Here is a 56,994-nt window from a genome sequence, read left to right as displayed (position 1 = left end):
CTGCTCCTGTCCGGGCACGCCGTCTCCTGCGGCGGGGACGGGATGCACCAGGCGGATATCCCGTGCGGCGGGGTTCCCGCTCTGGACCGCGCCGCGGTGCAGGGTCAGCGCAATGGGCCGGGCCGACGAGGCCACGGACTTGTCCTGTGCCGGCAGGGCGGACAGCGGGTTTTGCGCCGGGGTCTGCCCTGCGGCCTCCTGTGCCCGGTAGACCAGCTGCTCTGCCGCCCATGCCGCCCGTGCCATGGCAGGGGGCAGCATTTGGGCTGCGGCGGCCTGCCCCTCTTCCCGATCCGTGCGGCCTGTATTATTTTCCGCTTGTGCGGAAGATTGTGCGTAATCTGTCTGAATCAGGCGATTTGTGTTGTTTTCCGCCTGTGCAGAAGATCGTGTGCGGGTCGTTTGGGCCGGGTGGGTTGCTTCTCTCACGGTCTGTGCGGGAGCCTTATGATCTGCCGGGCGGGCGGTTTCCGCTTCGCTCTCGCGGTAGATCAAAGGTTCCTGCATCGGGGCCGGAACCTGTGCACTTTCCGCAGGCAATGCCTGGGGCACTGCATCGTGGCCGGTCGCCTGCTCTTGCAGTTTGGCGGCCTGTACCGCCCCATGGGATTCCTGCCCGATCTGGACAGCAGGATGCCACCCTGCCGGGCGGTCTGTATCCTTTTCAGCCTGTACGGAAGATTGCTCGTAAGTTGTCCGGGCCGGATGATTTGTGCCGGTCTCCGCTTGTGCGGAAAGGTGTGCGTAATTTGTCTGAATCAGGCGATTTGTGTTGTTTTCCGCCTGTGCAGAAGATTGTGCGCGGGTCGTTTGGGCCGGGCGAGCTATTTCACTCGGGGTCTGTGCAGAGGTCTGACGTTCTGCCGGGCGGGCGGTTTCCGCTTCGCTCTCGCGGTAGATCAAAGGTTCCTGCATCGGGGCCGGGGCTTGCGTACTTTCCGCAGGCAAAGCCTGGGGCACTGCATCGTGGCCGGTCGCCTGCTCTTGCGGTTCAAGGCTCTGCACCGGCCCACTGGAGTCCTGCCCTTGCAGTTCGGAACCCTGCATAGCTTTGAGGGGTTCCCGCTCTTGCAACACAGGGGACTGCGAAACCCTATGGGATTCCTGCCCGGTCTGGGCAGCAGGATGCCGCCCTGCCGGGCGGTCCGTATCCTTTTCCGCTTGTGCGGAAGATTGCTCGTGGGTTGTCCAGGCCGGATGATTTGTACCGATCTCCGTTTGTGCGGAAGATTGTGCGTAATTTGTCTGAATCGGGCGATTTGTGTTGTTTTCTGCCTGTGCAGAAGATCGTGCGTGGGTCGCTTGGGCCGGGCGAGCTATTTCACTCGGGGCCTGTGCAGAGGTCGGACGTTCTGCCAGGTGGGCGGTTTCTGCTTCGTTTTCGCGGTAGATCAAAGGTTCCTGTATCGGAGCCGGGGCCTGCGTACTTTCCACAGGCAATGCCTGGGGCACTGCCTCGGGGCCGGCTGCCTGTTCTTGCGGCTCGGCGGCCTGCACCGACCCATGGGATTCCTTCTCTTGCAGCTCGGAAACCTGCATAGCTTTGTGGGGTTCCCGCTCTTGCAATGCAGGGGACTGCGAAGCCCTGTGGGGGTCCTGCTCTTGTAGATCGGAAACCCGCATAGCTTTGAGGGGTTCCCGATCTTGCATTTCAAGAGCTTCCACGACCCTACTGGATTCCTTCCCAGCCTGGGCAGCAGGATGCCGCCCTGCCGGGCGGTCTGTATTATTTTCCGCTTGTGCGGAAGATTGCTCATAGGTCGTCCGGGACGGATGATTTATGCCGGTCTCCGCTTGTGCGGAAGGGTGTGCGTAATTTGTCCGAATCGGGCGATTTGTGTTGTTTTCTGCCTGTGCAGAAGATCGTGCGTGGGTCGCTTGGTTCGGATGGGTGGTTTCGCCCGTGGCTTGTGCGGGGGCCTTATGATCTGCCGGGCGGGCGGTTTCTGCTTCGTTCTCGCGGTAGATCAGAGGTTCCTGCATCAGGGCCGGGGCCTGCGTACTTTCCGCAGGCAAAGCCTGGGTCACTGCATCGGGGCCGGCTGCCTGCTCTTGCGGCTCGGCGGCCTGCACCGACCCATGGGATTCCTTCTCTTGCAGCTCGGAAACCTGCATAGCTTTGTGGGGTTCCCGCTCTTGCAATGCAGGGGACTGCGAAGCCTGCGTGTTTTCCGCAGGCCATGCCTGCCCCTGTTCCTTTGCAGAAGTAGCGCGACGCTCCATCCCGCCTGCCTCGCTCGCATCCCGGGAGTTGGAGGATGGCTCGGGGCCGGGTCGACGGGATGGATGCGCGCCCTTTTCTGCGTTTTGACTGTTGTACGGTAGATGAGGCTCCTGGGAGAGCCGGGCCTTGTGGGTCAGGGCCGGGTCCTGCGCAAAGGGTCCGTCCATGGGGACGGCCTGCCCTGCGGCAGGCTGTTCCGGCGCAGAAGGCTCCGCCGCATCCCGCCAGGACAGCGGTTTCCGGGCGGGAGCCGCCGGAGGCTCTGTCCTGGGCCGGCCGGATAGAACCGGATTTTTGGCGTGGTTGAGGGCCAGCGTCTGTTCCACCGCCTGGTGCACCGCGTGCATCATCTGGCGGGCCGTATCGGGGGACAGTTCGCTCTGGTGCAGCCATTCCAGCTGGGGCTGGGCCTGCCACTGCAAAGCCTGTTCCCGGCGGCGGCGCAGCACATCGGGCAGCAGGATGCTGCCGCCCGCAGCCTGGCCGTCCTCCTGCGATTTGGGGGCCGGATAGCCCGGGTGGGCCGGCAGGGTCTGGGGCGCCCATCCGCCTGCGGACGGCACGGCAGCCGCCCGGGTGGCCAAAGTCAGAGGCTGGGCCGCAACGCTTTGGCTCTGTCCGCCCGCTGTGGGGGGCTGTGTCCAGCGCCCTTCTTCCAGACGGATCTCCAGCTTGTGGAGCACCTCCTGCTTTTTTTGCAGTTCCCGCTCTTTGATCCGGACTTTCTCCAGGATGCGGGTCTCCAGCGCGGCCTCCCGGACGCCGGACTTCTTCTCCGGCTCCTTGCGGGCAGGAGCTGCTTTGGGCGCATCCATGTGGATGTCCACAGAGAGTTCCACCTCCACCGGGGGCGCGGCGTCCGGTTCCTCATCCTCCTCCCGCAGGGTCAGGGGCAGAGGCGCATAAGCCCCTGTTTCCAGCCGGATACGCTGCTCCAGCTCCTGCTGGAACAGACTGGACAGTACCCCAAAGGGGGACAGCCCCAGCTGTTCGGGCTTGATCACCGCCATATCCTCTCTGCTGACTTTGATCTTAGAAGCATCCATTGTAAATCAGCTCCACACGGGTGACTGCCAGCGCCGGCTGGTTGCTGTTCAGCTCCGGGCCGACGTACTTCTGCAGATAAGCGTTTTCGATGCACCAGGTGCGCACCGTTTCCCCAAAACTGTCCTTCAGGGTGACGGTGCCCTGCAAAGGCACCATCCGCCCTTCCAGGCAGTCGCTCATCAGCTGGGAGAACGCATCGTCCTCAACGATCACGCCCTGCTCCAGCACCAGCACCTGGGGCTTGCTCTCTTTCAGGAAGAACCGGGGGTAATTGCTGCCCCCTTCGCTGTAAACCTCATATTCCAGTTCCATATTCAGGCCCGAAACAGAGGTGAATCGACCTGCGAGTTTTTCCTCCCTGTCATCGTATACCGCCGTGTCGTCCTCCTCGAAAAGAGAGACTTCAAAGTATGCGCCGGACAAAAACTCCATGCCCTGTCCACCTCCTTCAGGCACAAGCCTGCTCTGCTGCGCATCAGAACAGTTCCCTTCTCACCCCTGTGATGGCAAGGGTCAGGCTTTCGATCAGCATCTCGCTGCGCAGGCCGTCCATTTCGCTGAGGGAGTAACCGATGGGCAGAGCGTCTTTCAGCTCCCAGATCACTCCCTTGTAGTCCTCGTTCAGGGCCAGCACCCGCACCGTGCGGTACAGGGACTCGCCCCCCGTAGGGCCTGTGTCATTGCCGGCAGCCGCGGCATACAGCCAGTCCAGCAGTTCATAGTCTCCCACCACCCCTTTGGCCAGGGTCACCGGTTCGTAGCGGGTCTGCACAGGGACATAGCCCTGCACCCCGCGCGGGTCCCGGCCCGCCCTGGCCTGGATGGTCTCCACCGTCATGTTGACGCCGGAAAACTGGGAAAAGGCCGCCGTCACCCGGCTGTCGCCCCCTTCGATCTCCACCAGGAACCGGTAGGAGCGCAGCGGTTCAAAGGTCTCGTCGTCTCGGTTTCCCATGGCAGCTTCACCTCTTTCTCAGCGCAGCGGGATGGACTGCTGTTTGTCGGGGCCGTTGAGCTTCTGGTTGACCTCCGACACCTCGCGGCACCAGCGGCGCCGCTCCCAGTGGGGCAGCTTCATGATCTCTGCCCGGGGCCAGTGCAGATAATAGGCCAGGAACGCCATCTCCTGGAAAAGCTGTTCCTGGGGGTACAGCACCAGCCCTAACTCAACAAAAAATCCAGCGGCACCTCGATCTCCTGATTGCAGTGGGGGCAAACGACCTTGTAGCTGGGCAGGTCGGTCGTGTTGATCCGCTGGTACAGATCCTGCAGGTAAGCCAGGTCCATGGTGAACATACCCTCGATCACCTTGGTGTTGATGCTGGACAGCGTACCCAGCCGGGTGATCACCCGGGACAGCAGGATGATGGTCAGATAGCCCGCATTCTGCTGCACCCGGGGATCCCGCAAAGGCAGGATCTCATCGGCGGCAGTGGCCAGACGCATGGTGCCCCGGCGGTGGACCTCGCCGTTTTTGTCCACATAGCCCCGCGGCAGTTCAAATTCAAATTCGGTTTCCATACATTCTCCTTACAGGCTGCGGCGGAGACGGCCCTGATCACCGCCGCGCAACAGCGCAGAGAGGGTCAGGGCCGCCAACACTTCGAGTTACATAGGATTCAGCCCGCCGCCAGCCCTGCCTCTATCACATGGGCGAAGGCTCGCCTGCCACGCCGGCCGGCGTGTGCTCCAGGCCCTCGTGGCACAGTTCCAGGGACTGGATGGCCACTTCGCTGCCCATACCGTTCAGGTCCGGCACGGTGTAGCCTACGGGCCATGCGTTGATCAGGGTCCAGGAAGGGCCGTCGGCGCCGGAGTCGTCGATCAGGGTGATGAGCACGTCGTGGCGCACCAGGCCGGTCGGGGGCGCGTTGTTGGTGGGGGCCACCGAGTTGAGCCACTCCAGGAAATCGGAGTCATCGGAGATGCCCCAGCGCAGGGTGATGTTGCCGAACTTGGTCAGGCCGGGCAGTTTGCGGGGGGTGTTGCGCAGGTCGTCGCCTTCGCGGTACTCCACCGCATCGATGGAAGCGCTCATGCCGGAGACTTCCGAGAAGCTGGCGCGGTTGATGCCATCGATCTCCACCCGGTAGCGGAATACTCTGTAGGGATAATTGATGTTCGCCATTTATGTTTTCATCCTTTCTGTCAGACTGTCAGGCGTAAAGGACAGCCGCTCATTCGCCGGTGGCAGTCTTCTGGGTGATGCGGAAGATCACAAATTCTGCGGGCTTGACCGGTGCGATGCCGATCTGGCAGATCAGGCGGCCGTTGTCGATGTCGTCCTGGGTCATGGTGGTGGGTCCGCACTCCACAAAGAAGGCCTGATCGGGGCTGGAGCCTGCCAGGGCGCCGTCACGCCAGCAGGTGGCCAGGAAGTTTGCGATGGTGCGGGTCACGCGGCTCCACAGCGCCTCGCTGTTGGGCTCAAAGACGACCCAGTTGGTGTTGGCTTTGATGGACTCCTCGACGTAGATGAACAGGCGCCGGACGTTGACGTACTTCCACAGCCCGTTGGAGCTGATGGTACGTGCGCCCCAGACCCGGATGCCGCGGCCGGGGAAGGCGCGGATCAGGTTGACGCCCAGGGGGTTGAGGATATCCTGCTCACCGGTGTTGTAGCTGCAGGACAGGCCGGTGCAGCCCCGCACCACTTCGTTGGCGGGCGCCTTGTGGACGCCGCGCTCGTTGTCGCTGCGGGCGTAGATGCCTGCCATGGCGCCGGAGGGCGGGAAGTAGGCCGCGTGCTTGGAGCCTGCGTCGTACATCTGCAGCCAGGGATGATACATGGCCGCGTAGGTGGAATCGTACATATCACGGAAGTTGGCCACGTCGTTGGTCTTGGTCAGCTCCATGGGGATATCCAGGATGGCAAAGCAGCTCTTCTTGTTCTCACAGAACGCGATCAGGGCCGACTGCACCTCGGGCAGGGTGACGCCGGGGATGGCCATGATGGACACGTTGCCGTTCTCCAGGAAGGCCTGCAGGCCGGTGCGCTTGCCGGGGCCGTCGTCCTTGCCCAGGTAGGTGCCGGCTGCCACGGTCAGCACGGTGCCGTTGCTGCCGCCGGCAGGGGTCAGGACCAGCTCGCTGCCGGTGCCGCCGCACAGCTCGTAGGGCACCACCGTCTCAGCGTCGGCCTTCGGCTCCACCTCCACCCGGATCAGCTCGCTCTTGGCGGTCTTGACGGGGGCGTAGTTCAGTGCGCCGGCCTTGAGGGACAGGTTCTCATAGACCTCCACCATATCGTCCAGGCGGGCGGTGATGGTGATCTCGCAGGTCCGAATGTACTTGCTGGTGCCCACACGGCTGTCCGCCACATCGGCGGTGCAGGGGGCGTCCAGGGTGACCACACGGTCCAGCACGCTCTTGACGGTGGCATAGACCGCTTCCTTGCCGTCAAACAGCTCGACCACATCGCCGGGATTGAAACCGTCGGCGTTCTTCAGGGTCAGGTCTGCGCCGTCCACAGCCAGGACCTGGGTCTTGGCCTTGCTGGCAGGAGCCACGGTGACCCGCATATTCTCCGCCCATGCGCCGGGGTTGGCTGCGCTGATGGTCAGCACGCCGGCCTGCACGACGCCGGCCTTGGCGTCAGCGGGGGCTGCGCGCATGATGTAGGCCCGCGCGCCGCCGTTGAGGAAGAACTGCTCCACCGCATACGGAAGGAACCGTGCGCCGCCGTAGGCTGCCTCGCTGAGATAGCCGCCGTACATCCGCTTGTAGTCCGCAAAGCTGGTCACCAGCTGGGGCTGGCCTGTCACAGGGCCGCGCTCGGCCAGGCCCACAAAACCTGCCGTGCTGGTGCTGACGCCCTGCATGGGGGATGCCCCGGAATCGTACTCCTCTACATATACACCTGGGGACAAATATTCTGCCATGTTGTTGCTTCACGCCACTGTTTTGGCTGGGGCCGGTCGTGAAGCGCCCCTCCTTTCGTCTTGATATTTGGTTTGGGTGGATGATCTATCGGACCATGAGCGCCCGCCCAGAGGGCAGATGCTCTGGCTCACAAGGTTGGATGTTCCGGCGCAAACAGGCGCCAGAAGCGGCACAGGACGGCCGCGTTGTATTCGATGGCCTCCCGCACCAGGCGGGCGCCGTCGTAGGGGTCGGGCAGTTCGGCTTCGGTGCGGAACACCGGCCAGCCCTCCTCCGAGAGGAACATGGCCCCCCGGATCACCTGGCCGTTGACCTGGCTGCACCGGCGGCAGGCTTCGTCCCGGTCCGCCGCCCGCAGCGGCAGGCGGCCATAGGCCAGCATCCGGCCGGTCAGGCAGCGGCAGGCCATATCCCATACGGCGCCGTCTTTGGACAGGCGGAAACAGATCCATCCGTCCGCCTGCTCCCAGGCTGCGCCGCTGCTCTCCAGCAGCGCGGTCAGCAGCCGTCGGATCTCCTCAGATCCCACCGGACTCCTCCTCTCAAAGTTCCAGCGTCCCGCCCGCTGCAAACGGCATCTGCCCCCAGTCGGGAGCAGCCTGCAGTTGGGGCTGGTCCGGGACGCAGGCCAAAGGCTCGGTCAGGGCCGGCGGCGGCAGACGGGTGCTTTCCAGCTGAGGCCCGGTCTTTTGGGCCTGTACCAGCGCCAGCAGGGCGCTGTTGCCGATCCGCTCCGAAAGCTCCAGCACCGTCCGGGCAGGCATCTGCTCCAGGCCGGCACCGGCCAGCAGGGCCTGCAGGGCTGCTTCAACCGGCAGGAGGCTGCTGCTCGGGCTGTTCCGCCTGGTCTGGCGGCTCTGCTGCTGTTCCTGCCTGCTGTCCCGCTCGGTCCGGCGGCTTTGCTGCTGCACCTTGGCCGTCCCCCTTTCCTCCGGGTTTGCCGGGCGGCTCGGGCGGCGGCGGGAGCGGCATCTCCGCCAGCTCCCGGGCCACCTCGTCCAAAGTATCTTCGCTCTCCATCTCCTGCAAAGCCTCCTGGGCCTTGTCGGAGATCCAGCGCAGTTTGTTGATAAACGCTTCTTTCATCTGAGCTTTGCGCTCGATCAGGGCATGGGTATGGACGATGGCGTTCTGGAGCACCGGTTTTTCGCGCGGGTCCCGGGTCTCGGCCAGCTGCGCCCGATACCGGGCCAGCAGGGCCTGTTCCCGCTTGTCGTCCAAAAAGGGATAGACCCTGCGCAGGGTCTGGGCGCCTTCGTTTTCCTCCAGAGCGCCGGTCCCTCCGGCCATCTGCGCCATGGAATCCACCACCGCGCGGGCGTCGGTCAGCACGTCCACCACCAGGCCCACGGCGCTTTGTGCGTAGCCGCGCCAGAACACCATCTGGTCCGGCGCGCTGCCCGGCACCGTCCGGGCCTGGCTGCCTCCCGCAAAGAGGTTTTGCCGGTGCTGCAGGGGTTCCGCCTGGCCCAGCGACCGCTTGAGGCAGGTGGCCAGCATCATCCGGCCGGTGCCCTGCAGTACGGCGGCCGCCATATTCCCGCGCTGGAAAGCCAGCTCCGAAAAGGTCCGGAACGCTCCGCCGGACAGCTCCGGGTGGGCCTGCAAAGGGCGGCTTCCGCCAGCCTCTTTCGGCTGTGCGCCGGGGCCGGCGGCCTGCCGGGTCTGTTTTTCGTCCGCCCCGGTCAGCTGGGCGGCCCGCTGGCGGCCGATCTGGTCGAAGGTCTCGCGGAACTGTTCGGTCACCTGGTCCAGAGGATCCCGGTAGCGGAAGGTGCTCCCCTCCACTGTCTGGTTCAGCTGGCGCCGCACCGACAACTGGGTCAGGGGCGCCGGATCGGCAGGCTTTTTGCGGACGAGTTTGGTCTGCACGATATCCCCCCTCAATTCATCCCCATCAGCCGCCGGAACGACCGGTGGAGGCTGTCCTCCTCCGCCGGGCGGAGCAGGAAGTCTGCCGCATGGATGCGCAGGTACTGGATGGCGTAGCGGGGGGTATCGTCCATCACCACCAGGCGGCAGCCCGCATCCTGTTCCCGGATGCGCCGGGCTGCCAGGAATCCGGCGGTGTCCCCCAGGCCCATCAGCACACCGTGGTAGCGGCCGGGGCCAAAGCCCTGCCAGAATTGCTCCATGTCGTAGATGGGAAAGATCTCTGCGCTGCAGCCGGTCCGGGCACAATACTGCTGTATGCATTTGCACAGATATCGGGTCTCTCCCGGAGAGCACCCGCAGATCGCCAGCCGCATGGTGTGTCCTTTCCTTTTCTGCTTCCAGAGTCCTTTCTCAAGGTGGGGCGTGCCTGTGCGGTCCGGCTGTCCAGCCGCGCGTAAGACCGCGGTTTTGCCCCCCGGGCAAAAGGCGGAATGGCCCGCACCTCCCGGGTCGTTTTTATTGTAGCAGGTTTTTTTCTGCCGCGCAGGGATTTGGCACGAACAGCTGTCAACTGTCATAAAATGCACAAAAAGCGCGGAAGCCGCACCGCTTCCACGCTTTTCGACACAAGTTGAGAGGACCTCAGCGGCCCCAGTTTTTGGCCAGCATCCACTCCTGCAGACGCCGGCGGGCCTCCCCGAAACTCTTGAGGCTGATGGGCACCCGCTGGCCGTTTTCCATCACGAAATCCCGCTGCTGCAAAGCCTGCACCCGGTCCAGGTTGACCAGATAACTGCGGTGGCAGCGGAAAAACCGGCTGTCCTTCAGCTCGTCCTCCAGGGCGTCCATGGTGCGGCGCAGCCCGTACACCCGGCCCCCGGCATGGATGGCGGCGGTATGGCGGTACATCTCCACATAGTCGATGTCCCCCACACGGATGGTCAGCTCCTCCCCTTCCATGTCCACCCGCAGCAGCCGCAGCCGGTCGGCGGTCTGCTGTACGAACCAGTCCATGGTGCGGTCCAGCTGGCCCTGGTCGAAGGGCTTGAGCAGATAGTCCATCACCTGCAGGTCAAAGCCTTCCATCCCGTGTTCCTGGCTGGTGGTGGCAAAGACCAGGGCGCACTCCTCCCCTCTCTGCCGCAGGCTGCGGGCGGTCTCCACCCCCGTCATCCCTTCCATAAAGATATCCAAAAACACCAGGTCCCACTGCCCCAAGGTCCACCGGTCCAGCAGTTCCTCGCCGCTGGAGGCCACGTCCAGCCGCAATTCCAGGGCGCAGCGCTGGCAGTACTGCCGGACCATCCGGGCCAGGGCGGCCCGTTCCTCCTCCAGGTCGTCGCAGATCATCACCGAGATGTACACAGCGTCTCCTCCTCTCTCCATTCCTTCAGCGCCTGGCGCAGCAGCGACGCCTGCTGCCGGCTGACCGAGATGCTCCGCCCGTCCACGGCCATGTTCAGACGCCCGCCCGCAAAGCTGCCCACCCCCGACAGATGGACGATGAACGCCTTCTGGCACCGGAAAAAGGGCGGTCCGGGCAAATCCTCCTCCAGCTTTTTGATGGGCACGCTGACCTGGACGCTCCCGCCGTTGGTCAGGCGCAGGATGCTCTCCCGTCCGGCCGCCTCGGCATAGGCTACCTGGCACAGCGGCAGGCGCACCCGTTCCCGCCGGGCCGGCAGGTCCAGCCACTGCAGACCGCACCGCCAGGCCGAAAAGCACTGGTCCATGGCCCGGCCCAGCTCCTGCCGGGAAGCGTCGGGGGCCAGAAAGGCCGCGGCGTGCCACCGGTAGGCCGAAATGGCCTGCCGGGACCGCCTTGACACCACCACCAGCCCCGTCCCGGCCAGAGCGTCGGGCCGCCGGGGCCCGCCGCCCGGGATGGTGTCCGCATCGATGAACAGCAGCTCGGGACCCTGGGCGGGCAGGCTGCCGCTTTGCTGTATGGCGGTCTCGACGCAGTGGGCGGCCGCCCACCGGCCCAGCATGGCGGTCAGCCGCAGGGCCAGCGCGTCATCCTGGGTGCACAGCACGATCCGGGCCGGGCGTTCTCCATGCAGCATGGCCGGCGCCTCCTTTCTCCATCCGCCGCCCATCGCGGCGTTTTGCACAATCTCTCTTATGGAAAGATTTAACAGCTTTTGGGCCCCGAGGTAAAGAGAATTTACGCAACCGGTCCGATTTTTCCGCAAGTGGGAGGATTTTACCGCAAGTGGGAATGGATGCGGTTTGACATAGGCCGCAAAATCCATTAGACTTTATACGACACAGCTTCCAATCAAGGAGGTGGCGGCATGCTGCACATTGCCTGCTGTGACGACGACCGTTTCTGGCAGGAGCAGTTCCTGCGGCAGCTGGACCGGCTGCTGTCCGCCAGGGGGACGACTTTCCGGATCGACACCTACAACAGCGGCGCCGCTCTGCTGAAAGCGCTGTCTGTTTTGAACGCCCAGCCCGACCTGCTGTTCCTGGACGTGGTGCTGGGCCGGGACAACGGCATCGACCTGGCCGCCCGGCTGCGCCAGCTGCAGCCGGAGCTGCCGGTGGTGCTGATCAGTTCCAGCGCCGAGTACGCCCTGCCGGGCTACACGGTCCACCCCGCCCACTACCTGCTCAAACCCATCTCGGACCAGGCCCTGGCCGAAGCGCTGGATTTCTGTCTGCCTCCGCCTCAGGAGGCGCCCTCGGTGGTCATCCGCTGCAAAAAGGCCGAGAAGGCCGTCCCGGTCAGCGAGATCCTCTACATAGAGGTCCTGGATACCCTCCTCAAGCTGCACACCTGCTCCGGCGAGGTGTACCAGACCAGCGGCCATCTGAGCCAGATGCAGCAGCGCCTGCCCCCCGGCCAGTTCCTGCGGTGCCACAAGAGCTATCTTGTCAACCTGGAATACGTGGAGGGCATCCGCCGCTACGTCCTGATGCTGCGCAACGGCCAGCAGATCCCGGTCAGCAAGAAAAACTATGTCCCGGTCAAAAAGGACTACCTTCGCTATTGCAGCCAGCTGCAGCCTTAAAATACCCCGATGGCCCCACAGGCCTTTACCCCGTTTTCTTTTCACCCTATGGATCAAGCAAAGGAGTTTACGATCATGAACATCCAAAAACACGTTGACGGTCAGACCCTTACCCTCGCGCTGAAAGGCCGGCTGGACACCACCACCGCCCCCCAGCTGGAGCAGGAGGTGCGCGCCAGTCTGGACAATGTGACCAAGCTGGTGATGGACCTGGCAGAACTGGACTACCTCTCCAGCGCCGGGCTGCGCGTGCTGCTGTCGGCCCAGAAGCAGATGAACCGCAAAAAGGGCCGCATGGTGGTGTGCCATGTCTGCGAGCCGGTGATGGAGGTCTTCGACATGACCGGGTTCTCGGACATCCTGACCATCGAGGAGTGAGCGGAGCTTTCCTCCCTCTCAAAAAAGGAGACTGCCTATCATGAGTCCTTCTCAGGCGGAGCTGTACAAGCGGCCCCGCTTATTCGTGTTTATCCCCGCCGTGACGCTGTGCGCCTTTTTGCTGGTGGCCGTCATCCACTACGTCGTGTCCAGCTCCCAGGCCGCAGAAAGCGTCCAGCCTGACCTGTCGGGCTGGGAGATGACCCTTGCCGACGGTTCCCCCATCGCCCCCGATCCGGCGGGCGGACTGGATCTCCCCGAGGGGGCCATCCTCTATCTCACCGCCGATGCGCCGGCCTTTGCTTCCGGGCAGGCGGTGGCGTCGGTCCGCTCGAAAGGGGTGCTGTACGCCTTCCTGGTGGACGGCCAGCCGGCCGCCGACCCCTTCGGACTTTTGGGCGGGAGCGGCGGCTCCCAGGCCCTGCCGGGCGGGATCTATACCTTCCGCTGCGGCGCGGGCTCCCGGCTGACCATCGCGGTACAGTTTTTGACCGTTCCCCCCAGCGTGGAAAACCTGCCCTCTGTCACCCTGTACGACGGCGTCGCCGACTACGACAGCCAGAACGTCCATCTGGGCGCCTTTTCCTCCCTGCTCATCGGGCTGTTTTTGACCATCGCCTTTTTGATGCTGGCCATCTTCCTGATGCAGTTGTGGCGGGGCGCGCCCGAGTGGGGCTCGCTGCTGCTGGCCGTCACCGCCCTGGCCATCTGCCTCAACCGCACCATCCTCTACGCCGACATCATGCGCAACACCCTGAAAGACCCGGGCCTTTACCTGATCGTCCGGCATGTGCCGCTGCTGGCCGTCCTGCTTTTGCTGTGGCAGCACCTGGAAGGCCGGGCCAAAAAGATCCTTGCGGTGCCGGCTCTGGGCGGCGTGGGCTGCATGGCCGGCCTGCTGGGCTACAACCTGGCGGCGCCGGAACGGGTGACCGGCGCGGTCTATTTCATGCGCTGGTGGCTGCTGCCGCTGGTGCTGTTTGCCCTGCTGCTGACCGGCGCATGGCAGGCCGTCCGTGCATGGCGCGGCAAGGCCCACCACGGCAGCTGGTTCTGCCGGTTCTTCATCACCGCCGGGTGCAGCATGGCGGCCATGATCTGCCTTTCGGTGCTGAGCGTCGTCCTGTACGGGCCCAGCAAGCCGGCATGGGCCTATACTCCCCTTGCCGTCGAGGGCTTTACCCTTTTCCGGCCCGCCCTCCGGCTGAGCTACCTGACGGCCATCAGCAGCTTTGTGCTGGCGACGTACGATTTCATCCAGATGTTCCTCTCCCAGGAGCAGGAGCGCCAGGCCATCATCCTGCAAAACCGCTTTGCCACCGAGCACGCCGACGCCCTCTACCGCACTCTGCTGGAGACCCGTTCGGTCCGCCATGAGATCCGGAGCCGCACCGAGACCCTGCGCATCCTGTGCGAGGAGGGGGATCTTGCGCGGATCAAGGCCTATGTCGAGCAGTTCTACGCCAACTCCCAGATCACCCCCAGCCTGTACAGCGCCAACCAGCTGGTCAATGCCCTGGTGGCGCCCCGGCTGCAGACGGCCCAGGATGCGGGCATCCATGTGGACGCCCTGATCCAGGTGCCCGAGTCCCTGCCGGTTTCGGACATCGACCTGTCCACCCTGCTGGTGAATATGCTGGACAACGCGGTGGTCGCCGCCTCGGCGGTGCCCGACCCGGCCGAACGTCAGCTGACTTTGCGGATGAACCTGCGGGGCAACCGGCTGCGGCTGTTCTGCCGCAACAGTTACACCGGCGAGCTGACCCTGCGCAAAGACGGCCTGCCCGCCTCCAAGCGGGGCAAGTGGCACGGCTGCGGCATGGAGCTGATGCGCCGCGTCGCCAAAAAATACGACGGTTCCATGAACGTCGAGCACGAAAACGGGCTGTTCACCCTGGACGTCTTTTTGCTGCTGCCCTTCCCCTACAAGGACCAGCCCGACTGAACGCGGCCCCGCGGCCTTGCCGGCTGCGGGGCTGTTTGCATTTTATAACAGTTGGCCGTCTTTCGTGCCAATCCCATTGACCCGGGGGCGGCCGGGCTGTTATGATTATCTTGGGTTTCATTGTCCGAATTTTTCCAACTGAAAAGGAGGTTCCTTATGGGTCGATATACATACCAGAAGCGGCCCGGGCAGCCCGATGCCGCACCACGTCAGGCTGCCCGGCCCAACCTGGCCCAGGCTGTGTCCAACAGCGCGGCGCTCGATATGCTGGACCATGTGCAGGAGCGCCCGCAGGCCCAGATCCCCGCAGCCGAGGCCGAGGCCGACCGGCTGTCCGCCTCTGTGACCAGCGGCGGGCCCGAGGCGGTCAAGGCCGCCATGGGCCGGCGGCTGGGGGCGGATTTCTCGGGCATACGGTTCCACATGGGGGACCAGGCCGAGGCCAAGGCGGAGGCCATGAACGCCCGGGCCTATACCTCGGGCGCAGACATCTACTTTGGCGAGGGCGGCTTTGATCCCTCCGTGGCCGCCCACGAGCTGGTACACACCGCCCAGCAGGGCGTCGTGGCCGCCAGCACCCCCACCGTTGCCACACCTGTGGGAGGGGTGCAGAGGATCTATAATATTTTCAGCAAAAAAGCCAGAGAGGAGCATGCCAACCAGAAGGCGGCGGAGAAAGCAGAAAAGGAGCGCCAAGCGCTCATAGAGCAGCAACGGCAGGAAGCCGCCGCCAGACAGCGGGCGGCACAGGCAACTGCTTTCGTGAACAACATGCGAAACGGGCAGCAAAGCCGTCCGGGGAGCAGCCTTATCTTGAAGCGCCCCGCAAACTCTGCTCCGGATCCCTCTATCAATGAAGAGAGCCTAGGCGAAAAGGTTGAATCGGCCGCTGATGTTGCTTCCGTCGTTGGCGATTACGGTTCTAGCGCACTCGACTTTGCCACCTCCTTGCAGGAGGCAAAGTTCATCCCCCAGACGGGCATGAACGAATCGACCGGCGTTGTGGGCGGCGTGAATATTGCGACGGGTCTCTACGGTGCATATCAGGACGTGAAAGGCCTTAAAAACGCGAAAGACAAGCAAGAAAAAGCGAAACACGGCATTGGTCTGGCAGGCAATTTGTCTTCCATTGGCGGCGGCGCTGCCACAATTGCCAAGGCAGCAGGAAGCAGTATAGCCTCCAGTGTTGCGCCCGGATTTGATATCGCTACCGGCGCTCTTTCCGTGGCCCAGGGTGCAAGGCAGGTGCACGAGGCCCGCAAACAAGTCAACGGCCTGAATGATTTCATGGAGAACAACTATGGAGTGAGCCTCAGCAGCTCCAAAGATGCCAAGCGAGTCAGAAAAGAGGCACGGAATATGATAGAGGATTCCGATGACCGCATCCTGTGGGACAGCGCCGTCATCGGCAAAATGGAGGGCACCCGCGGCAAGATCAAGGGATCGGGCAAGATCGTCACCGGCGCGGTGGACGCAGCCGCCGGCATCGCCGAGCTTTCGGGCGCCGGCGCCGCCGCCGGCGTTGGCCTCAAAGCCGGCAGCCTTGTAGCGAAAGGCGGCTTTGCCATTGCCAACCAGGTCCAGAAGAGACGGGTCAAGAATAAAGTCCTTGAGCAGACCGGTATGAACCAAACCCTGGACGATTATATGCAGCAGACCGGCATCACCGACCGCAAAGAGGCCAAGCATACTCTGCTGAAAGCTATGGGTTACGAGAGCGGCAAGTTTAAAGAACTGGTGGCCGACCAGATCAACCAGCGCGCCAGCCGCATTATCGAAATGGCAAAGGGTCAGAGCGCTCCAGACTCCACCGATACCGATGAGGATAGACAGAACAAGAGCAGCAAAGCAGCCTCTTTCCTGAGCGCCATGGGTATTGAAACGAGCGCAGATAAACTCACAGGTGATGCAGAAGAGGCCGAAAGAGTCCGTCAGCTGCTCATCCAGAAGATGGGCCAGGGCTGACGCTTTGCAGCACATCCAACACGGCCCCGCCCGCAGGCCGCACTAAAAACAAGGAGATGATCGTATGCCTAACCAAAAGCATGATATTCTCGCCACCGTACAGAACCTCCTGGAGGTCACTTTGGGGGAGGGCGCGACCGAGCTTACCGAAGAGGAAAACGTTTTGTTCCTGCGGCTGTTCCCGGCACTGCTCGCCAACGGGAACGGACACGTCTACATGGAGATTTGCATCATCGACTACAGCGATGAGCTGAGCGTTGCACAGGTGTATTCTACCATGATCCCCAAACCCGGGCCTCACTCCGACGATCTGAACGGCTATCTCGCTGACTGGAACCTCCATTCCGCCGCCGGCGCTTACGGTCTCTACGGCGACCAGAAACAGCTCTACCACAAGCTGAATATCGCCCTCGTCAATTCCGAATCCGTGGAGAGCCGGGCAAACGCCCTGTTTGCCGGCATCTGCCTGGCCATGGACGAAATGGCCCGCCGTCTGCCCGAGGCCTTCCAGATCGCCTTTGGGGATTCGACCCAGTAAATCCCCGCAAACGCTATAGACCAAAAACCGGCCGCACCAAGCTCTCGTTTTGGTGCGGCTTTTTGCGCCCTTGCCAAAAGGCGCTGCGGCGCTTATAATAAAAGGCGTAAGCATACCGTGCCCCCGCCCTCTGCGGCTGCGGGGCTGCCATAAAGGAGTTCCAAGTTATGAAATTAGGCATCGTCGGGCTGCCCAATGTGGGCAAGTCCACCCTTTTCAACGCCATCACCTCGACCCGCAACGCCGAGGCGGCCAACTACCCCTTCTGCACCATCGAGCCCAACAGCGGCATCGTGGCGGTGCCCGACCCCCGGCTGGACAAGCTGGCCGAGGTGTGGCAGACCAACAAAAAGACCCCCGCCATCGTGGAGTTCGTGGACATCGCGGGCCTGGTCAAGGGCGCGTCCCAGGGCGCGGGCCTGGGCAACAAGTTCCTGGGCCATATCCGGGAGTGCGACGCGCTGGTGCACGTGGTGCGCTGCTTTGACGACGACAACATCATCCATGTGGTGGAGGACGTCACCAAGGCCGAGGCGGTGGACCCCATCGCCGACATCGACGTCATCGACTACGAGTTGATCCTCTCGGACCTGGAAGTGGTGCAGAACCGCGCCGGCCGGATGGCCAAGGCCGCCAAGAGCGGCAACAACAAGGGCGCCGCCGCCGAAGCCGCCTGGCTGGAACAGCTGGCCGCCCACTTGAGCGAGGGCAAGCCCGCCCGCAGCTTTGCCTGGGACGAGAGCGACGCCGACCAGGCCGCCGTGCTGCGCGAGATGGGCCTGCTGAGCGCAAAGCCCGTGCTCTACGCCTGCAACGTGGGCGAGGACGACCTGATGGAGGGCATCGAAAACAATCGCTACATCCCCCTGGTGTCCCAGCGGGCCGCCCAGGAGGGCGCCAAGGTGATCCCCATCTGCGCCCGCACCGAGGAAGACATCGCCGATTACAGCCCCGAGGAAAAGAAGGCGTTCCTGGCCGAAATGGGCATCCAGGCCAGCGGTCTGGACAACCTGATCACCGCCAGCTACGATCTGCTGGGCCTCATCTCCTTCCTCACCGACGGCAAAAAGGAGTGCCGCGCCTGGACCATCCGCAAGGGCACCAAGGCCCCCCAGGCCGCCGGCAAGATCCACAGCGACTTCGAGCGGGGCTTCATCCGGGCCAGCGTCATCCACTATCCCGACCTGGAAGCCGCCGGTTTCGACTACGCCGCCGTCAAGGCCAAGGGCCTGCAGCACACCGAGGGCAAGGAATACATCGTACAGGACGGGGACGTGATCGAGTTCCTGTTCAATGTCTAAGGGGGTAGACAGGATGGTCTTTGGCATCATGGGCGCCATGCCCGAAGAAGTGGATCAGCTGTGCGCCAGGCTCTCCGGCGTGACGGTGGAGGACTACGGCGGGGTGCGCTACCACAAGGGCGCCCTGGCGGGCCGTCCGGTGGTGGTATGCTGTGCCGGCATGGGCAAGGCCAATGCCGCCGCTGCCACCCAGGTGCTCATCACCCGGTACGGCGCCGGACAGATCATCTTTTCGGGCATCGCCGGCAACATGACCGATAAGGTCGGCATCGGGGATGTGGTGATCGGCAAGACCGTCTTTTACCACGACGCCCAGCTGGATATGATCAGCCAGAACCCGCCCTACCTCACCGAATACACCGGCGACCCGGCCCTGATCGCAGCCGCCGAGGCCGCCTGCACTGAGGCAGGGGTGCACTATATTACAGGCCGTATTGCAACGGGCGATCTGTTCATTGGGGACAGTGCTTCCAAGGCGGCCATCGCCGCCAAATGCGCCCCCGACTGCGTGGAGATGGAGGGTGCCGCCGTCAGCCAGATCGCGGCCAAGAACGGCGTGCCCTGTGTCATCCTGCGTGCCATGAGCGACAACGCCGACGAGGACGGCTACGAGGTGCTGGTGGTCCGTGACTTCAGCATCGCGGAATATGTAGCCACCGCCACCCGGATCGTGGCGGGGATGATCGAGCGGCTGTGACCCAAATCCCCCATACAGCAAACGCTGCCCGTCCCGGCGTGGGGCGGACAGCGTTTTTTGTTTTTTCTGCGTCCTTTTATCCTCGCTGTTGAGGTTTTGGCGCGGCCGGGTTTCAAAGGAACTGCTCGAGTTTGAGGCGGTTGGCCTCCTGAAAGGCCTGCAGCCTGCGCATCAGGTCCTTGGTGCCGGGGGTGGCGTTGGGGTAATCCCGCTGGCACTTGATGCAGTCCATCACGCCCTGGCTGCTCCCCTCGGCCAGCATTTCGGCCAGGTTGCGGGTGGAGCGGTCGGCCATGGTCCTCAGTCCAATGCCCATCCTGGTGTTCAGCTTGGCCAGGGCGGACTGACCCTGGGCGCGGCCCCCGTGGGCGTCGAGGCCGGCGTGGGCCTCCTGGTTCAGTTCCTGGTAGCCGCTGCGCTGGCGGATCAGCTCATCCTTGAAGCCGCGGTCGCTGGCCATGGGCAGGATCTGGGCCAGGGTGTTCTTGCCCATCTCGGTGTTCTGCACCACTGCCTCCAGCATATTCAAGTCGTCGTTTTTCTGGTGTTCCATCCAAAAAAGCCTCCCTTCGGTATTAGGGTGTACCAAAGGAAGGCTCTTATTCTTCGCGCAGCTGCGCTGTATGATTCAACAGCGGGTATGATTCAGGCGTCTTTTTCCTCTGCGGCGCAGATGCGGTTGCCGCCCCCCTCCGATGCCGTGCGCAGGCGCTGGCCGCACAGGCGGTACAGCCCGTCCCAGCAGCGGCAGCCCTGGGGCAGCTCCCCGGTGTCCGCCACCCCGATGGACAGGGTGTAGGAGATCCGGTTCATCATGCCGGTCCCGGCCACGCACTCGCAGGGCATCTCGCTGTAATAGCGGGCCATCTCCTCTTTCAGCTCTGCGGCGGACATCTTGTCGCAGGCGATCAGCAAAAGGCCCCCCTGCAGCCGGCAGACGATCCGGCTGCCGGGCTGGTCGTAGTGCTTCTTCCACTGGTTGGCGATGGTGCACACCACCTGGTCCAGGGCGGGCTGGCCATAAGTGTATTGCAGCCGGTCGGCCCCATCCAGGGAGACCAGGGCCGCGGCCACACGGCCGCCCGCCCGCACGTCCGCCTCCAGCTCGGCGCTGAACACCGTCTCGATATACCGCCGGTTGTAAGCGCCGGTCAGGAAGTCATGGTTCATGTCCTCCCGCACCAGCTCCCGCTCCCGCTCGGTCATCCGGTCCTCCGGCAGAGTGTTGCCCGCCAGAGGAGCGCTCATCTGGACGCCGTACCAGACGCCGTCCACCAGGATGCGGCGGCGCAGCACACAGCTCACCTGTCCGCCGCCCTGCTCGTAGCTCACCTGCACGGCATCGTCCTGCCAGTGGTCTGCGCATTCCTGCGGCAGCTCCACCACGCTGACGTCTTCGAATACAGCCTGCAGCGCTTGGGTCAGCGCCTGCAGACCCCGTTCCGTATATCCTTTTTCCATAAGCTGCTCCCCCGCTGTGCGCCGTCCCGCACAAGGGCCGCCAAGCGGCAGCCCTTTGGACGGCTGCAATTCCCTTTTCGGCCCATGCGGCAGGCCGGCGCAGCACCTAGATATCCCCCCAGTGCCCCGGCTTTGCAAAGGCCCGGGCAGGCCATACGCCCGCCCACTTGTCTAAATAACCAGCATATGTAAATTATATCACGAAGCCTGCAATATTTCCAGACAGCCGGGCAACATTTCGCGGCAGCCTGCAAAAGTTTGTCATTCTGCCAAAAGAACATCCTTCACGCGGCAGCAGACCTCGCATTCCTGCCGGATTTCTGCCGCCAGAGCCGGGGTATCAAAGCCCGGTTTGGCCCGCCAGGCCCAGTTGCCGCCCAGGCGGCCGGGGGTGTTCAGGTGCGCTTGTTCCCCCAGGCCCAGCCAATCGTACAGGGGGATGATGGCGCGGCTGGCCGCCGAACCCAAAGCGGCGCGCAGCAGGTACTGCCGGGCCGTGGCGGTCTTGACGGCGGCGGCCTGGGCGGCGGTGGGCTTGATGGCGCTGGTCATGTGCAGGTAGGCGGCGGCGTTCTGCTTTTCGGCCTTGGTGGCCACATGGTCCCACCAGGCGCTGATGGTGGTGTTGTCGTGGGTGCCGGGATAGACCACGCAGTTGCGGATGTGGTTGTGGGGCAGATACTCATTGTCCCCGCCGGTGAACGCGAATTGGAGCACCTTCATGCCGGGGAAGCCGCTGTCGGCCAGCAGCTGCCGGACGCTGTCGTTCAGGTCGCCCAGATCCTCCGCGATGATGGGAAGCCGGCCCAGCGCATTCTCCAGGGCGCGGAACAGCTCCATGCCGGGGCCTTTTTCCCACCGGCCGGTCTTGGCCGTGGCGCTGCCCGCCGGGACCGCCCAGTAGCTGTCAAAGCCGCGGAAGTGGTCGATCCGCACCAGGTCGTAGATGGCGGCGGCGTGGCGCACCCGCTTGATCCACCAGGCAAAGCCGGTGCGGCGGTGGTAGTCCCAGTCGTACAGGGGGTTGCCCCACAGCTGGCCGTCCGCCGCAAAGTAATCCGGGGGGCAGCCCGCCACACGAGCGAAGTTGCCCTCGCCGTCCAGCTCGAACAGGCTGCCGCCCACCCAGGCGTCCACCGAATCCGCCGAGACATAGATGGGCATATCCCCCAGGATCTGGACGCCCTTGCCGTTGGCATAGGCTTTCAGCTTTTTCCACTGCTTGTCAAACTGGTACTGGAGGAACTTCCAAAAGCCGATCTCTTCCTCGTGCTCCCCGACGTACCGGGCCAGGGCCTCCGGGTCCCGCAGGCGGTACTCTTTGGGCCACTGGGTCCAGGGCTTCATCTCGTAGGCCGCTTTCAGGGCCATATAGAGGGCGTAATCATCCAGCCAGCCCTCGCTGGCCAGGGTGAAGGCGTAGTAGTCGTCGGGATAGTACATCCCGCAGCCATAGCGCCCCCGGCAGGATGCCCGCCAAGCGGCGTAGGCGGCCCGCAGCAGGGCATAGCGGCCGTTGTACAGCGCGCCGTAGTCCACCGCCTCGGGGTCCGAGCCAAAGTCTGCCTCGTCCAGCTGGTCCCGGTCCAGCAGCCCCTCCTGGCACAGGGCTTCCAGATCGATGAAATAGGGGTTGCCCGCAAAGGCGGAGCAGCTCTGATAGGGGCTGTCCCCATAGCCGGTGGGGCTGAGGGGCAGGATCTGCCAGATGCTCTGGCCTGCCGCCGCCAGGAAATCCACAAATTTCACTGCCTCCGCACTGAAACAGCCGATCCCATAGGGGCCTGGCAGGCTGGAGACCGGCATCAAAATTCCACTTTCACGCATGATGTTCCGTTCCTCTCTTTTTTCAACGCGCCGCAGCGCTTGCAGGTGCGGCCTGGGGGCGCGCCAAAGCGGCCGCCGGGCCCGGCCGGGGCCCCGGATCGCAGCTTTTCGGGCGCACCCTGCATCTTTTCTTATGATAACACAACTGCTGGCTATTTTCCACAGGCAAAAATCGTGGTATACTGGGTTATATCTGCCCGGCCCGCAGGGCTTTGCAGAGCAGCCGGCCGGCCCGGCCGCGCCACAGATTCAGAGAGGGGATCATTGACCATGCACCGCACCCAAACCTACTATCAGCAGGACGCCTACCGCACCCGGGCGTCCTCCCTCATCCTGGCCGCAGAGCCCCTGCCGGGGGGCGGAGGCCGCATCGCCTTTGAGGGCACCGTCTTTTATCCCGAGGGGGGCGGCCAGCCCGCCGACCGGGGCACCCTGACCCTGCCGGACGGCGCCCGCCTTGCCGTCACCGATGTCCATGAAAAGGACGGGGTGATCTGGCACCGGGTGGACGCTTTGCCCCCCGCCGCCGTCCCCGGGGCCGAGGTGACCCAGCAGATCGACTGGGACTGGCGGTTCGACAAGATGCAGCAGCACACCGGCGAACACATCCTGTCGGGCACCCTGCACCGGCTGTTCGGCGCCGAGAACGTGGGCTTCCACATCGGCAGCGAGGCGGTGCGGATGGACACCAGCGTCCCCATCAGCCCCGAGGGTCTGCTGCAGGCCGAGACCGAAGCCAACCGCTTTGTCTGGCAGGACCTGCCGGTGCAGGTCAGCTATCCCGACCCCCGCCAGCTGGCGCAGATGTCCTACCGCAGCAAAAAGGAGATCCAGGGCCAGGTGCGGATCGTCACCATCCCCGGGGCGGATGTATGCGCCTGCTGCGGCACCCACACCGCCACCACCGGCCAGGTGGGTCTGATCAAGATCGTCTCGGCGGAGCACTACAAGGGCGGCATGCGCCTGGCGGTGCTGTGCGGGGCGCGGGCCCTGGCCGGGATGCAGGCCATGCAGGCCCGTCAGAGCCAGATCGTGGCCGAGCTGAGCGCCAAGCCCGCCGAGACCGCCAACGCGGTGCGCCGGATGCACAAAGAGCTGACCGACCTGCAGTACCTCCACTATGGGGTGTGCAGCCAGCTGTTTGACGCCCTGGCGGAAGCGGCGGACCCCCACGGGGACGCCATCCGTCTGGTGCCCGGCCTGGACCCCGACGGGCTGCACCGGCTGGCTTTGCGGCTGACCCAGGCCACCGACGGCCTGTGCGCCGCCCTGACCCCCACCGAAAAGGGCTGCGGCTACTGCCTGGCCCACCGGGAGGGGGATGTCCGCCCCCTGGTCAAAGCCCTCAACGCCGCCTTTGCGGGCCGGGGCGGGGGCAAGCCCGCCATCTGCCAGGGCAGCTGCGCCGGACAGGCCCAGGATGTGGCCGCCTTCCTGGCGGGCCGCTGAATCTTATTTGCGATACGACAAGGAGAACAAAACACCATGCGCATGCGTTTCAAGCCTTACGCGCGGGCAGAGCTTCTGGCCGCCGATTTCCACATCCACGACCCCTTCCACCTGCAGGGCCAGTGGCACCAGCAGTTTGCCCGGCCCCAGCAGCCTCTGGTCCTGGAGCTGGGCTGCGGCAAGGGAGGGTTCATCTCCCAGCTGGCCGCCGCCCACCCCGAAAACAACTACCTGGGCATCGACATCACCGACAAGGTGCTGATCCTGGCCAAGCGGAAGATCGAGGCCGCCTACGCTGCCGCCGGCCGCCCCATCGACAACGTGCGGATCATGAGCGTGGACATCGAGCGGATCCGCACCATCCTCTCCCCCGAGGACACAGTCAGCCGGATCTATATCAATTTCTGCAACCCCTGGAGCAAAAATGCCTCCTCCAACAAGCACCGGCTGACCCATCCCCGGCAGCTGATCCAATACCGGGACTTTTTGGCCGACGGGGGCGAGATCTATTTCAAGACCGACGACGACGATCTGTTCCGGGACAGCCTGGGCTATTTCCCCGCGGCGGGGTACGAGATCACCTGGCAGACGTACGACCTGCACCAGGACGAGCCCGCCTGGAACATCCGCACCGAACACGAGGGGATGTTCACCGAAATGGGCATCAAGATCAAGGCCCTCATCGCCCGCAAGCTGCCCGGCCCGGACAGCGTCACCTGGGTGGAGCCCAAGCGCCGGGCCGCCCCCGAAGGACCCACCCCCGCCGGCGCGGACTGATCCGCCGCACCACACATCCTGACTCGGGAGGCACGCCATGCCCTTCACCTTTTATCAGATCGCAGCCTATTTTCTGATCTACTCCTGCCTGGGGTGGTGCGTCGAGGTGGCCTATGCCGCCGTCACCACCGGCAAACTGGTCAACCGCGGATTTTTGAACGGGCCCGTCTGCCCCATCTACGGCTTCGGGATGCTGGCCCTCCTGTTTTTGCTGCGTCCGGTCCTGGACAACAACCTGCTTCTGTTTGCCGGCGGGATGCTCATCCCCAGCCTCATCGAGCTGGCGGGAGGCTGGGTGCTCTACCGCCTGTACCACACCCGCTGGTGGGACTACACCGACCGGCCCTTCAACCTCGGGGGCTACATCTGCCTGGAGTTCTCCCTGTACTGGGGGCTGGGGGCGGTGTTTGTGATGAAGCTGGTTCACCCCACGGTGGCCGCCCTGGTGGACTTTGTGCCCGTCACCCTGGGGTGGGTCCTCATCGGCGCGCTGTACCTGGTGTACGCCGCGGATCTGGTGGCCACCACCATCGCCGCAGCCGGCCTGGCCGCCGAACTGGAGGCCCTGGAAAAGATCGCCGACGGCATCCACGCCGTCAGCGACGCCATGACCGGGCTGATCGGTTCCACCGCCATGGACGCCGACCAGAAGCTGGACGAGAGCCGGCTGCAGCTCAAGCTGGCGGGGGCCGAACTGCGCACCGCCGGGGCCAGGCTGTCGGTCCATGAGATGCGCCAGATGACCCGGGCCGCCCGCGCCAAGGCGGAGGAGGCCATCCAGGCCGCCCGGATGGCCCTGCCCAGCGGCGCCGAACAGCAGCAGCGGCTGGCCCGCCTGGCGGCCGAGCTGGAGGCCCGCGCGGAGGAGATGCAGGCCCAGCTCCAGGCGCAGCTGCAGCGCCGCGGCCCCTTCAGCCCGGGCCGCCTGCTGAACGCCTTCCCGCGGCTGCGCCATGGCAGCCGCCGCCTCTCGCTGGACGCTCTGCGCCGCCAGCTCCAGGGCGGGCGCGGCCCCGGCAGCCGGGAGGACAGGGATAAATGACAAAAACACCGGGCCGCCGGGGGATGACGCCCCGCAGCAGCCCGGTGTTTGTATATGTTTGGGATGGTCCCCGCCTCAGGCGAACTGGGAGGGATACAGCACGAAGTTGACTTCCTGGCCGGCCAGACGGTAGACCAGACGGAAGGTCTGGAGGTTCTCGGTGATCTGACCGATGCAGTCGAGGTAGGATGCGCCCTCGGGGATGTCGGCCCAGGTCTGGGCCTCCCGGGGCTCGCCGGCGGTGCCGGTGTAGCAGACTACGCCGAAGTTGCCCCGGCCGTTGAGGTACAGGCCGTTGTTGTAGGCCCACAGCACGGCCGGCGCGTCCACCATCTTGTTGGCGTTGGGATAGGTGGTCCGCACGTCGGCATCCTCCTCCGACTCATAGAAGTGGTCGCGGATCACCTCGTCGGTGTAGTTCCGCTCGAACCAGTCGATGCTGTACCGCTTGTTGTACAGCTCGATCTCCTCGCCGGTGTTGTTGTTCACCTCGATGTGCAGATAGACATACCGCTGGTTGTCGTCGATCTTGAGCTGGAAATTCTCCGCCAGGTCCTCGTTGCGGCCCGCGGTGATCTCCCGCGCCTGGGTGATGGCCATGGTGAACGTGCCGCCCTTCTTGTCGGTCCAGGATGCCACTTCGTTCAGGCCATATTCGGTATCAAAGCGGGTGCATCCGCCCAAAAGGCTGCTGGACGCCAGGGCCAGGGCGCCTATGCCGGCGCACCTCATAAAGTTTCTGCGGGAGATCTTGCAAGACATAGGGATGTCCTCCTTCACATTTGATACGCCGCCCCGGCCCCAAAGACGGCTGCGGCAGCATTTTGATCCTGGTTTGATTCTATCACAGGGGGCGGGATGTGTCAATCAAGGCCCAGGATTTTTCATACGTTACGTCCTTTTTTAGACGCCGGGCGATGGGGCGTTTTTCTGCCCTTATCCCCTTGCGGCGCCGGCCGCACCCAGCTGTGCGCCCTGGGCCTGGACTGCCCCTACTACGCAGACCCGGACCAGCCGTGACCGCATCCGCCGCCCGCCCAAAGGGCGGCGGCCTTTTTGGGAGGTCCATTGACTTTCCGGCCCAAAACCGGTACACTGAGAGATGTATGCAAAAGTTTCAGCTGCGGCCCGCCGTCCGGCCGGACTGCAGGGAGAAAACGGAGGTTCATCCTGATGAAGATCGCGCTTATCAACGAAAACAGCCAGGCCGCCAAGAACGGCATCATCCTGGCCGCCCTCAAGAAGGCGGTGGAGCCCATGGGCCACGAAGTGGTCAACTACGGCATGTACGCCGCCGATGACGCCGCCCAGCTGACCTATGTCCAGAACGGCATCCTGGCCGCCATCCTGCTCAACAGCGGCGCCGCCGATTATGTGGTCACCGGCTGCGGCACCGGCGAGGGCGCCATGCTGGCTCTGAACAGCTTCCCCGGGGTGCTGTGCGGCCATGTGGAGGACCCTGTGGACGCCTACACCTTCGCCCACGTCAACGACGGCAACGCCGTGGCCCTGCCCTTTGCCAAAGGCTTTGGCTGGGGCGGTGAGCTCAACCTGGAGTATATCTTCGAGAAGCTGTTCGGCTTTGGCCACGGCCAGGGCTACCCCAAAGAGCGCCGGGAGCCCGAGCAGCGGAACAAGAAGATCCTGGACGGGGTGCGGGCCCAGACCTTCCGTCCCCTCATCGACTGCCTGAAGAGCCTCGATCAGGATCTGGTCAAGGGTGCCGTGGCCGGCGAGCAGTTCAGCCAGCTGTTCTTCCCCGCCTGCAAGGACCAGGCCCTGGCCGACTACGTCAAGACCCTGCTGGACTAACCCCTTTTGAAAGGAGCCGCCCCCATGCTGCACCTGCTGGAGCAAATGGATATCGGGATGGATACCGCCCTGGCGGTGGCCGTCCCCCTCATCTCGGGCATTGCCGAGCTGATCGGCCTGCTGATCATCGTGGTCAGCCTGCTGCGCACCACCTACCACTACATGCGGGTGGTGCTGTTCCATGATGACTACGACTACCACCTCGAGATGAGCACCGGCCTGATCACCGCCCTGGAATTCCTGATGGCGGCCGAGGTGTCCAAGACCATCCTGCTGCCCAGCCTGGATGCGGTGCTTTTGCTGGTGGCCACCTTCGGTTCCCGCGCCCTGATGAGCATTTTGCTGCGGGTGGAAATGCGGTCGGAACGGGCCGAACGGGCCGAGGCCAAGCGGGACGAGCACCGGGCCGAACAGCGCGCCGTGCGCCAGTCCCGCGCCTTTGTGTGGCCCTGGCAGGACCGGGACGGCGGCCAGGACCAGGACCCCGGCAGCCGCGGGGAGTGATTTTGGCATTTTGACGAGCCAGCAGCGGTCTTTTTTGGAAGCGCTGTGGAATCAGACAAAATCTGCCGTCTCTCCTTGACATTTCCTACAAAGCGGGCTATACTGGCATCGCGGAAAGCAAAGGCGCTTACAGACAAGGTCTGTGAGCGCCTTTTTGCTTTCCGCTGCCCATACGCCCCCGTTGGGAGAGGATAGAGGGCTCTCTCAGCGGCAGGCCGCCCTGCCACACAGGCGCGGCGCGCAGGGCATTCTCCTTCTTCTTTTTCTTTCCTTTTACCAGATGCACAAAGCAAAGCAGCCCCTGTCCCCCCGCCTTCTTCGGCCTGACAGGGGCTGTTTTGTGTCTCGGCCAAGGCTGCCGCTTGCATTTTTGCCGCAGGTGTGCTACAATCACCACAGGCTGTATCTGAAAACGCCCCTGCCCCGCCCCGTTCTGCCGGGGAAGCGGTGCATCTGCACCTTCCCGGCGTTCGTCCGGCCTTGCGGGCGGCTTCTCCGATACATCCCAGTTTCATCCTGTCAAAGCGCGAGGGGGCGCAGCCCCCTTGGATGCGGACCATCAGGAGCGGATCCTGGACACAGCAGAGAGGGCTGCCGCCGCAGGCGCGGCGTGCTGCAAGCAGCCCGGCGTCCGGCCGCCCCTTACCACCGCGGAGCGCAGAGGCGAACCTCTGCCGGGCGTGCCCGTTACAGCACAGCGAGAGGCGCGGCCCCAGGGCTGCGCAATTCGGGTGGAACCGTGGAGCGGTCCGGCCAAATGTGGATACCGGCGCTTCATCCCGTGTAGGCTGTTTGCGGGATGAAGCGTCTTTTTGTTTACTTTTGAACCCGAGAAGAAAGGAAAACCGCCATGAAGATCATCTACAAAGACGGCACCGTTGCCGAGTGCCCCCAGGACCAGGAGCTGCACGTCCTGCGTCACACCGCCGCCCACATCATGGCCCAGGCCATCAAGCGCCTCTATCCCGAGGCTGACTTTGGCTACGGCCCCGCCACCGACAACGGCTTCTACTACGATGTAGACCTGGGCGACAAAAAGCTCTCCGACGAGGACCTGGCCGCCATCGAGAAGGAGATGCGCAAGATCACCAAGGAGAATCTGGCCATCAAGCCCTTCATCCTGCCCCGCCCCCAGGCCATCCAGCTGATGGAGGAGCGCAAGGAGAAGTTCAAGGTGGAGCACATCGGCGACCTGCCCGAGGACGCCGAGATCAGCTTCTTCCAGCAGGGCGAGTACGTTGATATGTGCATCGGACCCCACCTGACCTACACCAAGGGCCTGAAAGCCTTCAAGATCACCCAGCAGTCGGGCGCCTACTGGAAGGGCGACAAGGAAAACCAGATGCTGACCCGCATCAACGGCGTGGCCTTCCGCACCCAGGAAGAGCTGGATGCCTGGGAGAAGCAGCAGGAGGAGGCCCGCGCCCGGGATCACCGCAAGATCGGCAAGGAAATGCAGCTGTTCATGACCGACGACCTGGTGGGCCGCGGCCTGCCCATGTTCCTGCCCAACGGCTATGTGGTCTGGCAGGAGCTGGAAAACTATATCAAGGCCAAAGAGCGCGCCCGCGGCTACCAGCACGTCATGACCCCCTGCGTGGGCACCGTCAACCTCTACAAGACCTCCGGCCACTGGGACCACTACCGGGAGAATATGTTCCCCGCCATGGAGATGGAGGGCGAGAGCTATGTGCTGCGCCCCATGAACTGCCCCCACCACATGATGATCTACGCCAACCGTCCCCACTCCTACCGGCAGCTGCCCATCCGCATCGGCGAGATCGCCCATGACTTCCGCTACGAGGCCAGCGGCACCCTGAAGGGCATCGAGCGCGGCCGCCACTTCTGCCAGAACGACGCCCATCTGTTCGTCACCCCCAGCCAGATCAAGAGCGAGGTGGCCAACGTCTGCGACCTGATCTTTGAGGTGTACCGGGACTTCGGCATCACCGACTATCGCTGCGTGCTCAGCCTGCGGGACCCCAACGACAAGAAGAAATACCACGACGACGACGCCATGTGGGACCACGCCGAGACCGCCCTGCGGGAGGTGCTGACCGAACTGGGCATCGACTTCACCGAGGAGATCGGCGAGGCCGCCTTCTATGGCCCCAAGCTGGACGTCAACGTCAAGCCCGCCGTGGGCGCCGAGTACACTCTGTCCACCTGCCAGCTGGACTTCTGCCTGCCCGCCAAGTTCCACCTGACCTATGTGGACACCGACGGCACCGAAAAGACCCCCGTGGTGCTGCACCGCGCCATCCTGGGCTCCATCGACCGCTTCATGGCCTACCTGATCGAGGAGACCAAGGGCCGCTTCCCCACCTGGCTGGCCCCCACCCAGGTCAAGGTGCTGCCTGTGTCCGAAAAGACCCTCGACTACGCCAGCGAAGTGACCGACAAGCTGGCCTCTGCCGGCATCCGCGTGGTGCTGGACAGCGACAACGAGAAGATCGGCTACAAGATCCGCCAGGCCCAGCAGGTGGACCGTGTGCCCTATATGCTGGTGCTGGGCGCCAAGGAGGCCGAGGCCGGCAACATCTCGGTCCGCGACCGCAAGGGCGACACCACCGTGATGGAGCTGGACGCCTTCATCCGGCAGGTCTGCGATGAAATCGCCAACCGCACCCACGCCTGATCCCGCCCCACCCATCCGACAACACAACGCCCCGCCGTGCTGTTCCCACAAGACGCACGGCGGGGCGTTTTTCTCGTTTCGGCTCACAGGTCGATCCGCTGGTCCTGGTACAAGGGGTTCGCCAGCAGTTCGGGCGCAGGGCCTGTAAAGGCCGCGGCGGCCCTCTCGTCCCCTTGCAGCTGCCACATGAACCAGGCGGTCACATAGCCGTCGGCGCTGTACAGCATCTCCCCGTGGCCTTCCGCCTTCCGGCGTGCCAGGACCTTGGGGGCGTCGATCCGGTCGTACAGCTGCTGCAGGCCCTCCATCTGGATCACGTCCTTGCTCGCCGACGCCAGGATCAGGACCGGCACCCGGATGCCGGCGGGGTCATAGGGCATTTTGAGGGCCCGGGCTACCTCCACGTCGATGGGCGACAGGCTGACGGCGCATTGGTACAGCTCTTTATGGGGCGTGGCCCCAATGGCGTTGAACACCCCTACGCCCCCCTGTGAGTGGCCGCAGGCCCCCACCCGGTCCAGGTCTGCCTTGTCATAAAAGACGCTGTCGGGGTCTGCGTTCTTTTCCAGCAGCCATGTCAGAGCGGCTTCCGCCGAGTCCCCCGCATAGGTGCCGGGGTCATCGCTACCCAGCACGATGAACCCCCAGGAGGCCAAATGTTCAAACAGACTGGGGTATTTGGAGGCTCCCACCCCCGTGCCGTTGACCATCACCACCACCGGGTAGCGGGACTGGCTCTGGGGCAGCTCGGCAGGGTAATACATCACCAGGTCGCCCCACTCCTCCTGGGGAGCGGCAGCGGTGGTACAGGCCACCTCATAGCTGCCCATGGCCAGATATGCAGCTTCCACCGGGCCGCCGGTGGCTACCGATCCGGTATAGTCCTCCGGCACCGAGGGAGCCGCCGCCCAGCCGGCCAGGATCCCCCGGACGGCCGCCAGCATCAGCAGGACCAGCCCGGCCCTTTTCAGCAATTCCTTCATGTTGCACTCCTTTCCGCTCTGTTTCTGTACATTCAGAGTACCATATGCCGCCGCAGGATGCAAGAGGCGCAGAGAAAGGCAAAAAGAAAAAGCGATGGACCAAAGTCCATCGCTTTATGGCGCCTCTTGCCTGACTCGAACAGGCGACACCCTGATTAACAGTCAGGTGCTCTAACCGACTGAGCTAAAGAGGCATCTATAAAACGGCGCAAACCGTTTTATACGTGGTGACCCGTACCGGAATCGAACCGATGTTAAAGGCGTGAGAGGCCTCTGTCTTAACCGCTTGACCAACGGGCCTTATTCAGCTGGCGGGAGGCGACTCCCGACTTGGTTATTATAGCGCAGCCGGGGCTTGTTGTCAAGGGTCAATTTTTGATTTTTGTTGTATACAAACTCCTTGCACCGCCCCATCCCCCGGCGTATAATAAAGGCGGGTTCCAGGGCCGCGATCCCGGCCCGCCCAAAACCGAGGGATGTGAGGAAAATCTATGTTTCAGGGAAATCTTGTCTCTATTACAGCGCAGCAGGTGCTGGTCATGTTCCTGCTGATCCTGGTGGGCTACCTGGCCGTCCGGTTCCATATCCTGGATGCCGGGGCACGCCGCAGCTTTTCCAGCCTGCTCGTGAACATCGTGGTGCCCGCCATGATCGTCAACTCCTACATGACCGCCTTTGACCCCGAGATCCTGGCCAACCTGGTGCGCACCGCCCTGGTCAGCCTGGGGGTGCTTGTGGCCGGGCTGGCCGTGGCGCTGGCGTTCACCTGCCGGATGCGCCATCCGGACCGGCCCCTGATCCGTTTTGCCATCACCTTTTCCAACGCGGCCTATATGGGGTTCCCCCTCATCGAGGCCCTGTTCGGGGCCGAGGGTCTCCTGTACGCCAGCATTTTCAACACCTTTTTCAATATTCTGATCTGGACGGCAGGCATGGCCATCCTGGACCCCAAGGCGAGCCAGGGCAACCCCCTGCTGGAACTGGCCAAAAAGCCGGCCCTTCTGGCGGTGGCAGTCGGCCTGGCGCTCTATCTGGGTCAGATCCCGGTCCCCGCCCTGATCGCCCAGCCCATCAGCCTGCTGGGGGCCATGAATACCCCCCTGTCCATGCTGATCACCGGCGCCATCATCGCCACCAGCGACCTGCGCGCGGTCATACGCAGCGGCAGGCTGTGGCTGATCCTCGTTCTGCGGATGGCGGTCATCCCCGCCGTGTCCTTTTTGCTCTGCATGGCCACCGGCACCGGCGGGATGGTGGGCGCGGTGGTGATCCTGCTGGAGGCCTGCCCCTGCGCTGCCATCACATCGGTGTTTGCGGTGCAGTTCCGCTACGACGAGCAGCTGGGCGCCGGCGCGGTGGTCGCGTCCACCCTGCTGTCCATCTTCACCCTGCCCTTGTGCGCCCTGCTGGTCCAGATGATGGGGTGAGGGCTTTTCAGGGATTCCGGGCGCGCATGGCCATTTGGGTCATCAGCCGCCCGATGTACAAGGGATGCCGGTAAGAAAAGGCCATCTGCACTGCCTGCAGAGGCGAGTGGCAGATCACAAACCTCCTGGACCAAAAGTGCTTCGCCAGCCCATAGCCCACCTTTTTGGGGTCCGCTTTGAACTCTTTGGGGATGGGCAGACCGCTTGCCGAGGCGGTGTCGGTCAGAGGCGGATGAAACAGATGGAACGAGATGCCGTCGGCGGCATTTTCAATGTCCAGGCATTTGGCCAGGGACTCGATGGCGCCCTTGCTGGACGCCGGCGGCCAAAAAGCAAACAAAAAATCCCGTGCGCATACAGCACACGGGATGAGGTCTGGTGCACCTCCAGGGACTCGAACCCTGGGCCCACTGATTAAGAGGAAGCAAGAGGCATTTTTCGTCCAGATTGATTTTTATGAAGATCCGATATTTTTAACTTGTTATCGCAATTTTTCTAGATATTCTTCTTTGCACCCTCTGCATTGTTTGCACCCATTTGCATCCATTGTCCAGCTTTTCAATGTGCAAAATATGTGCAGAAATGTGCAGGGAGCTTTAAAGCTGGGAAAAGTCTGGATTCCTCCTCTTTTGTAGATCATCACTTTCTTGCGTGCTTAATCGTCAAAAGTTCAATCCAATTCACGCTTTAATAATTCAAAATTAACTCCGGTTCTTCGGCAGGGTTTGAGACAAGGAAAATGGCCGTCCGCTACGCTCGATGCGTGATGGACGGCCGTTATTTTTAACCAAATTCAATGGTACTTTGTCCAGAAGAAACCAGTAACAATCAAACCGCCATATTTTCCCGGCAAATGATGTTTACCCATTGCTTTCAGCGCACTTTACAAGTATAAATCGCATCTTCTATCGAGAACGAAACCCACATTGGATCAGAACTTTCACCGCTTTCCTCTGGCATTTCAAACAGCCAGTGCATATATGCTCTTTCCTGCGGCTCAAGATAATCATAAGTTAGATCAAAACTGGTTCTCTCCGTATTCTCTACAACGTCAAAACAGCTATATTGATCACTGTTTTGATACCAAAGCTTTAGATTCATAATATCATCCATTTCAAATGTCTTGTTCGAACTATTATGGATCATAAAGCAGATATCAAAAAAGAGCATGCCGTCTTCAGCTGGGTAATACCTATCACTTTGTTCCGCATGATAAGGGTAAATTTCTTTTGCCCAATCTATATGTTCTACACAAAACTCCAGATCTTCTTTTGTCACGGTCTCCCCCAAGGTGTATTCTGTTGCAGAGACTCCTCCCATCGAATAAGTCCCGAACGGGGCTACATTTTTATCTTCCGATATTCCGATTGTTTCCCCATTTTCATCCTGCAGAGCAATGGTGTATTCCTCGGAATCAATGGTCAGGTCCACCTCTTTGAGATTGTGGGAGAACAGCCATTGATCTGAGAAAATAAACATATAGTGAATATAAGTTGTGCTCAAAGCAGGCATCACATCGTCTCGCACAATGCTCAGACTACCGCGGTTATGTTCTTCTACAGCAATGCTGCCATCCACTTCCTTAGAACCATCTGAGCATACCAAAACTCCTGAAATCAACTCATTGATTACCTTTTCAGCCGAGGTTTTGTTCCGATACTCTATGCACAGTTCCAGTACGTATTGATCATCACCAATCCCTTTTATGCTCGACCCGCTGCGCATGGGCGCCGTAGCTTCCCTGGCCAAATTGATATACTGAATGACAAACTCTGCCGTATCGCCGGACACCCGTTCACCAAGCGCAAGCGGTGTCGGCGGATTCAGATGGAAGGTGCCTTCTTCATTGATAGAAATTGTTGTTGATGAAGCGTCCGCAGTGATGGAACTTGACACTGCTGGTGTCGACATAACCTGGTCTTCTTTGATTTGCGGCGTGCTTCCGCAAGCCGTCAAAAAGCAAGCACAGCAAAGGGCGGCCAGCCAGTTCTGTTTTTTCATCTATCTTACCTCCTTATTTTTCGCTTGCACTTATGCAAATGCATACGCATCCATCAGCAATACCTTTGTCAAATGATGACCTGTTGTTGCAAACATAACGCTGCCCATAACCGTTATTTTTTGATCGAGGTATCTTTGTTCATCTTCCTGATTTTCAAAGCCAATTTGCATTTCCGAAATGACCTCTGTTTCTCCATTATATCCCAAGTAATCCGAATAAAGAGATTTTACAACGGGCTGATCCAGCTGCAGGATATAGACGGTTCCCTTATTCTTGGAGTTGATCTCATAATCTCTCTTTACCAAGGTTCCCGAAACCGACATGGTGTTTCCTTCATACAGAGGTCCTGTACTCTCTATGGATTCCGAGGTCTCAATTGGATCTGAAAAGTTCTCCAATAAGGTATTTCCTCGCAAAAGCTGCGCATTAAAATCATAGCTGGAGTTCGACCATAATACATCTTGTGCTACAAAGCACACCTGTTTATTTGTGAAGCAAAATAAGATGGTGTTTTCCGTATCATCTGGCAGAACAGATTTGTTCTTGAAATTGCCATCCGAGGCACGCGCTTCATTTTGGACTTCCTCGTTGATTGCAATACCGTAATCCTGAAAGAATGCCGTTATAGCTTCTCCAAAATGATCGTACGGCGCCGTCACATCATAACATTCGCTGTAATACAAATCGGAAGACACGCAAACTCCGTTTTCAAACTTGTACCCGGTGTACATAAAGTCTATGCTTCCGCCTCCCGTCTGGGTATAGGAGCAAACATACTGAAGCGAATGATCCTGATACTGCATCACCCAGCAGGAACGTTCCATGCCATCCGCAAAACTTCTTGCAACGGAATAGTCTTCACAGAAGAAATAATACCTGTCATCTTTTTGAACCAGCGTAACAGCCGCTATTTGGTCCACCCCAAGATTAGGCGTCAATACAATATTTTTTGAACTTTGCTCACCGGTATCCATCTGAATATATGCCCCAAGTACCGCAGTGGCACTTTGCTTTACCTGGTTTTCTTCCACTTCATATATGTTCAGAACAATGGAATATCCGCCTTCTTCAGACGTTTCATCCGGAACCGAGATGCACACCGCCATTTCGCAAATGTCATCCAGATCAAAATCCTGTATTTCGACTCCAAGAACGCCCCTTGGATTGAACCACTCATCGGAAAACGATTGCATGGAACCCTGCTGGTTTGGATCAAAGCTGCCATATTGGCTGACCAGCTTCACCAAAGCGTCTTCAAACAGGTCGTATTCATTGTTTCCGGCTGCTGCATTGTTGATTTTTCCCAAAACAGTTGCAAGGTTCCCGGACAGATTGTCTGTGGTCGTTGTTTGATCAGCCGAGTCTAAGCCGGCCGCAGCCGTGGAGGATTCTGTTTTACAGACATACACTCCCACCAACACCACCAAAGCGATGACTACCACCGTAAAAACAAGTGCAACCACAATTGGAATGCTCAGCCTATGCTTCGACGACTGTTTCATAAAGTCCTCCTAAAAAAGCCCTATCTGCCGACTTTTCTTTTTTCAGCAGATAGGGCTTTATCCTCACAATCCCAAAATCCGAGTTCATAGAATCCTGCCCTTCGCGGATATCTTCTGCCGGAAGGCATCAGGCCATGAAAAGTACTTTTTAAGAAATGCAATAGAAAAACTGGAAGAATCGTACCGTATTGTATTTAGCCTAAATATCCCCTTACAGTCCAAATACCGCAAACAGCTGGCCCAAACCATAGAGGAAATCGCCAATCTCAGTGCTGAAGGACCAGCCATGGGAATCAGAGTAGGTATAGCCGTCAGAATAAGTATAGACACCGCCCTGGTAAGAAACAACTTCACCATGTGCCTGCTGCAGACCAACAGCTTCACTGCTCCAGGTTTCATATCTCGTGGAACTAAACATTCTTCCAAGCGCATACAAAACGCTTGAAACAATGCCGCCGCCTTCTACCATCCGCATATTCTCTTCGTCCAGAATAGTGCAATGTGCAGGCAAATTGAGATTACCATATTTCATAGAACAACACTCCCCTTGAATTACGACTTCTTCCAGTTTTTCTATTGCATTTCTGTGCCATTCCGTTATTCTTTGATTCTTGTCAGCGCCACCGATGTATTGTCATGGGGTCCATCCGTCCACAAAGCATACCTTACCAGTTTATCTGCAATCTCCTGCAGATTCTCATTGTCTTCACCCAAAATGCTGCAAATTTCTTCCTGGGGCAAAGCGCGATACAAACCATCTGTACACTGCAAAATGATATCCCTGGGATACAGCTGAACAGCCTTTCGGCTGCCGCCTATTTGGGACAGTGACGGCATTCCCAGATATCCTGTCAGCGCCGCACGTTTCGGATGCTGCATCGCTTCTATTTCGGTGATTTGTCCGTCCTTCACCATTTTATCCAGTTGAACACCCAGGGTGTTATCTTCGTTCAACTGCTCCATTGTTCCGTTCCGCCACAAATAAATCCGGCTGTCCCCCAAACTGCACCAAAACAGTTTATGGTCTTCTGCCACAATCGCTGTCAGGGTTGTTCCTGCTTCAATGGGATGATTTTGATCATCCCGAAGGCCTTTGACTTGCTCGTTCAGGCTGACTGAGGCCCGCGCCATAGTCAGAGGGACATTATCTTCTCTGGACAAGAGGGCCTGCAGCATTCCCTCTGCCGAGATGGTGCTGGCCATCTCGCCGCCGGACAATCCGCCCATCCCATCACACACCACGCAGACGGCCCCCTGGTCGTTTACCTGAAACCGGATGGTATCTTGCTGTTTGTTTCTAGTTCCAATGGATTGGCAAACGGCTACTTCCAACGTCTGGTTTTCTTGACTTGTTAGAAGATTCTGGTCCTTACAGTTCTCATATTCTGAATCCAACGGCAAAATCAGGGTCTGTGTAATATCATCCAATGCCATGCCAGACTTTGCTCGTTTGCTACTGGAGACTGCTTTTTCCTGCTTGTTTTTCAAATGTTTCAGGAACGATATCATTTTTCAATCACCACCCTGAATTTATATACCGGCGATACAACATAGAAGCAGTCCTTATCTTTCAAAGCATAGAGACGCTCTTTTTCCATGGGCGTACCATCCGACAAAAATGTTCCAAATTTAGATACATCTTTCAGAACAAAGTCTTGACGCTTTTCATTGTAATAAAGTTCACAGTGTGTCCTGCTGATGCGATTATTGGCGGGCATCATGACATTGCTGGATGCCAAGCGCCCAATGGTAAGCATTCGATTTGGTTCGATCAGCCAGCGGCGCTTTACAGAATCTGCATCCGAGCTGCCATTCTGGATGGTCAACTCAAGCCAAGCCATCTTTCCCTTTTTCTTATGCCTGAACAGTCCTCCCCGAGCCCGCGGTTCAGCCACAGCCTGCGGCATAATCATACACACTTGGTCAGCCTTTTCAGGTTCCGGGTTGTCAGATTTGGGATTTAGATCCGTTTTATTGCTGTAGCAGGACACCAGTGCAGCCAAATCAATGTCATAATCCTGGGGCTGTACCGCCTTCTGCAAATCCGACATAAAAGCAGTCAGGCTTTTATACCGATCATGGTAATCAAAGGCCAGCGCACAATCCATGATATTAGATAAACGCCGGGAGACAAAGGGCGACAGCTCAGACATCGGAACATACTTTGCGCCCTTGGCCCGTTTCAGTGCATCTACAACATACTGCCCGGTCACAATAAAATAGAAGGTTGCTGCCAATGCATACAGGTCAGTCCACGGTCCTTGGCACAGTTTCATGCTGTATTGTTCATAGGGAGCATAATTGGGTTTCAAATAGATTTTATAGCCTTCTGTCTTTTCTCCCTGTCGGAAGGAACGGGCTGCCCCAAAGTCAATTAGCTTGATATCCCCATTTTTTGTGATGATCATGTTTTCCGGGCTGATATCCCCATGGATCAAGCCGAAGCGGTGTACTTCCACCAGGGCACTGCCGATCAGGAACAGCATCTGTACAGACATTTTAAAATTCTGTTCTGGTGTATGCTCCTTTTGAAAAGTTCGCAGATTACATCCTTCCAGAAGCTCCATCACAAAATAGGCGGTTCCATTTTCTTCAAAGTAGTCCCATATATCAACCACGGAAACATTCCCGCGCAACTCCTGCAGCGCTTTTGCCTCTTCCAAAAAGCGGTGCTTTCCCTGATCAAACTCCTTTTGGTGATTCTCATCCATCAGGCAAAGACTCCCGTCTTCTTTTCTTCCTGCCAGCAGACCGGACGGATAATATTCCTTGACACAGCAAAGCATGCCGTTCTGGAGATTTTTGGCGCGGTATGTGATACCAAATCCGCCTTGTCCCAGATCATTTCCCAGCAAATATTTCCCGCGCAGGATGGTAAACGCCTCCAACACGTCTTCTTTATGCACGGCGTCAGATTCCCTGTATCCGCAGGCTGTACAGATTCCTTGTTTCAATGTTTCCCGAAAACAGGCAGGGCATAAACTTTTCACACTACTCTGCATCATTGCACGCCATCCTATGGTTTGGATTGTTATTCTACGTTATGCCTTAAATTCCAGGACCTCATTTCCCAGAGTAACATATACGCCATTGGAAAGGACAACCGGCACGCCTGGTTTCAATTGTTGTTCATTCAGGAACGTGCCGTTTTTGGAGCCCATATCTTCCAGCATACACTTGCTGTTTCTGCAGACAATCTTTGCATGCATACGGCTTATAACAGGGTTTGCAATGATGATGTCGGCCTGAGATCCTTTTCCTAAAATCACCTGGCTGTTATTCCGGATGGAAAAGGTTTTACCTGTATTCAACTGAACCAGTACAGCCGCAGCTGCCTCGGGAACTGCCGCAGTCGGTTCATCTTCATCCACCAGCCCAGTCTCCAGATCACGGCCTTCCGTTTCGCCATTGCTCCAGTTGTATTCGTCATTGTCCATTTCCATATCCTGGAGGGAGTAATGCAAAACAAGCCCTACAATCTGCAAAATAGCTGCGGCTGCAAGCGTGACGATCAGTGCAATATGGATGGGATACGAAACCGTCAGGGCCAGATCGGGATCCTCTGTACTCCAAATTGCGGCAAACACCATTCTGAATCGTAGCAAATAGATCAAGATAATCTCTGCTACTGCCCCCACCGTCATAAGGAAGCTCAGAAGATTCATGGTACATACAGAAAAAATAATATTGCAGGCAATGAACAAGATCAGCAGCACAAACAGCGCGATTCCTGCCCAATTTTCGGAGGACGGCTCCGTTCCTTCGTTGTGAATGGTTTCGTATGCATGAACGACCCCATCGTATTTGATTAAATATGACAAAATGCTGGTGTTTTGCCCGGCTAAAAGCGGCGCAATCGCTTCGGTTCCTTCCGGCAGGCTGTCCGAAACCTCGCTGATCATCTGCTCATAGGCACTGTCGTCAGCCAGCAACGGATCAAGCAAATCGCTCAACTGCGACTTCATGGAAAAGCCCGGAACGACCATTGCAATGACCAGAGCCATGGCAGCCAGCCATGACAGAACTGCTCCCCATCTGCGCCCTTTAGACGCGTTGGAAAAGAAAACCGCAAATTTTTGTTTATTTTCCATCTTTAAATCCTCCCGAGAATTTTTTCGGCGTGCCACCTTTATAAATCCGTGCTAGAATGTTCCATCAAAATATCTTTGGTGATCACATGACGCTGCAGGTTCTCAGCCTCCATTGAGCGGAAAATCCCTCTTTGAAACAGCACACCGGGAGTCCGTTCCAATATCAGAATACTGCTGATATTGTCTTTTTCTCCCCGCTTTTTGCACAAGTCTGTGATGTGATCCAGGATGCCCTGCATTTTTTTTGCTCGCAGGCCAGACCTCAGCCCCAAACGGCTCATTTCTTCTTCCGTTGTTCTTCTCCTGAATCCATCACAGCAGAGCAGAAACATTTGACCTTTTTGTATGTCTCCTGTCAAAAAATCCGGAACAACTTTTTTCCCTGCACCCACGCATTGCCAAAGCAGGCTTTGGCGAACATCTCTCCTCGCCTGATCCGCCGTCAATCTTCCTGCCATGATTTCCTGCTGTACAACGGTATGGTCCACAGTGAGCTGCTGTATCTTTTGATCCACCAGGTAGGTGCGGCAATCTCCCACATGACAGATATAATACCGCCCACGCATCAGCAACAATGCTTCTACTGTCGTCCCCAGACGGCACCCTTCACGCTCTGCAACCTGCTTCATATTTTTATGAAGCATTTGAATCAGCTGGTCCCAGTCATTAAAAACGACCTGCTCCGGCTCGGACTGCTGCCCAAGCATCTCTGTCCGTTCGTAGAACCACTGGCGGAATGCTTTTGCAACCACTGCACTCGCCCATTCTCCCCGTGCAAGGCCTCCTACGCCATCACAGATCACCGCAAGAACTACGTCGTCGTCAACGTCCTGCCGGGCATGCAGCAGAAGCAATGCATCCTGATTCTTTTGCTTTTTGATTCCAATGTCTGAATTGCATACTGAAACAAAACGCATGGAATTCTGCCGTCACCACCCTTCTGTGTCACCCCCGTCAATGGTACTCTTTGTCGATCCGGCGGAGCACATTTTTTTTCTGGCTGTAAAGAAGACATTCTCCAATCAGAGCCGTCAGGGCTCCTGTCACAATCAAAACAATGCCAATTGTCAGAATCATCTGTCCTGTAGACATCTGCATCCTCTTTTCTCTACTGGGTTACACCCACTTGGAAGCGATCTGATCCAGTTCATCCATTTCCGGGTCGCTGGTTCCCTGGGTCTGTGCGATTTCATAGAGCTGCTTTGCCTGGAGCCAGTAGTCTTTTGCCTCCGAGAAATCATAGGTTCCTGCCTGGTTCTGTTCGGCATCAGCCACAAAGGCAAGCCATTTATACACCCGATAATCATCGGGATATTCCTCCTGCAGAGAAAGAAGAGTCTGCTCTGCACCGGCAAAATCTTCCAGTCGATACTGCACAATGGCGGTACTCAGCCTAACTTCAAAGGTTTGGTTGCCGTTTGTTTGCATCTGCTGGTAGACTTCAAGGGCCCTGCTGAGCCCTTCAGAGGTTCCTTCTACAGCGGAAAGACGGACGTAGGCCGCTGCCAGTGGCTCTGCCATCACGTTGTAATAGGCTGCTGGCAGCTGGGAAATCCCGGTTTCCAGCCAGTCAATTTCCTCCGACAGGAAGGCATCTCCCATTTCCTCATAAATGTTGGCTGCCAGCAAATAGGCTTGGGCCTTCTGTTCTTCGTCTCCGGAAGCGTTAATGGCCGCCTGTGCCGACGCCAAAGCATCCTCCAGGCTACCCCTTCTGTACTGCAGCGTTCCCAATGCCACCTGATAGGCAGCTGTATCTTCGGCTTCCGGGATCTCCTGACACATCAGCTGAAGCGTTTCTTCGGCGCCGGACAGATCCCCCAGCTGAAGCTGGGCAGCCGCCAGGCCCTGATACTCAATCGCCTGCTCCGGTGCATACTCCAGTGCTTTTCGGTACATCCGCACTGCATTTTCGTATTCCTCCAGGGCATCATAGCTTCTTGCCGCTGTATAGTACAGATTAGCAACTGTCTGCACATCTCGATACTGTAGGGGACGGGTCAGAATAGAGCCAATCTCATCCACGCATTCCTGGTATTCGCCCTGGCGGTACAGAAGCACTGCCTGTTCAACATACGCCTCCAGTCGGTCATCGTAAAGGGAAATTGCCCTTTGAAGCGCCTGGTCTGCTGCGTCGAACTGCATGGCCTCGCCGGCAGTCCGGCCACTGCGCACCAGCGAGTCATACAGCATCACCCGCTCCTGGCCCATGCGCTGCACCCCAAAGGCCACACAGGCGGCTCCTGCCGCCATCATCAAAACCGAAACCAGGGCCACCATTTTTTGGGCGGTGGCAGTATTTTGATAGCGCCGATCCATGAGGTGGATATCCTGCAGAGCCCGCAGCGTTTCCTGCGCATCTTGAAAGCGTTCTTCCTGATGTTTACGCATGGCCCGCAGGATGATGGCCTGGAAGCTTTTGCTCAGCCCGCAATGATAGCTGGTAATGGGGCGAACCTGCTCCAGGGCATGGGCCGGCCTTTGTCCTGTGGCAGCAAAGTACAGCGTAGCCCCGATCCCATAGACATCTGTCCTCTTGCTGATGGTCCCATAATCACCCGCATTGGTTGCCTGTGCAGCTGTCGCCGAATAGTTAGACTCGAAATAACTGCGCTGGCTGTCTTCTTCTGCCTTGCCAAACAGCGGCAATGTTGCCTCCTCATCGCTTTTGGTGGGACCTTTTGCGTACTGTTCCGGAGCCGCATACCCGGGCGTTGCCCCCAGCGCCAGCACACCTTTTGAAAACACAAGGGAGGTGTTGAAATCAATGACGCAGATATCTCCCGACGGCGTAATCATTATATTGCTGGGCTTGATGTCACAATGCAGAATCGGAGGGGTCTGGGTATGCAGATAGGCCACCGCTTCACAGAGCTGGCAGGCCCACCGGTAAACCATCTTTTGATTTACCGGCCCATTTTTTTCGATATACTTCTGCATGTTTTCACCCTGGATGTAATCCATGATGGTGTAAACATATCCGCTCGGACTGTTGATGATGTCATAGATACGCGGAAGATATTTGTGCTTCAGATTTTTCAGGATGTTGGCTTCTGCACGCTCATCCATCCGGCCGCGGAACTTTTGTTTGACCCGCTTGATGACAACGTCAATATCCAAGCTGTCCTTATGTGCCAGATACAGCGTTCCCATGCCGCCTTCATCCAAAGGCCGCATGCGGCTGTATCCGTTCCCGACATCTGTGATCCATTGCCGCCTGTCTGTTGTTTCCATGTTGATTCTCCCCGAACCTCTCAATTAAAAGCCCAATCCACCCGGCAAAGCGCTCAGTCCCTGACGGATGGCATCCTGGGCGTACTGCTGTGCAAGGTCTGCCGCTTCGCCTTCCAGACCACTGTCTTCCACCACCTGGCTTGCTGCATCTTGAGCTACTTCCTGGGTGACCTTCTTAACCACATCCTGGGCATTGTCCTGCGGCTTTACTTCCACTTTCACCGGGTCTTCAATCGACTCAATTTCCATGTGGATAACATAGTCCCCGTTTGTTTTGGTTTCGATAGTGGCATTGATATCATCCAGCTTGACGCCATTCGTCTCAGCTAGCTGGACCACTTCATCCGCCTGTTCCTGATCTCCCTGCTGGGAATAATACGCACCCAGCGCTGCGTATGGACCCACGCTGGCAGGTTCCATGCTCAGCCACGCATTTCCAATTTCAAGCAGGGCATCTGAATCGGTCTGGCCCAGCGTTTTCAAGTACCAGTCCGAAAGCTGCCGGTACGGCGCATCTCCGCCGCCATTGGAATAAATCGTACCTGCATTGTTGAGGATTTGCGGAACAATGGCATCCTCATCCTCAAACATATCCTGTGCCTGGGTCAGAATATTGTCTGCATCTTCTGTTTTGCTCAGTGCTGCATACGCCGCATACAGCCCCGCATATGCATCCTTGTTCTGTGGATTGTGGGCAATGATTTCAGTATATTGCAGGATCGCGTTTTGATAATCCAATGTGCCAATATACCCGGCTCCCAGATCCAGCGCTTTGGCCAAAGAGAACACTTCTTCTACTTCCTGGTCGCCTTCCACCGACAGGGTCGCCAGCGTTTCCTTGTGGCCGCAGGAAGTCAGGGCCAGCACCAGAGCGGCACCAAGCATCACTTTGCGAAACGTTTGTACCATATCCTCTTCTCCACCTCTCCATCATGCAGGAATTTATAAAAATTGAAATACATATTCGCCGCCGGGGAGCATCAGTTTTGAGCCACACTTCACTTTGACGGGAATACGAGGCTCGATCTGTCGTCCATTGATCCGAACACCGTTTCTGGAACAGTCTGTCACCAGATATCCTCGTTCAAATCCTATGTACTGCACAATGCAGTGAACACGGCTGATCTTTTGGCCTTCTATAATCAGTCCGGCCTGTTTTGGGTCCCGCCCCAAAACGAGCTGCTCCCCTACTTGTAAGGGAATTTTCATATTTTTATAATTTCCCGCCAGGCCCAAAAACCCTCCCAAGGCAAGATCATTGCCCCGGGAGGTGCTCTTTTTGTGCGGGACTGAACAGGCTTTTCTGCCATCCTCAGAATTTCTCTCCGTCGGACATTTCTGCCTGCTTCTAGCATCTATAGATTCAGCATAATACGCCCGGACCATGTGATTCACATCGCGGATCATCAGAGCCATAGCGACGGCCGCTCCCATACCCGGAAGTAGAATCATCCATAGGCACAAGGTTTCCCCATCGTGTACCGAATCCACCCTGTAGCGCTGGGCGTTGTTGTACAAACGGTCTGCTATATGGGCAAACCACAAATATTGATATGCGCCCAGTGTGAGAATGCTCAGCAGCAGCATCCATCCCACCGATGGGATTTCCTGTTCTCCATCTCCATCGCAAATCCGATTCACATCCCTGACCATTTGCTGCATAAACCAATAATGGTAGAGCGACAAGGTTGCAAAGCTCAGAACAAAATAGAGACCAATACTCCGGTTTGGGATGATGGGATGTACCGCCCTTTGATCGTCATGTGCGTATGCCATGGCATCACAGCAGCCGAATCACATTCTTTGTGTTTCCAAGGGCCAGTTCTGTGCCGCGTTTTACCAGGACCGGCGCATTGGTCGGGAGCTTGGAGCCATTGACATAAGTACCATTGCTAGAATAATCAATCACCTGGTATTTCTGTTCTTTGCTGTTGAACATAATAGAGCAGTGCCGGCGGCTGATTTTCTCTGCGCCTTCTGTAAAGACAATTTGCACCACCGTCTTATCCCGTCCAACCAGTACCGGATGATCCGGCTGGAGCGGGAATTTTGCTCCTGCATACATGCCGGCTACGCCAATGATGGCGATATCCTTGGGTTCCGTAGGCGGTACGACAGATTTTTTACTGTCATCCGGGATCGGGATCGTTTTCTTCTGACTCCATACTTTAACTTTGAGATCGTCAATCTCATTTTCATTCTGGCTACACTTGTTTTCCACCTTCTGGATCTTGCCATCCAGATAGTGGAGGTAATCCAGCAGCTTGCCAGAATCCACCAAAGAATCATCACCGGTGACACTGATCACATGGACCGGAGACTTTTTGAGTTCCTGGTACAGCAATGCGCAGGACATATGGTAGTAGGGATCCACATAGAAAACGCCCACCAGGCCGAGTGTAATACCTTTCAGGATGCGCCAGCCGAAAAAGCTCAGCTCAAACACAAACAGTTCCCCAAAATGGCCCTCAGTAATCTGCGCGCTCTGTGCCAGCACCTGGTCCACCGGCATATCATGGTTTTCAGCCAGAATCCACCGCATGGCCCAGGTTTTATACCACATATAGACGCTTAGAGCCAGACAAGCAATGGTCACACAGCTAAGCAAAAAGATATACAATCCAAGGCCAGATAGATTCCTGCCATAGCTGAACACAATCTGTGTAATCGCTGATGCACCAAACACTACTGTAATCAAGGCACCTGCTATAGCAGAGACAACGGAAGGCAGCAGCGTTGTGCGAATCCACTCAGACCAGCAGACCCGAACCACATTTCCGTAGTTTTCAAAGGGCTCAAAAGTACTGACCACTTTGGGGCGTTTGTTTACTTCCACAATCCGAAGATAATACCGGATCAGACCAATCTGTACAGGCGCAACCAGCACAGCCGCAATACCATACCGGGTGATGGTGCTGCCTGCCACATAGGACACAATCGTAGACGGGACATTCATAACCGCCGTCAGGCTGGAAATGGCAGAGCCCAAAAAGGTCGCAATTCCCGACAGCAAGCCGGTGACAACCGTTAAGTCCAAAATTGCAGCGGAGGCTGCCATATAGAGCAGGCTAAACAGGACTTCCACGCCGACCATGCCGCCGTGGTTCTTGTTTTGCCGCATATATTGTTTTGCGGTTTCTTTGATCTCAGCTCGATTCATCTCAATCTCCTCACTTACCAGTGGAAATGATCTCCGCACAGCGGTACAAACATGAGTTTGGTGTTGCCGATGCTCAATTTGTCGCCCGCCTTCAGCTGTACTGCATTCAAAACAAGCTGATCATTGAGATAGAACAGCTCTTTTGCATCACCCGGTTGTGCCAGGTAAACATTGCTGCGGGGGTCATAAACTACAATGGCATGGGAACTGCGCGAAACGGTGTTGTCGTTTTCTATGCACACATCCATCTCAACAGCCCGGCCAATGAAATTACGTCCCTGATGCAGCCGGTAGTCCGTGCCCTTGTTGATGCCTTCAACGCAAACCAGCCAGCCTACAACTGGCGCCGGGCTGCCAAACACGCCATCTAACATATCGGCGGACACCGGGATGGTCTTATCCTGATCTGCAACGGACTGTGTTAGCTTTTCCGTCACAATGTTGGACTGCTCTGATTCCTGCGCAAATTGGTTGGCCTCCACACCCGTCAGAGGAATCGTTGTGTCATCCCCTGTGCTTTCCTGCCCGCTCATTCCACAATGAGGACACTTGTTACCAAACCGTGCCGGATCATAGAAGTGTCCATTGGGACATTTTACCAACGTCATACTGATTCCTCCATTATTTAAAGTTTATCCGTAAAAGGAGCAGCAGTTTCTGCGCCTTTTATACCTTTTTTTCCTGATTCCTAGTTTCCCAGAGAATCTTGATAATTCGAAAGGATGTATCTCCAATCCGGATTTGATCCTGTTGACTCAGTTTTTGTGCCTTGACCAACCGGATTCCGTTCAGATAAGTGCCATTTTGGGAATCCAGATCCGACAGCCATATTCCATCTTCACGCACTGTAAAGACACAGTGTTGTCTGGACATTCGTTTGTCCTGAAAACAGACATCACACATCAGATCCGATCTTCCCCAAATGGAGCTTTTGTCGATCAAAATATCCAATTTCTGCCCTGCTTTCTCCCCGCTGGTCAGCTGGATAGTGACAGACCCAGACACCCCCGTTCCCGCTGATTGAATGGGTTTCAGGGATTCTGCCTGCACATGGTGCACCTCATAGGTAATGGTTTGCGGTTGTTTTTTCCTTCTTTTCCATACAATGGCAGCAGCAACTAGAATCGTCAGAAAAACGATTGCACCTGTAAAGGCGACCATTTTTACTAAGGGCAATGCCTTTTTAAACTGGAAGGGAGCAGATTTCAGCTCATTCTGTTCCATAGAATTGTCCAGAATATCAGCAAAAGTAACTGTATATTCTCCCGCCTGCATATCATTTGGCAACCGTACCAAATAGGTTGTAGTGTCCAGCTGGGTTACCGAGGATGGCACCAGCTCCTCCGGCCCTTTGCGGATTACATACCCTGATACCTGGTCTGCTCCCGTGACCTGTTCTGAAAACTGAATTTTCAAAGCATTTTCACGTGACAAATAAGAAAAATTTATAATTTCAGGCGGTGTCTCATCCGGAATCCAATCCGAAAATTGTATTTCACGAGTGTAATTTTCCTCTCCCTGGCTGGTTTTCAGTTTAATGAGCAGCGTATGGGTTTTACCGTCTATCTTGTTTGAGTCGCTCTGAAATCGAACGCGAGCAGCACTGTTCAGCCACGAAATCAAATTATTCCATTCGCTCTCTGCATTATGTACGCCAAAAGAGACTAAATTTCCTCCTGTCAGTCTGGCAAAGCGACCGAATTCCTCTTGTTTTTCCACCTCTACATAATCCGCACATAACGCATATACAGGGACATTGTTTTTGGCAACCTGATCCTCAACCTCCTGCCTTGTAATTCCCGCGCTTCCCGTATCTTCAAAACCATCTGATATGATCAGCATGACCTGGCGATTATCTGTACCATCAGCCTGCATATAATCAATTCCCTGATGGATTGCTTCGTAAAGACATGTGTTCTGATCTTTTCCATCCAGCTGATCCAAGATCATCTGAATTTGATTTTGATCGCGGCATTGATTGGCTTGAAGGACTACATCGTCTCCAAAGGTAATCAGTGTCATACTATCGACAGGCCGCAGAGTGTTGGCCAAACTGGAAATTTGCTTTTTGGCTGCCTCAAAATAAGTCGGACGAATTGAACCCGATATATCCAGCATCACCGTATAGGACGTCCCAAAAGAACCACTTTCATCTGTTCCTATATAGGATAACTGTTTTCCATCCAAATAGGCTTCAATCTCACGATCCTCATAAACAGGTCCCTTATTATAAATATAAGCTTCCACCTCCGGCATTCTCGCCTGGATTTGTTCAACGGTAATTTCTGTCAGCCCGCTGTCCAGCTGATCCAATGCCACTGCAGCGCAGATATTCATTGAGACAATGGCATATATTATAGCAGTTACCAATAACTTTTTTGGATTCCGCAAAAACCTTGAAAGCATAATACATATCCCTCTATCCCAATTTCATCTCCATCTTTTAGTTCAACAGGTCCCAATATTAATTTGTTATTATAATATACAAGAGGCCCTTTTCCTGGGTCTAAAATGATTTTTTTGTGCTTTTCATCGCAAATAATGGAACAGACTCTGGATTCCGTCAAATGACTGTTACTGCTCAGCAGAATATCTGCAGGAGGCTGTGTGCCAATGTCATTTCTGCCATAACTTAGTCTCCAGTCTCGCCCGCGCTCGCTTCCTCGCACACACACAAGCCAGCCTACGACCGGCTGTGTTTCCTCATCGACTCCATCCAAAAGATAACCAACAGTCCGATCACTTTCCTCCAAACCGATGGTTTTGTCTTCTGACTTCCACTGATTTGATTCAAGCATTTTCTGCTGTTCTGCCATACAGACTGGGCAAAATTTAAATTTTTCGGTGTCATAAAAATGCCCTTTTTCACATCGGCGTATCGCCATGAGAGACACCTCTTTTCATCCATTGTTCTATAAAAAGTAGCGTCCGAAGTTTTGAGAGGTCTGCTTTCAAATTTCTTATAAATCCCAATAGGATCGCTCAAGGACAGCAATCTTTCCAACAATTTTACAGATCATTTTTGTTTCATTAGATCTGCAAGTATATAATTCATTATTTTTTCATAATTAGTATAGCAAATTGTCACTAACGATTCATTAAATATGTATTATTATGTATTTTTAATGTCACAAAATGTTGAATATCAATCCAAGTTTAAATCATCATACCAATTATTATTCTTTACAGCTATTCTGTCTAATACGGCCTTTACATTTTATTTTAGTTCGTCATTCTAAATCTCAATGTTTCAAATTACAAGATCTTGTTTCACTGCGACGCACCTTTGCCAGTACATCATTATGTCGTCCGCATACGGCAAACCATAAGAAAATGCAAATCAAATGCAACAATCATCACAATCCTTCCAATCCCTCGATTCTAACGAATCAATGTAAATGCCATGGCCCAATCAAGCCGTTAGATCATTTAACAACATCTTCTTAGGTATGAAAACAACTCACATCCTTAGCACAGCTTGGCTTTTCGGTAAGGGAGCAGTCACCCTTTTTGTCGATCTCCACAAACAAGCCGCAAATTTTTGGACAAGCCTCTAAAAAGATTCCGTTTTATTTTCAGCAGCTTTTCTGTGGTCAATGACAGATGAAAAAATCCTTCGACAAAATATACATTTTTTCGCCAGAGAAATTTTTCTGTTATGTCCAACCCACCGGATTGATTCTTGTGAGCTTTTCTAAATCGTTCGACATATCGTTGACATTTGCATTTTTCAGTGGTACCCTGTTCCACAACAAAGCCGCTTTACTCAATGAAAGCTACTACATTGCTTTGTTTGTCCGCTCCGCAGCTTCACCGAATTGTTTTGCCGCCATCCACCCACGACAAAATCTTTTGGTGCCGCGGAGCCTTTTTCTTTTCGAGAGACTTGCAGCCGGGCAACCGGTTCGCAATTCTTCATACGCACCTTGACAACCGCATCAGCCGTCCGGACTGGATACAGCGCCATGACTCCGCAGAAATGCGGGCGAGCCTGACAACGCCGCTGCAAAACAGAGGCAGGAACTCAATTCGGATGTGAACGGCGACCCCACCAAGCAGGAGACACTGTGCACTCCCCACTTTGACCGATTGGAGACCGTTTTGAAATGGAAATTTTCAAACTTCTGGGAAAAGTAAAAAGCAAGTATCGACCCGTGGCCACAATTTCACAAATTGAAATTGATGCCGCACGCTCCGGTCGTACTTGTTGGGGAGTGCCTTCCCCAAACCCTGCTTATTTCGCGCTCTGCGCGTTCTTCGGCTGCGCCGCACCATACATAGCTCCAAAGAGGAGCTAGTCAAACAGCAAGGAGGTACAATGACCAAGCCTAGCATTCGTTCGACTAGCCACAACCCCCAGCACAGCGGATTACCGAGGAAAACGCAGCTCATCAAGTTCAGAGTCACCCCAGAAGAAAAGCGGGAACTGGAAATCATGTGTGAGATTCTTCACGTCAACATGTCCACCCTGCTTCGCCGCTGCTTATGCACCAAACCCATCAAGCAAACTATTGTTGTCACCGGCGGCGGAGAGGATGCGCTGAGCATTCTCTCTGACCTGCTGGGACAATGCGGTAGGATCGGCAGCAATCTGAACCAGCTTGCCCGTCACTTCAACAGCGGCGGCAAAGATTCAGAACAAATTCGGGCACAGCTTTTGACCGAACTGTCTGCACTCACACTCTTTCGGCTGGACGCCGAGAAAAAGATGGGAGAACTGTATGGCAACCATCAAGCATACAAGCTCGAAGAACTCCGATCTTACGGCACCTGAACACTATCTGACCTTTCAGCACAACGAGTACACCGGTCTCCCCCTTCTGGATGAGAACGGCCAGCCCAAGCTGCGGGAGGAGTACTTACTGGACACTCTGGAATGCGGCGGGCAGTCCTTTGCCATGGCCTGTCTGCTGGCAAACCGGAAATACGGCAAGAACTTCTCTCCTGACGATGTGAAGACCCACCAATATATCATCAGCTTCGACCCGCGGGACGCTGCGGACAACGGATTAACCCTGGAAAAGGCCCAGGCCCTTGGCCTGCAGTTCTGTAAGGAAAACTTTCCGGGTCATCCTGCTATTGTCTGCGCCCACCCTGACGGGCACAACGGAGCTGGGAATATCCACGTTCACATTGTCATCGGCAGCGTCCGAATACGGACCATCCCGAGGCAGTCCTATATGGAAAAGCCCTGTGACTGGCAGGAGGGCATGAAGCACCGCTGCACGGCCGCGATGCTCCGGCACCTGCGGGTCGAGACCATGGAGCTTTGCCAGGAAGCCGGACTCTACCAGATCGACCTGTTAAACGGAACCGGCGAACGGATTACCGAAAAGGAATACTGGGCACAGCGGCGCGGCCAGCGCCGCCTCGACCACGCCAACCAGAAGGCAGCCGCTTCCGGTCAGCCCATCCGGCAAACCAAATACGAAACCGAGAAAGCGGCCCTTCGCCGGCAAATCCGTTCTGTTTTGGCCAAGGCCGTCAGTCTCGAGGAATTTTCCGCTCAGCTTTTACAGGAGCATGGCATCACGGTTCGTGAGAGCCGCGGTCGGTTCAGTTACCTCACCGCCGGCCGGACCAAACCCATCTCCTCCCGCAATCTGGGCGACGATTTTTCCAAAGAGAAAGTTCTGGCTGTTCTCTCTGAAAACGCCGAGCGAAAGAAAACCGCCAAACTCTACAGCTCTGATCCTCACCTCGACCGCATCAGCCGCCTGATTGACATTCAGGCCAAGCTGGCCGCGGGCAAGGGCGCAGGCTACGAGCACTGGGCCAAGATTTTCAATCTCAAACAGCTGGCCAAGTCCATGGCTCTATTCGCCCGGTATAATCTGAACAGCGAGGAAGAACTGGACGCCCGTGTCAAGGAATTGGCAGAAAAGTATGACGAGGCCCACAAGGTGGTGAAAGACCTGGAGAACCGCATCAAGGCCAACCGGGAACTGAGCCGCCATGTCGCAGCCTATCTACAGAACCGGAAGTTTGCCCAGCAGGTCAAGACCGCAAAGAACCCGGAAGCGTTTTGGGAACAGCACCGCGCCGAACTGACAGCTTACCAGGCGGCAGCCGCCTATTTCAAGGCTCAAAAGATCACCAAACTGCCCAGCCTGAAACAGCTTGAAATGGAACGCGAACAGCTGATCTCAGAAAAAGCCCAGTTCTATGAGGCGTATCGTGAAGCAAAAAAGGCATGGATAGAACTCAGCACCGCACAGCAAAATCTGTTGTCGACCCTCCACCGGGAAGATCGCTAGCAGGAAGCAGAACAAGGAGGGCTGCATGACCTGGACAGACGATGATGTCCGCGACGAAATGGATGAGCAGGAAGAGGACCAACTTTGGATTGACAGCAAGGGCAAAATCGTGGAGTCTGCATTCTGCGCCTATTTTCTGCAGAAGCGTCCACTGATGTGCCTGGACCAAAAATTATTTGATCTGGACGGTGAGGTCAACGAGGAGCGGCTGCGCCACGAAATCCACCAGGAGATCCGGCCTGCTGCCCGCAATGACACTGCCAAAAAGACCAAGCGAATTGTAGATGCCATCAAGATGGAGTGCTACCGGGAAGAATGGGAAACCCAGCTGGACCGAATTCATTTGAAAAACGGAACCTACTACCTGGACGAGCGAGGCTTTGTGCCTGAAAAGGAGCTCTGCCTCAATCGCTTTCCGGTGGAGTATCAGCCGGACGCCCTGGCACCGGAAACCTGGCTGGGCTTTCTGAATGGCCTGCTGGTACCGGAGGACATTCCAACCCTACAGGAGTATCTGGGATATCTTCTCATCCCTTCCACCAAGGCACAGAAAATGATGATCCTCACCGGACGGGGCGGCGAAGGCAAATCCCGCATTGGGCTGGTGGTCAAAAAGCTAATGGGCGATTCCGTTTACATGGAGTCGATCCACCGGCTGGAGACCAACCGCTTTGCCAGCGCCAACCTGGAACACAAACTGGTGATGGTGGACGATGATCTCCAGATGACGGCTCTGCCCGACACCCGGAATGTGAAATCCATCGTCACCGCTGAGGACAAGACCTGCATCGAACGGAAAGGAAAACAGGCCACCCAGGGACGGCTGTACGTCCGGCTGCTCTGCTTCGGCAACGGCAATCTGATCGCCGTCAATGACAGCAGCGACGGCTTCTGGCGGCGGCAAATTTTGATTTCGGTGAAGGATCGTGACCCCAACCGGGTGGACGATCCTTTTCTAATTGACAAGATGGCTGCCGAGCTGCCGGGGATTTTCCTCTGGATGCTGGAGGGTCTCAAGCGGCTTCTGGCCAACCAGTACCGCTTTACCCTCAGCGAACGGACCCGAAAGAATCTGGAAGCCGTGATGGCCGACGGGAACAATCTGGATCAGTTCATGGCCTCGGACAAGTATCTTCGCTTTGCCGAAGATGCAGCTGCCCGGTCTACGCATCTGTTCTATGCCTACTCCAAGTGGTGCATGGAAAATCTGGAGACGCCTGTCTCTCAGAAGCGGTTCAGCCAGTTTCTTTTCAAGAGTGCCGGCAAGTACAATCTTACCTTCTCGAAGCACATCGGGGGCGAGTACCGGGGCTATAAGGGCGTGTGCGTCCGCCCGGATTGCGCCCGCTTATAAAAAAGAGCAGGAAGTGAAAATTTCCCGCCCTACGCGCCCGCCCATCCAGAAAACGCTTTACTTTCATTGTAATATCGTTGTTTTTCAAAAACCACATCCGCCCGCCTTGCCGCCCTGTGATCCGCCCAAGCGGGCGGTTCCGGGCGCATCCGGGCGGAAGGGCGGATCGGGCGCGTATTTTTGAGTTCCCGCACAAAAAATTTCACAGGCAACAGAGCCGGAGCTGAACTATCAGCTTCGGCTGTTACATCAATCTGGCCGGATTGAAAATCATCCACCTGGGATAGTTTGCCGGTCAAGATAGGGAAAAGGAGCGTGCGCTTGAAAACAAATCAGAATACCGTAAATTTTGCCTGTGAAACCTTGCAATCCAGTCCGGCATCCGCTACAATGGAAGTGTCTCCAAACCCTGCCGTGGAACCTGAAAACAGACCGCGCGCAGCCACGCTCAAGCCCCTGGTTTACCGGGTGGATGAGATTGCCCAACTGCTGGCCATCTCCCCTCGTGCTGCCTACAACCTTTGCAATACCACCAAGGACTTCCGGGTGGTCCGCATCGGTACCAGCATCCGTGTCAACCGGGAGAGCTTTGAAGCCTGGTTTGCCGCCCTCTGAGAAAGGGTTTAGCCATGGCATCCATTATGAAGCGCGGAAGCGCTTATTCCGCCCGATACACCTACACCGACCACCGGGGCAAAAAACATGAAGGCTGGGAGTCCTTCAAGACCAAGAAGGAAGCCGCCGAGCGAAAGATCACGATTGAAAAGGAATTGCAGGATGGCACCTTCCCGATCCCCGATTCCATGACAGTTCAGGAACTACTGGAAAAGTTGATTCCGATTCAGTCCAGCAAGCATAAGTGGTCTCCCAAGACCTACACCCAAACCACTGCGATGGTGCAGAACCTGATCGCGCCGTATATCGGCCAGCGGAAGATTCAAGACCTCCGCACCTTTGACATCGAGCAGTTCTACGCCACCCTGAGCCAGACCCCTTGCGGCCAGTATATCCACGGCGAAAAACAGGAGCTGACCCCCGCCCAGAAGAAACGGCTGTTGTCCAGCACGTCCATCCGTGAGGTTCATACTCTCCTGAAAACCGCCTTCTCTTATGCGGTCGAATGGGATCTGATCCGCAAATCCCCATTGCCCCGGGAAGCTCCGAAAATCAACACCGAAGAGCGGACCATCTGGGACGAGCAAACCATGCTGGCGGCTTTGCAGTCGATCCAAAACCCGGCGCTTCATCTGGCAGTCCATCTGAGTCTGATCCTCTCCCTTCGGGAGGGTGAAATCCTCGGCTTACAACCGGAAGATTTGGACTTTGAGGCCGCCGATGGCCGGGGGACCATTACCATCAACAAGACCATGCAGCGCGCCTATAAGGATGCTCTGGCCAAGATTGACCCGGCGCAGATCTACCAGACCTTTCCCGACCGTCGGGAAGGAAGCAAGTCCTCGCTGATCCTGAAACGAACCAAGACCCAGAAGTCCAATCGTGTCTTGTATATGACAAAGCCTTTAAAGGAAGAACTTCTGGCCTGGCTCGAGAAACTGAAGCAGGACGAGCAATCCGCCCCAGAAAAGTACAGTAACTGTGGGCAGCTGTTCCGCTTGCCGGACGGCCTGCCCATCGCCCCGGATGTACTGACCAAGTGGTACCGTCAGTGGCGGGGCGAACATCCTGAATTTGAGAAGATTGTCTTTCACGGGCTGCGCCACTCCAGCGCAACCTACCAGCTGCTCCAATCCGGCGGCGACTTCAAGTCAGTCCAGGGGAACACCGGGCACTCTACGGCGGCCACCCTGATGAACACCTACGCCCACACCCAGGACAAACCCCGGATTGAGCTGGCTGAGAAGATTGAAGCAAACTTCTACAAGCAGGACATATCCGGTTCCGACCCCAGCGGACCGGAGGAAAACAAAAAGCCGGAGGCAACAAATATCACAGGTCCTGTGATCCTTGAAGCCATCCGGCAGATGAGTCCAGACGAACGCCGGGAACTTGTCCGGCTGCTGTTCGCCTAAAAATTTTCTTTTTGTGCATGGAAAAGCGGGCTGTGCAGAGGATGCATAGGATGCACCCAATTTGGGGTGATGTGCAAATGATGTGCAGAAAATGTGCAGCCCCTTTTTCACAAAAAGAAATGACGCAAAATCTTACGATCTTGCGTCATTTTTCTGGTGCACCTCCAGGGACTCGAACCCTGGGCCCACTGATTAAGAGTCAGTTGCTCTACCAACTGAGCTAGAGGTGCATAGCCCATCAGGATACGGTTTCAATATCCTGATGGTGAGAGAAGCCGGCATCTACCTATTTTCACAGGCCGTGTCCAGCCAACTATCTTCGGCACAAGTGAGCTTAACTTCTGTGTTCGGAATGGGAACAGGTGGGACCTCACCGTCATCGACACCGGCTGCCCGGAATATGTGATCAGCTTGCGCTGTTGTCTTTTCCGGACAATTCTCTCTATTCTCTTTATTGAAGGACGTGCCTTCAGAACTGAATAATAATCTGCTTTGCAATCAGAGTACAAGTGCTTTTACCTGGTCAAGCCCTCGGTCTATTAGTACACACCTGCTGAATGGATCGCTCCACTTAC

Annotated in this window: 53 protein-coding genes, 3 tRNA genes and 1 rRNA gene (1 of these 57 only partly in view); 19 read left to right on the top strand and 38 right to left on the bottom strand. The window is 57.7% G+C overall.

The features are described 5' to 3' along the window. The 13 genes from B5G12_RS06375 to B5G12_RS06315 form a co-directional block, all read right to left on the bottom strand. Nucleotides 1–3,270 carry the 5' portion of a hypothetical protein gene (locus tag B5G12_RS06375; RefSeq protein ID WP_087324306.1) on the bottom strand. The gene continues 438 nt to the left of window position 1, outside the view, so only the first 3,270 of its 3,708 coding nucleotides appear in the window; the start codon lies at nt 3,268–3,270; its stop codon lies off the left edge, out of view. Further along, a complete protein-coding gene (locus B5G12_RS06370) occupies nt 3,257–3,703 on the bottom strand; it encodes a phage tail protein (RefSeq protein WP_087231446.1) in 447 nt (148 codons plus the stop codon). Before B5G12_RS06370 ends, B5G12_RS06375 begins: the two co-directional genes overlap by 14 nt. Before the next feature lie 43 nt (nt 3,704–3,746). Continuing rightward, nucleotides 3,747–4,226 carry a phage tail protein gene (locus B5G12_RS06365; RefSeq protein WP_087324305.1) on the bottom strand — a complete coding sequence of 160 codons (480 nt, stop codon included), beginning with the start codon at nt 4,224–4,226 and terminating at the stop codon, nt 3,747–3,749. Between the two features lie 18 nt (nt 4,227–4,244). Continuing rightward, nucleotides 4,245–4,427, bottom strand: a complete 183-nt coding sequence (locus B5G12_RS06360; protein ID WP_204245663.1) for a DUF6760 family protein — start codon at nt 4,425–4,427, stop codon at nt 4,245–4,247. 5 nt (nt 4,428–4,432) lie between these two features. Beyond that, nucleotides 4,433–4,792: a hypothetical protein gene (locus tag B5G12_RS06355; RefSeq protein WP_087231440.1), complete on the bottom strand. Its 360-nt coding sequence runs from the start codon at nt 4,790–4,792 to the stop codon at nt 4,433–4,435. A 124-nt stretch (nt 4,793–4,916) separates the two neighbouring features. Beyond that, complete coding sequence (locus B5G12_RS06350; protein WP_087231437.1) at nt 4,917–5,399, bottom strand: phage tail protein; 483 nt, start codon at nt 5,397–5,399, stop codon at nt 4,917–4,919. A 49-nt stretch (nt 5,400–5,448) separates the two neighbouring features. After that, nucleotides 5,449–7,152, bottom strand: a complete 1,704-nt coding sequence (locus B5G12_RS06345; protein WP_087324304.1) for a phage tail sheath family protein — start codon at nt 7,150–7,152, stop codon at nt 5,449–5,451. A gap of 128 nt (nt 7,153–7,280) precedes the next feature. Further along, complete coding sequence (locus B5G12_RS06340; RefSeq protein ID WP_087324303.1) at nt 7,281–7,682, bottom strand: hypothetical protein; 402 nt, start codon at nt 7,680–7,682, stop codon at nt 7,281–7,283. Nucleotides 7,683–7,695: 13 nt separating this feature from the next. Further along, the gene (locus B5G12_RS06335) at nt 7,696–8,064 is read right to left on the bottom strand and encodes a hypothetical protein (protein ID WP_087324302.1); all 369 of its coding nucleotides are present in this window, start codon (nt 8,062–8,064) and stop codon (nt 7,696–7,698) included. Further along, the gene (locus B5G12_RS06330) at nt 7,961–9,025 is read right to left on the bottom strand and encodes a hypothetical protein (protein WP_087324301.1); all 1,065 of its coding nucleotides are present in this window, start codon (nt 9,023–9,025) and stop codon (nt 7,961–7,963) included. Before B5G12_RS06330 ends, B5G12_RS06335 begins: the two co-directional genes overlap by 104 nt. Nucleotides 9,026–9,036: 11 nt before the next feature. After that, nucleotides 9,037–9,402 (bottom strand): hypothetical protein, encoded by a 366-nt coding sequence (locus B5G12_RS06325; RefSeq protein ID WP_087324300.1) that lies wholly within the window; start codon nt 9,400–9,402, stop codon nt 9,037–9,039. A gap of 268 nt (nt 9,403–9,670) precedes the next feature. Further along, on the bottom strand, nt 9,671–10,414 hold the full coding sequence (locus B5G12_RS06320; protein ID WP_087324299.1) for a LytR/AlgR family response regulator transcription factor: 744 nt from the start codon (nt 10,412–10,414) through the stop codon (nt 9,671–9,673). Then, on the bottom strand, nt 10,378–11,094 hold the full coding sequence (locus tag B5G12_RS06315; protein WP_144064106.1) for a LytR/AlgR family response regulator transcription factor: 717 nt from the start codon (nt 11,092–11,094) through the stop codon (nt 10,378–10,380). Before B5G12_RS06315 ends, B5G12_RS06320 begins: the two co-directional genes overlap by 37 nt. Before the next feature lie 231 nt (nt 11,095–11,325). Between B5G12_RS06315 and B5G12_RS06310 the strand changes: the two genes are divergently transcribed. The 7 genes from B5G12_RS06310 to B5G12_RS06280 all read left to right on the top strand — a co-directional run bounded on the left by B5G12_RS06310 (nt 11,326) and on the right by B5G12_RS06280 (nt 18,869). Continuing rightward, nucleotides 11,326–12,045, top strand: a complete 720-nt coding sequence (locus B5G12_RS06310; protein WP_087231413.1) for a LytR/AlgR family response regulator transcription factor — start codon at nt 11,326–11,328, stop codon at nt 12,043–12,045. 75 nt (nt 12,046–12,120) lie between these two features. Beyond that, the gene (locus tag B5G12_RS06305; RefSeq protein WP_087231410.1) at nt 12,121–12,423 is read left to right on the top strand and encodes an STAS domain-containing protein; all 303 of its coding nucleotides are present in this window, start codon (nt 12,121–12,123) and stop codon (nt 12,421–12,423) included. Nucleotides 12,424–12,463: 40 nt separating this feature from the next. After that, nucleotides 12,464–14,368, top strand: a complete 1,905-nt coding sequence (locus tag B5G12_RS06300; protein WP_087324297.1) for an ATP-binding protein — start codon at nt 12,464–12,466, stop codon at nt 14,366–14,368. 156 nt (nt 14,369–14,524) lie between these two features. Beyond that, entirely contained in the window at nt 14,525–16,333 is a 1,809-nt protein-coding gene (locus tag B5G12_RS06295) for an eCIS core domain-containing protein (protein WP_087324296.1), read from the top strand. Between the two features lie 64 nt (nt 16,334–16,397). Next, a complete protein-coding gene (locus B5G12_RS06290) occupies nt 16,398–16,871 on the top strand; it encodes a hypothetical protein (RefSeq protein WP_087324295.1) in 474 nt (157 codons plus the stop codon). 167 nt (nt 16,872–17,038) lie between these two features. After that, nucleotides 17,039–18,172: a redox-regulated ATPase YchF gene (ychF, locus tag B5G12_RS06285; RefSeq protein WP_087231397.1), complete on the top strand. Its 1,134-nt coding sequence runs from the start codon at nt 17,039–17,041 to the stop codon at nt 18,170–18,172. Nucleotides 18,173–18,185: 13 nt separating this feature from the next. Continuing rightward, complete coding sequence (locus tag B5G12_RS06280; RefSeq protein WP_087324294.1) at nt 18,186–18,869, top strand: 5'-methylthioadenosine/adenosylhomocysteine nucleosidase; 684 nt, start codon at nt 18,186–18,188, stop codon at nt 18,867–18,869. A gap of 112 nt (nt 18,870–18,981) precedes the next feature. On the opposite strand, the gene B5G12_RS06275 is transcribed toward B5G12_RS06280, so the two are convergent. The 3 genes from B5G12_RS06275 to malQ form a co-directional block, all read right to left on the bottom strand. Continuing rightward, nucleotides 18,982–19,422 carry a hypothetical protein gene (locus B5G12_RS06275; RefSeq protein ID WP_087231391.1) on the bottom strand — a complete coding sequence of 147 codons (441 nt, stop codon included), beginning with the start codon at nt 19,420–19,422 and terminating at the stop codon, nt 18,982–18,984. Between the two features lie 92 nt (nt 19,423–19,514). Then, entirely contained in the window at nt 19,515–20,330 is an 816-nt protein-coding gene (locus tag B5G12_RS06270) for a GGDEF domain-containing protein (RefSeq protein ID WP_087324293.1), read from the bottom strand. Between the two features lie 261 nt (nt 20,331–20,591). Further along, on the bottom strand, nt 20,592–22,193 hold the full coding sequence (gene malQ, locus B5G12_RS06265) for a 4-alpha-glucanotransferase (RefSeq protein WP_275532639.1): 1,602 nt from the start codon (nt 22,191–22,193) through the stop codon (nt 20,592–20,594). A gap of 234 nt (nt 22,194–22,427) precedes the next feature. Between malQ and B5G12_RS06260 the strand changes: the two genes are divergently transcribed. The 3 genes from B5G12_RS06260 to B5G12_RS06250 are packed head-to-tail and all read left to right on the top strand — an operon-like array spanning nt 22,428 to nt 25,425. Continuing rightward, nucleotides 22,428–23,606, top strand: coding sequence for an alanyl-tRNA editing protein (locus B5G12_RS06260; RefSeq protein WP_087324339.1), 1,179 nt, complete (start codon nt 22,428–22,430; stop codon nt 23,604–23,606). Nucleotides 23,607–23,642: 36 nt separating this feature from the next. Continuing rightward, complete coding sequence (gene trmB / locus B5G12_RS06255) at nt 23,643–24,383, top strand: tRNA (guanosine(46)-N7)-methyltransferase TrmB (protein WP_087324291.1); 741 nt, start codon at nt 23,643–23,645, stop codon at nt 24,381–24,383. A 37-nt stretch (nt 24,384–24,420) separates the two neighbouring features. Continuing rightward, on the top strand, nt 24,421–25,425 hold the full coding sequence (locus B5G12_RS06250) for a putative ABC transporter permease (RefSeq protein WP_087324290.1): 1,005 nt from the start codon (nt 24,421–24,423) through the stop codon (nt 25,423–25,425). A 75-nt stretch (nt 25,426–25,500) separates the two neighbouring features. Here B5G12_RS06250 and B5G12_RS06245 read toward each other — a convergent pair whose 3' ends face one another. After that, nucleotides 25,501–26,187, bottom strand: a complete 687-nt coding sequence (locus B5G12_RS06245) for a hypothetical protein (protein ID WP_087324289.1) — start codon at nt 26,185–26,187, stop codon at nt 25,501–25,503. A gap of 411 nt (nt 26,188–26,598) precedes the next feature. On the opposite strand from B5G12_RS06245, the gene B5G12_RS06240 reads away from it, so the two are divergent. The 3 genes from B5G12_RS06240 (at nt 26,599) to thrS (ending at nt 30,379) form a co-directional block, all read left to right on the top strand. Next, nucleotides 26,599–27,237 carry an RpiB/LacA/LacB family sugar-phosphate isomerase gene (locus B5G12_RS06240; RefSeq protein WP_087231370.1) on the top strand — a complete coding sequence of 213 codons (639 nt, stop codon included), beginning with the start codon at nt 26,599–26,601 and terminating at the stop codon, nt 27,235–27,237. A gap of 24 nt (nt 27,238–27,261) precedes the next feature. After that, entirely contained in the window at nt 27,262–27,741 is a 480-nt protein-coding gene (locus B5G12_RS06235; protein ID WP_087324288.1) for a DUF1622 domain-containing protein, read from the top strand. Nucleotides 27,742–28,591: 850 nt separating this feature from the next. Beyond that, nucleotides 28,592–30,379 (top strand): threonine--tRNA ligase, encoded by a 1,788-nt coding sequence (gene thrS / locus B5G12_RS06230; RefSeq protein ID WP_087231364.1) that lies wholly within the window; start codon nt 28,592–28,594, stop codon nt 30,377–30,379. Nucleotides 30,380–30,462: 83 nt separating this feature from the next. On the opposite strand, the gene B5G12_RS06225 is transcribed toward thrS, so the two are convergent. From B5G12_RS06225 to B5G12_RS06215, 3 genes are all read right to left on the bottom strand, one after another. Continuing rightward, entirely contained in the window at nt 30,463–31,362 is a 900-nt protein-coding gene (locus B5G12_RS06225; protein WP_087324287.1) for a poly(ethylene terephthalate) hydrolase family protein, read from the bottom strand. 117 nt (nt 31,363–31,479) lie between these two features. Beyond that, nucleotides 31,480–31,556: transfer RNA gene (locus B5G12_RS06220), tRNA-Asn, on the bottom strand. Between the two features lie 31 nt (nt 31,557–31,587). Then, a tRNA-Glu gene (locus tag B5G12_RS06215) sits at nt 31,588–31,662 on the bottom strand. A gap of 191 nt (nt 31,663–31,853) precedes the next feature. On the opposite strand from B5G12_RS06215, the gene B5G12_RS06210 reads away from it, so the two are divergent. Further along, the gene (locus tag B5G12_RS06210) at nt 31,854–32,789 is read left to right on the top strand and encodes an AEC family transporter (RefSeq protein ID WP_087324286.1); all 936 of its coding nucleotides are present in this window, start codon (nt 31,854–31,856) and stop codon (nt 32,787–32,789) included. Nucleotides 32,790–32,796: 7 nt separating this feature from the next. Here B5G12_RS06210 and B5G12_RS06205 read toward each other — a convergent pair whose 3' ends face one another. From B5G12_RS06205 to B5G12_RS14325, 16 genes are all read right to left on the bottom strand, one after another. Further along, the gene (locus B5G12_RS06205) at nt 32,797–33,129 is read right to left on the bottom strand and encodes an SDR family oxidoreductase (RefSeq protein ID WP_087324285.1); all 333 of its coding nucleotides are present in this window, start codon (nt 33,127–33,129) and stop codon (nt 32,797–32,799) included. Nucleotides 33,130–33,662: 533 nt separating this feature from the next. Beyond that, nucleotides 33,663–34,790, bottom strand: coding sequence for a YajG family lipoprotein (locus B5G12_RS06200; protein WP_087324284.1), 1,128 nt, complete (start codon nt 34,788–34,790; stop codon nt 33,663–33,665). A 30-nt stretch (nt 34,791–34,820) separates the two neighbouring features. Then, complete coding sequence (locus B5G12_RS06195; protein ID WP_087324283.1) at nt 34,821–36,293, bottom strand: DUF4431 domain-containing protein; 1,473 nt, start codon at nt 36,291–36,293, stop codon at nt 34,821–34,823. Between the two features lie 211 nt (nt 36,294–36,504). Continuing rightward, a complete protein-coding gene (locus B5G12_RS06190) occupies nt 36,505–36,825 on the bottom strand; it encodes a hypothetical protein (protein WP_087324282.1) in 321 nt (106 codons plus the stop codon). 65 nt (nt 36,826–36,890) lie between these two features. Beyond that, entirely contained in the window at nt 36,891–37,802 is a 912-nt protein-coding gene (locus B5G12_RS06185; RefSeq protein WP_087324281.1) for a PP2C family protein-serine/threonine phosphatase, read from the bottom strand. Beyond that, nucleotides 37,799–39,298, bottom strand: a complete 1,500-nt coding sequence (locus B5G12_RS06180; protein WP_087324280.1) for an FHA domain-containing serine/threonine-protein kinase — start codon at nt 39,296–39,298, stop codon at nt 37,799–37,801. The genes B5G12_RS06185 and B5G12_RS06180 overlap by 4 nt, the downstream gene beginning before the upstream one ends. A gap of 36 nt (nt 39,299–39,334) precedes the next feature. Continuing rightward, on the bottom strand, nt 39,335–40,384 hold the full coding sequence (locus B5G12_RS06175) for an FHA domain-containing protein (RefSeq protein WP_087324279.1): 1,050 nt from the start codon (nt 40,382–40,384) through the stop codon (nt 39,335–39,337). A gap of 38 nt (nt 40,385–40,422) precedes the next feature. Then, nucleotides 40,423–41,301, bottom strand: a complete 879-nt coding sequence (locus B5G12_RS06170) for a PP2C family protein-serine/threonine phosphatase (protein ID WP_087324278.1) — start codon at nt 41,299–41,301, stop codon at nt 40,423–40,425. A 37-nt stretch (nt 41,302–41,338) separates the two neighbouring features. Then, nucleotides 41,339–41,476, bottom strand: a complete 138-nt coding sequence (locus tag B5G12_RS14610) for a hypothetical protein (protein WP_158099685.1) — start codon at nt 41,474–41,476, stop codon at nt 41,339–41,341. Between the two features lie 24 nt (nt 41,477–41,500). Continuing rightward, complete coding sequence (locus B5G12_RS06165) at nt 41,501–43,618, bottom strand: protein kinase domain-containing protein (protein ID WP_087324277.1); 2,118 nt, start codon at nt 43,616–43,618, stop codon at nt 41,501–41,503. Between the two features lie 24 nt (nt 43,619–43,642). Beyond that, nucleotides 43,643–44,527, bottom strand: a complete 885-nt coding sequence (locus tag B5G12_RS06160; RefSeq protein WP_087324276.1) for a tetratricopeptide repeat protein — start codon at nt 44,525–44,527, stop codon at nt 43,643–43,645. Between the two features lie 33 nt (nt 44,528–44,560). Beyond that, on the bottom strand, nt 44,561–45,394 hold the full coding sequence (locus B5G12_RS06155) for a DUF4234 domain-containing protein (protein WP_087324275.1): 834 nt from the start codon (nt 45,392–45,394) through the stop codon (nt 44,561–44,563). A gap of 4 nt (nt 45,395–45,398) precedes the next feature. Next, nucleotides 45,399–46,778 carry a DUF975 family protein gene (locus B5G12_RS14330; protein ID WP_144064105.1) on the bottom strand — a complete coding sequence of 460 codons (1,380 nt, stop codon included), beginning with the start codon at nt 46,776–46,778 and terminating at the stop codon, nt 45,399–45,401. Between the two features lie 14 nt (nt 46,779–46,792). Then, on the bottom strand, nt 46,793–47,386 hold the full coding sequence (locus tag B5G12_RS06145) for an FHA domain-containing protein (protein WP_087324274.1): 594 nt from the start codon (nt 47,384–47,386) through the stop codon (nt 46,793–46,795). A 58-nt stretch (nt 47,387–47,444) separates the two neighbouring features. Beyond that, complete coding sequence (locus B5G12_RS06140; RefSeq protein WP_158099684.1) at nt 47,445–49,097, bottom strand: FHA domain-containing protein; 1,653 nt, start codon at nt 49,095–49,097, stop codon at nt 47,445–47,447. 44 nt (nt 49,098–49,141) lie between these two features. After that, complete coding sequence (locus B5G12_RS14325) at nt 49,142–49,663, bottom strand: FHA domain-containing protein (RefSeq protein ID WP_144064104.1); 522 nt, start codon at nt 49,661–49,663, stop codon at nt 49,142–49,144. Nucleotides 49,664–51,096: 1,433 nt separating this feature from the next. Here B5G12_RS14325 and B5G12_RS06135 point away from each other — a divergent pair. From B5G12_RS06135 to B5G12_RS06115, 5 genes are all read left to right on the top strand, one after another. Continuing rightward, nucleotides 51,097–51,552: a plasmid mobilization protein gene (locus B5G12_RS06135; RefSeq protein ID WP_087324272.1), complete on the top strand. Its 456-nt coding sequence runs from the start codon at nt 51,097–51,099 to the stop codon at nt 51,550–51,552. After that, nucleotides 51,500–53,035 carry a relaxase/mobilization nuclease domain-containing protein gene (locus tag B5G12_RS06130; protein ID WP_087324271.1) on the top strand — a complete coding sequence of 512 codons (1,536 nt, stop codon included), beginning with the start codon at nt 51,500–51,502 and terminating at the stop codon, nt 53,033–53,035. The genes B5G12_RS06135 and B5G12_RS06130 overlap by 53 nt, the downstream gene beginning before the upstream one ends. Before the next feature lie 25 nt (nt 53,036–53,060). Further along, complete coding sequence (locus B5G12_RS06125) at nt 53,061–54,389, top strand: DNA primase family protein (protein ID WP_242955959.1); 1,329 nt, start codon at nt 53,061–53,063, stop codon at nt 54,387–54,389. Between the two features lie 390 nt (nt 54,390–54,779). Continuing rightward, a complete protein-coding gene (locus B5G12_RS06120; protein WP_087324270.1) occupies nt 54,780–55,004 on the top strand; it encodes a helix-turn-helix domain-containing protein in 225 nt (74 codons plus the stop codon). Between the two features lie 14 nt (nt 55,005–55,018). Then, nucleotides 55,019–56,419 (top strand): site-specific integrase, encoded by a 1,401-nt coding sequence (locus B5G12_RS06115; protein WP_087324269.1) that lies wholly within the window; start codon nt 55,019–55,021, stop codon nt 56,417–56,419. Nucleotides 56,420–56,573: 154 nt separating this feature from the next. Here the strand turns inward: B5G12_RS06115 and B5G12_RS06110 are convergent. Together B5G12_RS06110 and rrf are read right to left on the bottom strand one after the other, a co-directional pair. After that, nucleotides 56,574–56,649, bottom strand: a tRNA-Lys gene (locus B5G12_RS06110). A 43-nt stretch (nt 56,650–56,692) separates the two neighbouring features. Next, a 5S ribosomal RNA gene (gene rrf / locus B5G12_RS06105) occupies nt 56,693–56,809 on the bottom strand. Between the last annotated feature and the right edge of the window lie 185 nt (nt 56,810–56,994).

Origin of the sequence: Faecalibacterium sp. An58 (genome assembly GCF_002161515.1) — a bacterium.
Lineage (GTDB): Bacteria > Bacillota > Clostridia > Oscillospirales > Ruminococcaceae > Faecalibacterium > Faecalibacterium avium.
Note: the sequence above shows the minus strand (reverse complement) of the source record. Positions and strands in the feature narration are given on the sequence as shown.

What these genes read in the sequence shown, in the direction of transcription:
- B5G12_RS06370 (WP_087231446.1), bottom strand. Translation starts at nt 3,703, where the DNA reads ATGGAGTTTTTGTCCGGCGCATACTTTGAAGTCTCTCTTTTCGAGGAG.
- B5G12_RS06365 (WP_087324305.1), bottom strand. Translation starts at nt 4,226, where the DNA reads ATGGGAAACCGAGACGACGAGACCTTTGAACCGCTGCGCTCCTACCGG.
- B5G12_RS06355 (WP_087231440.1), bottom strand. Translation starts at nt 4,792, where the DNA reads ATGGAAACCGAATTTGAATTTGAACTGCCGCGGGGCTATGTGGACAAA.
- B5G12_RS06350 (WP_087231437.1), bottom strand. Translation starts at nt 5,399, where the DNA reads ATGGCGAACATCAATTATCCCTACAGAGTATTCCGCTACCGGGTGGAG.
- B5G12_RS06345 (WP_087324304.1), bottom strand. Translation starts at nt 7,152, where the DNA reads ATGGCAGAATATTTGTCCCCAGGTGTATATGTAGAGGAGTACGATTCC.
- B5G12_RS06325 (WP_087324300.1), bottom strand. Translation starts at nt 9,402, where the DNA reads ATGCGGCTGGCGATCTGCGGGTGCTCTCCGGGAGAGACCCGATATCTG.
- B5G12_RS06320 (WP_087324299.1), bottom strand. Translation starts at nt 10,414, where the DNA reads ATGGAGAGAGGAGGAGACGCTGTGTACATCTCGGTGATGATCTGCGAC.
- B5G12_RS06315 (WP_144064106.1), bottom strand. Translation starts at nt 11,094, where the DNA reads ATGCTGCATGGAGAACGCCCGGCCCGGATCGTGCTGTGCACCCAGGAT.
- B5G12_RS06310 (WP_087231413.1), top strand. Translation starts at nt 11,326, where the DNA reads ATGCTGCACATTGCCTGCTGTGACGACGACCGTTTCTGGCAGGAGCAG.
- B5G12_RS06305 (WP_087231410.1), top strand. Translation starts at nt 12,121, where the DNA reads ATGAACATCCAAAAACACGTTGACGGTCAGACCCTTACCCTCGCGCTG.
- B5G12_RS06300 (WP_087324297.1), top strand. Translation starts at nt 12,464, where the DNA reads ATGAGTCCTTCTCAGGCGGAGCTGTACAAGCGGCCCCGCTTATTCGTG.
- B5G12_RS06295 (WP_087324296.1), top strand. Translation starts at nt 14,525, where the DNA reads ATGGGTCGATATACATACCAGAAGCGGCCCGGGCAGCCCGATGCCGCA.
- B5G12_RS06290 (WP_087324295.1), top strand. Translation starts at nt 16,398, where the DNA reads ATGCCTAACCAAAAGCATGATATTCTCGCCACCGTACAGAACCTCCTG.
- ychF (WP_087231397.1), top strand. Translation starts at nt 17,039, where the DNA reads ATGAAATTAGGCATCGTCGGGCTGCCCAATGTGGGCAAGTCCACCCTT.
- B5G12_RS06280 (WP_087324294.1), top strand. Translation starts at nt 18,186, where the DNA reads ATGGTCTTTGGCATCATGGGCGCCATGCCCGAAGAAGTGGATCAGCTG.
- B5G12_RS06275 (WP_087231391.1), bottom strand. Translation starts at nt 19,422, where the DNA reads ATGGAACACCAGAAAAACGACGACTTGAATATGCTGGAGGCAGTGGTG.
- B5G12_RS06270 (WP_087324293.1), bottom strand. Translation starts at nt 20,330, where the DNA reads ATGGAAAAAGGATATACGGAACGGGGTCTGCAGGCGCTGACCCAAGCG.
- B5G12_RS06260 (WP_087324339.1), top strand. Translation starts at nt 22,428, where the DNA reads ATGCACCGCACCCAAACCTACTATCAGCAGGACGCCTACCGCACCCGG.
- trmB (WP_087324291.1), top strand. Translation starts at nt 23,643, where the DNA reads ATGCGCATGCGTTTCAAGCCTTACGCGCGGGCAGAGCTTCTGGCCGCC.
- B5G12_RS06250 (WP_087324290.1), top strand. Translation starts at nt 24,421, where the DNA reads ATGCCCTTCACCTTTTATCAGATCGCAGCCTATTTTCTGATCTACTCC.
- B5G12_RS06245 (WP_087324289.1), bottom strand. Translation starts at nt 26,187, where the DNA reads ATGTCTTGCAAGATCTCCCGCAGAAACTTTATGAGGTGCGCCGGCATA.
- B5G12_RS06240 (WP_087231370.1), top strand. Translation starts at nt 26,599, where the DNA reads ATGAAGATCGCGCTTATCAACGAAAACAGCCAGGCCGCCAAGAACGGC.
- B5G12_RS06235 (WP_087324288.1), top strand. Translation starts at nt 27,262, where the DNA reads ATGCTGCACCTGCTGGAGCAAATGGATATCGGGATGGATACCGCCCTG.
- thrS (WP_087231364.1), top strand. Translation starts at nt 28,592, where the DNA reads ATGAAGATCATCTACAAAGACGGCACCGTTGCCGAGTGCCCCCAGGAC.
- B5G12_RS06225 (WP_087324287.1), bottom strand. Translation starts at nt 31,362, where the DNA reads ATGAAGGAATTGCTGAAAAGGGCCGGGCTGGTCCTGCTGATGCTGGCG.
- B5G12_RS06210 (WP_087324286.1), top strand. Translation starts at nt 31,854, where the DNA reads ATGTTTCAGGGAAATCTTGTCTCTATTACAGCGCAGCAGGTGCTGGTC.
- B5G12_RS06200 (WP_087324284.1), bottom strand. Translation starts at nt 34,790, where the DNA reads ATGAAAAAACAGAACTGGCTGGCCGCCCTTTGCTGTGCTTGCTTTTTG.
- B5G12_RS06195 (WP_087324283.1), bottom strand. Translation starts at nt 36,293, where the DNA reads ATGAAACAGTCGTCGAAGCATAGGCTGAGCATTCCAATTGTGGTTGCA.
- B5G12_RS06190 (WP_087324282.1), bottom strand. Translation starts at nt 36,825, where the DNA reads ATGAAATATGGTAATCTCAATTTGCCTGCACATTGCACTATTCTGGAC.
- B5G12_RS06185 (WP_087324281.1), bottom strand. Translation starts at nt 37,802, where the DNA reads ATGATATCGTTCCTGAAACATTTGAAAAACAAGCAGGAAAAAGCAGTC.
- B5G12_RS06180 (WP_087324280.1), bottom strand. Translation starts at nt 39,298, where the DNA reads ATGATGCAGAGTAGTGTGAAAAGTTTATGCCCTGCCTGTTTTCGGGAA.
- B5G12_RS06175 (WP_087324279.1), bottom strand. Translation starts at nt 40,384, where the DNA reads ATGGAAAATAAACAAAAATTTGCGGTTTTCTTTTCCAACGCGTCTAAA.
- B5G12_RS06170 (WP_087324278.1), bottom strand. Translation starts at nt 41,301, where the DNA reads ATGCGTTTTGTTTCAGTATGCAATTCAGACATTGGAATCAAAAAGCAA.
- B5G12_RS14610 (WP_158099685.1), bottom strand. Translation starts at nt 41,476, where the DNA reads ATGTCTACAGGACAGATGATTCTGACAATTGGCATTGTTTTGATTGTG.
- B5G12_RS06165 (WP_087324277.1), bottom strand. Translation starts at nt 43,618, where the DNA reads ATGGAAACAACAGACAGGCGGCAATGGATCACAGATGTCGGGAACGGA.
- B5G12_RS06160 (WP_087324276.1), bottom strand. Translation starts at nt 44,527, where the DNA reads ATGGTACAAACGTTTCGCAAAGTGATGCTTGGTGCCGCTCTGGTGCTG.
- B5G12_RS06155 (WP_087324275.1), bottom strand. Translation starts at nt 45,394, where the DNA reads ATGGCATACGCACATGACGATCAAAGGGCGGTACATCCCATCATCCCA.
- B5G12_RS14330 (WP_144064105.1), bottom strand. Translation starts at nt 46,778, where the DNA reads ATGAATCGAGCTGAGATCAAAGAAACCGCAAAACAATATATGCGGCAA.
- B5G12_RS06145 (WP_087324274.1), bottom strand. Translation starts at nt 47,386, where the DNA reads ATGACGTTGGTAAAATGTCCCAATGGACACTTCTATGATCCGGCACGG.
- B5G12_RS14325 (WP_144064104.1), bottom strand. Translation starts at nt 49,663, where the DNA reads ATGGCGATACGCCGATGTGAAAAAGGGCATTTTTATGACACCGAAAAA.
- B5G12_RS06135 (WP_087324272.1), top strand. Translation starts at nt 51,097, where the DNA reads ATGACCAAGCCTAGCATTCGTTCGACTAGCCACAACCCCCAGCACAGC.
- B5G12_RS06130 (WP_087324271.1), top strand. Translation starts at nt 51,500, where the DNA reads ATGGCAACCATCAAGCATACAAGCTCGAAGAACTCCGATCTTACGGCA.
- B5G12_RS06125 (WP_242955959.1), top strand. Translation starts at nt 53,061, where the DNA reads ATGACCTGGACAGACGATGATGTCCGCGACGAAATGGATGAGCAGGAA.
- B5G12_RS06120 (WP_087324270.1), top strand. Translation starts at nt 54,780, where the DNA reads ATGGAAGTGTCTCCAAACCCTGCCGTGGAACCTGAAAACAGACCGCGC.
- B5G12_RS06115 (WP_087324269.1), top strand. Translation starts at nt 55,019, where the DNA reads ATGGCATCCATTATGAAGCGCGGAAGCGCTTATTCCGCCCGATACACC.